This is a genomic window from Streptomyces sp. SudanB5_2050 (genome assembly GCF_964272335.1).
Classification (GTDB): Bacteria; Actinomycetota; Actinomycetes; order Streptomycetales; family Streptomycetaceae; genus Streptomyces; species Streptomyces rochei.
The window spans coordinates 6936218-6989665 of sequence record NZ_OZ186760.1 but is presented as its reverse complement, the minus strand read 5'-3'; the positions used below and the strand labels follow the sequence as shown (position 1 = coordinate 6989665).

Sequence of the window (53448 nt, the reverse complement as noted above, 5' to 3'; positions counted from 1 at the left end):
GCGAAGGCGCGGGGCGTGCGGATCGGCGCGATCAACTCCAACACCTTCCAGGACGACGACTACCGGCTGGGCAGCATCTGCCACCCCGACGCGGCGGTGCGCGAGAAGGCCGTCGGTCACCTGCTGGAGTGCGTCGACATCATGGACGCCACCGGCTCGCGGGACCTGAAGCTCTGGTTCGCCGACGGCACCAACTACCCCGGGCAGGACGACGTGCGCTCCCGGCAGGACCGGCTGGCCGAAGGGCTGGCCGAGGTGTACGAGCGGCTCGGCGAGGGGCAGCGGATGCTGCTGGAGTACAAGCTGTTCGAGCCGGCGTTCTACACCACGGACGTGCCGGACTGGGGCACGGCGTACGCCCACTGTCTGAAGCTGGGCGACAAGGCGCAGGTCGTCGTCGACACCGGGCACCACGCGCCGGGCACCAACATCGAGTTCATCGTGGCGACGCTGCTGCGGGAGGGGAAGCTCGGCGGGTTCGACTTCAACTCGCGGTTCTACGCGGACGACGACCTGATGGTGGGCGCGGCCGACCCGTTCCAGCTGTTCCGGATCATGTACGAGGTGGTGCGCGGGGGCGGGTTCACCTCCGACGTGGCGTTCATGCTGGACCAGTGCCACAACATCGAGGCGAAGATCCCGGCGATCATCCGGTCGGTGATGAACGTGCAGGAGGCGACGGCGAAGGCGTTGCTGGTGGACGCGGAGGCGCTGTCGGCCGCGCAGGCGTCGGGGGACGTGCTCGGCGCCAACGCCGTGCTGATGGACGCCTACGCCTCGGACGTGCGGCCGCTCCTTCGTGAGGTGCGCCAGGAGATGGGGCTGGCCCCGGATCCCCTGGCGGCGTACCGCGAGTGCGGGTGGGCGGAGAAGGTCGTCGCCGAGCGGGTCGGTGGGCAGCAGGCCGGGTGGGGGGCGTAGGCGTCCGCCGGGTTTCCGTCGTTCCTCGGCTGCGGGCCGGTTGTGGCCGGTCGCGCAGTTCCCCGCGCCCCTGAAGGCGCTACACCACCCCTCGATCGAAAGAGCACCGTCATGGCATCTCACCCTGAAGCCTCCGCCCTCCTCGCCCGCTCCCACCGGCTCGGCTCCGATCCCCGGAACACCAACTACGCCGGCGGCAACGCCTCCGCCAAGGGCACCGCCACCGATCCCGTCACCGGGGGTGACGTGGAGCTGATGTGGGTCAAGGGGTCCGGCGGTGATCTCGGGACGCTCACCGAGGCGGGGCTCGCCGTGCTGCGGCTGGACCGGATGCGGGCGCTCAAGGACGTCTACCCGGGTGTCGAGCGCGAGGACGAGATGGTCGCCGCCTTCGACTACTGCCTGCACGGCAAGGGCGGTGCCGCGCCCTCCATCGACACCGCGATGCACGGGCTCGTGGAGGCCGCGCACGTGGACCACCTCCACCCCGACTCGGGGATCGCGCTGGCCTGCGCGGCGGACGGCGAGAAGCTGACCGCCGAGTGCTTCGGGGACACCGTGGTGTGGGTGCCGTGGCGGCGGCCCGGTTTCCAGCTGGGGCTGGACATCGCGGCGGTGAAGGAGGCCAACCCGCGGGCGATCGGGTGTGTGCTCGGCGGGCACGGCATCACCGCCTGGGGCGACACCTCCGAGGAGTGCGAGCGCAACTCGCTGCACATCATCCGCACCGCGGAGGCGTTCCTCGCCGAGCGCGGGAAGGCCGAGCCGTTCGGCCCGGTGGTCGCCGGGTACGAGGCGCTGCCGGAGGACGAGCGGCGGGAGCGGGCGGCGGCGCTGGCGCCGTATGTGCGCGGGCTCGCCTCGAAGGACCGGCCGCAGGTGGGGCACTTCACCGACGCGGACGTGGTGCTGGACTTCCTCGCCCGGGCCGAGCACCCCCGGCTCGCCGCGCTCGGCACCTCCTGCCCCGACCACTTCCTGCGCACCAAGGTGCGGCCCCTGGTCCTCGACCTGCCGCCCTCCGCGCCGCTGGACGAGACCGTCGCCCGGCTCAAGGAGCTGCACGCCGCCTACCGCGAGGAGTACGCCGCCTACTACCGGCGGCACGCCGAGCCGGACTCCCCCGCGATGCGCGGTGCCGACCCGGCGATCGTGCTGGTGCCGGGCGTCGGCATGTTCAGCTTCGGCAAGGACAAGCAGACCGCCCGGGTGGCCGGCGAGTTCTACGTCAACGCGATCAACGTGATGCGCGGGGCGGAGGCGGTGTCGACGTACGCGCCGATCGAGGAGTCGGAGAAGTTCCGGATCGAGTACTGGGCGCTGGAGGAGGCCAAGCTGCGGCGGATGCCGAGGCCCAAGGCGCTCGCCACGCGCGTCGCGCTCGTCACGGGCGCGGGCAGCGGGATCGGGAAGGCGATCGCGGGGCGGCTGGTCGCCGAGGGCGCGTGTGTGGTGGTCGCCGACCTGAACGCCGAGAACGCGGCGCGGGTGGCCGAGGAGCTGGGCGGTGCGGACAAGGCCGTCGCGGTGACCGTGGACGTCACGTCCGAGGAGCAGATCGTCGAGGCGTTCCGGACGGCCGTGCTCGCCTTCGGAGGGGTCGACCTGGTGGTCAACAACGCGGGCATCTCCGTCTCCAAGCCGCTGCTGGAGACCTCCGCCCGGGACTGGGACCTCCAGCACGACATCATGGCCCGCGGTTCCTTCCTCGTCTCGCGCGAGGCGGCCCGGGTGATGACGGCGCAGGAGATGGGCGGCGACATCGTCTACATCGCTTCGAAGAACGCGGTCTTCGCGGGCCCCAACAACATCGCCTACTCCGCCACCAAGGCCGACCAGGCCCACCAGGTGCGCCTGCTCGCCGCCGAGCTGGGCGAGCACGGCATCCGGGTCAACGGGGTCAACCCGGACGGCGTGGTGCGCGGTTCGGGCATCTTCGCGGGCGGCTGGGGCGCCCGGCGGGCGGCCGTGTACGGGGTGCCGGAGGAGAAGCTGGGCGAGTTCTACGCGCAGCGGACGCTGCTGAAGCGCGAGGTGCTGCCCGAGCACGTCGCCAACGCCGTCTTCGCGCTGACCGGCGGCGACCTGACCCACACCACCGGCCTGCACGTCCCGGTCGACGCCGGCGTCGCCGCCGCGTTCCTGCGATGAGCACCGCCATGGGCCTCAAGTCGTACGCCGCGGTCGACCTCGGCGCGTCCAGCGGGCGCGTCATGGTCGGCCGCGTGGACCCCGACCGGCTGGAGCTGACCGAGGCGCACCGCTTCCCCAACCGGCCGGTCCGTACGCCGGAGGGGCTGCGGTGGGACGTCCTGGCGCTGTACGCCGGTGTGCTGGACGGGCTGCGGGCGGCGGGGCAGGTCGACTCCGTCGGGGTCGACAGCTGGGCCGTCGACCACGGCCTCCTGGACGCCGACGGCGCGCTGCTCGGCAACCCGGTCCACTACCGCGACGCCCGCACCGAGGGCGTGGCGCGGAAGGTGTGGGCGACGCTGCCCCCCGAGGAGCTGTACGCGGCGACCGGGTTGCAGTACGCGCCCTTCAACACGCTGTACCAGCTCGTCGCCGCGAGCGGCACCGCCCAGTTCGCCCAGGCCCGGCGGCTGCTGCTGATCCCGGACCTGCTGACGTACTGGCTGACCGGCGAGCAGGGCACGGAGCTGACCAACGCCTCCACCACCCAGCTGATCGATCCGCGCACCCGCGACTGGTCGTACGAGGTGGCGGACCGGCTCGGGATCGACCTGGCCCTCTTCGCGCCGCTGCGGCGACCGGGCGATCCGGCGGGCGTGTTGACGCCCCGCGTGCTGGAGGAGACGGGGCTGGCCGGTCCCGTGCGGGTGACGGCGGTCGGGTCGCACGACACCGCCTCCGCGGTGGCCGCCGTGCCGGCCTCGGGCGAGCGCTTCGCGTACATCTGCACCGGCACCTGGTCGTTGGCCGGCCTGGAGCTGACCGCTCCGGTGCTGACGGAGGAGAGCCGCGCCGCCAACTTCACCAACGAGCTGGGGCTGGACGGCACGGTCCGGTACCTGCGCAACATCATGGGGCTGTGGCTGCTCCAGGAGTGCGTACGGGCCTGGGGCGAGCCGGATCTGGGCGGGCTGCTGCTCGCGGCGGCGCGGGTGCCGGCGCTGCGGTCGGTGGTGGACGCGGGGGACGCGGCGTTCCTCGCGCCGGGGCGGATGCCGGAGCGGATCGCCGAGGCGTGCCGCGCCTCCGGGCAGCCGGTGCCCGCCTCGCCCGCCGAGGTGACCCGCTGCATCCTGGACTCGCTGGCGCTGGCCCACCGCAGGGCCGTCGAGGACGCCCAGCGCCTCGCCGGGCACCCGGTGGACGTCGTGCACGTGGTCGGCGGCGGCACCCGCAACGCGCTGCTGTGCCAGCTGACCGCCGACGCCTGCGGGCTGCCGGTGGTGGCGGGGCCGACGGAGGCCGCCGCGCTCGGCAACGTCCTGGTGCAGGCCCGCGCCCACGGGCTGGTCGGCGACCTCGCGCAGATGCGCCGTCTGCTGGTGCGCACCCAGTCGCTGACCCGGTACGAGCCCCGGGGCGGCACGGAGCGCTGGCGGGCGGCCGAGGCCCGACTCGCCGACCGGTGAAGGGGGTCTCCCCCGGTCCCGGCGTGCCGACTACCCTGCGATTCATCCGATGATCAACAAGTTCCGCCGATCACAAGGAGCCGCGATGCGTGTCGCCCTGTTCCTGACCTGCGTCAACGACACGCTCTATCCGGACACCGGCCGCGCCGTCGTCAAGCTGCTGACCAGACTGGGTGTCGAGGTCGACTTCCCGTCGGGCCAGACCTGCTGCGGCCAGGCGCACTACAACACCGGTTACCGGCACGAGGCGGAGCCGCTGGCCCGGCACTTCGCGGAGGTCTTCGCGGAGTACGACGCGGTCGTCACGCCCTCGGGCTCGTGCGGGGCGATGGTGCGGGAGCTGTATCCGCGGATGGGCGAGCGGGCGCGGGCCGAGGGGCGCGGGGACACGCTCGCGGCCACGCTGGCGCCGGTGGTGCCGAAGACGTACGAGCTGACCGAGTTCCTGGTGGACGTGCTGGGGGTGACGGACGTGGGGGCGTACTACCCGCACACCGTGACGTACCACCCGACCTGCCACGGGCTGCGGAGCCTGGGTCTCGGCGACCGGCCCCGGCGGCTGCTGGAGGCGGTGAAGGGGCTGGAACTGCTCGAGTTGCCGGGCGCCGAGGAGTGCTGCGGCTTCGGCGGCACCTTCGCCGTGAAGAACGCGGACGTGTCGGCGGCGATGGGCGCGGACAAGGTGCGCAACGCGGAGTCGACCGGCGCGGAGGTGCTCTGCGCCGCCGACAACTCCTGTCTGATGCACATCGGCGGCACCATGACGCGGCTGCGCACCGGCATGCGGCCGGTGCACATCGCGGAGATCCTGGCGAGCACCGAGGAGGCGGTCACCGTATGAGCGGCACGTTCGTGGGGATGCCGGCCTTCCCCGAGGCCGCACGCACGGCGGTGCGCAACCCGACCCTGCGCGGCAACCTGCGCCACGCCACGCACACCATCCGGGACAAGCGGGCCCGCGCGGTCGCGGAACTGGACGACTGGGCGGCGCTGCGCGAGGCCGGCCGGCGCATCAAGGACCACACCCTGCGCCACCTCGACCGGTATCTGGTCCAGGTGGAGGAGGCGGTCACCGCGGCCGGCGGGACCGTGCACTGGGCCGCCGACGCCGAGGAGGCCAACGCGATCGTCGCCCGGCTGGTCAAGGAGACCGGTGAGCGGGAGGTCGTCAAGGTCAAGTCGATGGCGACGCAGGAGATCGGTCTCAACGAGGCCCTGGAGGCGGAGGGCATCCACGCCTACGAGACGGATCTCGCCGAGCTGATCGTGCAGTTGGGCAAGGACCGGCCGTCGCACATCCTGGTCCCGGCGATCCACCGCAACCGGGGTGAGATCCGGGACATCTTCCGTTCCGAGATGGGCGAGTGGGGCCGGCCGGCACCGGAGGGCCTGACCGACACACCGGCCGAACTCGCGGAGGCGGCGCGGCTGCACCTGCGGGAGAAGTTCCTGCGGGCGAAGGTCGGCATCTCCGGCGCCAACTTCGTGGTGGCCGAGACCGGAACGCTGGTGGTCGTGGAGTCCGAGGGCAACGGCCGGATGTGCCTGACCCTGCCCGAGACGCTGATCTCCGTCGTCGGCATCGAGAAGGTCGTGCCGAGGTGGCAGGACCTGGAGGTGTTCCTCCAGACCCTCCCCCGCTCCTCGACGGCCGAGCGCATGAATCCGTACACGTCCATGTGGACCGGCACCACCGACGAGGACGGCCCCGGCACCTTCCACCTGGTCCTGCTGGACAACGGCCGCACCGACACCCTCGCCGACGAGGTCGGCCGCCAGGCGCTGCGCTGCATCCGCTGCTCGGCCTGCCTCAACGTCTGCCCGGTGTACGAGCGGGCCGGCGGCCACGCCTACGGCTCGGTGTATCCGGGCCCGATCGGCGCGATCCTCAGCCCTCAACTGCGGGGCACGGGCAGCGAGATCGACGCATCCCTGCCGTACGCGTCGTCGCTGTGCGGCGCCTGCTACGAGGTGTGCCCGGTGGCCATCGACATCCCCGAGGTCTTGGTGCACCTGCGGGAGCGGGTGGTGCAGGGCGGCCCGGCCGTCCGGCGGGGCAACAGGGTGGTGCTGAGGCCGGCGAAAGGACACGCCGCCGAACGGGCGGCGATGCGGGCGGCGCAGTGGGCGTTCACCCACCCGGGCGCGCTGCGGGCCGGACAGCGGCTGGCGTCGCGGACCCGGCGTTTCCACCCCCGTACGCTCCCCGGACCGGGCCGGGCGTGGAGCGGCACGCGGGATCTCCCCGAGGTGCCTGCGGAGCCGTTCCGCGACTGGTGGCAGCGTACGCGCGGCGGGAAGGACGGGGCGAAGTGAGCAGCAGGGAACGCGTTCTGGGCCGGGTGCGGCGCGCCCTCGCGGACGTGCCGCCCGACGAGGAACCGATCGCGCGGGACTATCTGCGCGAGCACGGGCGGCGGAGCACCGAGGAGACGGTCGAGCTGCTCGCCGAGAACCTGGCGGACTACCGGGCGATCGTGCACCGGTGCACGGACGGGCAGTTGCCCGAGCTGCTGAAGCGGCTCCTGACGGCGCGCGGCTCGGGGAGCGTGGTGGTCCCGCCGGCGCTGCCCGCGTACTGGCTCGAAGGGGTCGACGCGACCCGGGTCCAGGACCGCGCGGCGATCACCCCGCGGGAACTGGACCGGGTCGACAGCGTGGTCACGGGCTGCGCCGTCGCCGTCGCCGAGACCGGGACGATCGTCCTGGACGGCTCCCCCGACCAGGGCCGCCGCCGCATCACCCTCGTCCCGGACCACCACGTCTGCGTCGTACGGGTGCCGGACCAGGTGGTCTCCTCCGTCCCCCAGGCCCTCGCACGGCTCGACCCGACGCGCCCGTCGACCTGGATCTCCGGCCCGTCGGCGACCAGCGACATCGAGCTGGACCGGGTCGAGGGGGTGCACGGTCCGCGCACCCTGGAGGTGGTGCTGGTGGAGGGGTGAGGGTGTCGCTGGGTACACCTCCCGATACGGGTTCTGCGCCCAGTGTGTCCCGGGGCCGGGCTCCGTAGCGTCGTCGGTGAGGCAGCGCACAGGGCGTGCCGCACGGAGGATGATGACGATGTTTCGCAGCGGCGCACGAGGCGGCAGCGAACCGGGGCCCGCTCCCGAGGCGCTCCGCCTGGTGAAGGTGACCCGGACGTACGGCACCGCCGAGAGCGCCGTCACCGCGCTGGACGGGGTGACGCTGAGCCTGGGGCGGGGCACGTTCACCGCGGTGATGGGACCGTCGGGCTCGGGCAAGTCCACGCTGCTGCAGTGCGCGGCGGGCCTCGACCGGCCGGACAGCGGCATGGTCTGGGTGGACGGGACCGAGCTGACCGGCGGCGGCGAGGCGGAGCTGACCAAGTTCCGGCGCGGCCGGGTCGGGTTCGTCTTCCAGCAGTACAACCTGTTGGAGACGCTGACGGTCGCGCAGAACACGGTGCTGCCGCTGAAGCTCGCCGGGCACCGCGTCGACCGGAAGCGGGCACGCGAGATCCTGACCGCGGTCGGTCTCGGGGACCGGCTCGGGCACCGTCCCGACCAGCTCTCCGGCGGTCAGCGGCAGCGGGTGGCGATCGCCCGCGCGCTGGTGACCGAACCCAGGGTGATCTTCGCGGACGAGCCGACGGGCGCGCTGGACACGCGCAGCGCGCGACAGGTGATGCTGCTGCTCCAGGAAGCGGTGCGGGTGCACGGCCGGACCGTGGTCATGGTGACGCACGACCCGGTCGCCGCCTCGTACGCCGACTCGGTCGTCTTCCTCGCCGACGGCCGGCTCGCGGGCCGGATGGACCACCCGACCCCGGACGCGGTGGCGGAGCGGCTGGCGCACCTCGGCGACGACGTGCCGGCGGGGGTGTGAGCGATGCTGGTACTGGCCCTGCGGTCGATCCGGCGACGCCCGGGACGGTTCGTCGCGACGCTGCTCTCCGCCTTCCTCGGCGCGGCGATCATCATGACGTTCAACTCGATGCACGACACGGCCGGGCAGGCCGGCGTCGACTCGGTCAGCTCGCAGACGCTGGGCACGGCGGCGGGGGTCGTCGGTGGGTACGGGACGCTGCTGGTGTTCTTCGCGGTGGCCTCGACGCTGACGGTAAACGTGCGGCAGCGCACGGCCGAGCTGGAGCTGCTGCGCTGCTCGGGGGCGACCCCGGCGCAGATCAAGCGGATGGTGGTGGGTGAGGCGGTGGCCGTGGCCCTGGTGGGCGCGGCGCTGGCCGTCGGCCCGGCGATGCTCGGTGGGCGCGCGTTGCTGGACATGTTCCAGGACAGCGGCCAGGTGGCGGGGTCCGTCGAGTACTCCTTCGGGCCGATCGCGCTGCTGAGCGGCGTGGACATCACCCTCCTGGCGTCGGCGGGCGCCGCGTTCCTCGCGGTGCGGCGGGTGACGCGGCGGGGTCGGGAGCGGGCCGGCGCCAAGCGGTTCCTCGCCTGCGCCGCGCTGGTCACCGGTGCCGCGGGCGCCTGCTCCACCTTCCTGTTCTCCGCGTCCGACGAGGCGCTCATGGCACCGCCCGCCTACGGGGCGATCCTGCTGTCGGTGGGTTTCGCGCTGCTGTCGCCGCGGCTGCTGAAGGGCGTGCTGAACCGGCTGCCGCTGCGCGGCGCGAGCGGCTGGCTGGCCGTGCGCAACCTGCGGGAGCGGGCGGACCACCTCGCGGGCATCCTGGTGTCGCTTATCCTGTTCACGGCGGTGTCGACGGCGACCGTCACCATGCAGGCGGTGGAGAGCGACGCGGTGGAGGCGTCCGGCCTGGTCAAGTCGGTCGACGCCAAGAACCTGGAGACGCTCAACCTCACGGTGGTCGGCATCATCGCGGTGTTCGTCTGCGTGATGCTGGTCAACTCGCTGTACGCGGCGACGACGTACCGCTCCCGCGAGTTCGGGCAGCAGCGGCTCGCGGGCGCGACCCCGGGCCAGGTACTGGGCATGGTCGCTGCCGAGGGCGTGATCATGACGCTGACCGGGGTGTTCTTCGGCACGGTGGCCGCGCTGGCCGGCGTCGTCCCGTTCACGGTCGTGCGGACCGACGCGGTGCTGCCGGACCAGTTCCCCGGCGTCTGGCTCACGATGGTGGCGGTGTCGGCGGCGGTGACGCTCGGAACGAGCCTGGCCACGGCCCGGCGGGTGCTGCGCACCCCGGCGGTCGGGGCGGTGGCCCTGGCCGCCTGAGCGACGGGCGAGGAGGGGGTGACCGTCTTGCGGCGGTCACCCCCCTCTTCCCGTGCCCGCTCGGGGGCTCCTAGTCGGCCTTGGCGTACTCCTTCGCCATGCCGCCCGCGAAGTCGTACACGACGCACTGCGCGTCGCCCACGACCCAGGCGTCGTGGCCGGGTGAGCAGACGAACACGTCGCCGGGACCCACCTCGCACTCCGTTCCGTCGTCCATGCGGACGTGCATCCGGCCCTCCACCACGTAGCAGTTGTGGTGGATCATGCAGCTGTCGGTGCCCGCGATGGGCGCCACGGACTCCGACCAGCGCCAGCCCGGTTCGAAGGTGGCGACGGCGAAGTCGAGCCCTTCCATGTGCACGGCCTCGATGTGACCGCGGGGGAAATCGCGCCGCTCGTCCGGCTTGTCGAGCGTCTTGGCCTCCAGCATGACGCTCCTCCTTTCCCTGTCCCCACCACTCCATCCTCCGTCTGTCAACTCGACGGCGCCTCCCGGGGCGGCTGACACCCACGGACCGCCTCATGCGGGGACAGGCTCGCCACGGCCGAGGAGGTCGTCGCCGCCACCGCCGTACGAGCGGTGACCGGTCCCGACCGGCCCGCCGCGCCACGCGACACGGGCCCCGGGTCCTGGTGCTCCGCCGCCGGACGTGACACCCTGCCCGCCCCCCTTTACTCACCGTCCCGGCCCTCACCGCGGAGGTCGAACGCCCGTGCCGAAGGAAGCCCACTCCCCGAAGAAGCTGCACAGCAACCGCGCCGCGCTCACCCACAAGGTCGGGTACGCGCTGCGCCACCCCGAGCGCGTCGGACCCTATGTGCGCCGCGCCGGCCGGGACGCCTGGCTGCGGCTCAGACACCCGGACCACATCGGCTACTACCGGGCGGTGATGGCCCACGACACCCGCCGCGACCCCGAGGCGGCCGTCGGCAGCCGGAGCCACGACCGCTGGCTGGCGCTGGGACGGATGCAGTTCGACTACCTGCTCGAGCACGGGCTGCGCCCGGAGCACCGGATGCTCGACATCGGCTGCGGCAACCTGCGCGGCGGCTGGCGCTTCATCGACCACCTCGACACCGGCCACTACTACGGCATCGACATCTCGCCGGACATCCTGATCGCCGCCAAGCGGACGCTCACCCGGCGCGGGCTCCAGGCCAAGCTGCCGCACCTGACGCTCACCGGGGACCTGCGGCTGGACTTCCTGCCGGACGACCACTTCGACGTGGTGCACGCGCACAGCGTCTTCTCGCACTCCCCGCTGAGCGTGATCGACGAGTGCCTCGCGCACGTCGGCCGGGTCCTGACCGACACGGGCTTCTTCGACTTCACCTTCGACCGCACCGAGGGCACGGAACACCAGGTGCTGCGGGAGGACTTCTACTACCGCACCGACACGCTGCTGACGCTGGCCGCCCAGCACCGACTGCACGCCCGGTTCATGGAGGACTGGGAGAAGCGGCCGCACGGTCAGTCCAAGATCCGGGTCAGCCGCTCGCCGCTGCCGTCCTGACTTCCCGTTCCGCGGCCCGGCCTCAGGGCCGCGGATTCACCCGCCGCCAGCCCGGCCGGTCGCCCGCGCCGCGGCGGCCGGCCGCCGCGGCGCAGCGCGGGCAGACCCGGCGGACGGCGTCGGCGGCGCCGCCCGACTCGGGCAGCACGTCGCTCCAGCCGACGGCCGCGAAGCGCGCGAGCCGTGAGCGGTGCAGGGACAGCCCGCACGCGGTCTGGTTCAGACCCTGCTCCCACGCGTGCACCTCGCCGGCCGGCAGCCAGCGGTTGTCCTCCTCGTCCCACCAGCGGCCGGAGGCCGCCACCTGGTAGCGCCTGGTCCTCGCCATCGGCTCCGCCCACCGCCTTCCTCTCCCCCGTGCCGCCCCTCCCGCTGCCGGGTGCCCCTGGCGGCGGATGTCCACACGCGCGTACGTCCGCCTGTGTGATCACTCCGCAAGTCCTGCCGTTTTCGGGTGTTTTGTCTGCTTAACATGCGGGGTCCGCGCATCCCGGGTGGACGCCCGCCCCGTACGAGAGGACCCCAGATGGCGCCCACGGGCCGTCCCCGCCGACCGGCCGACCACGCCTTCTCCCCGCACGACGCCGTGATGGCCATGGCCTCCCGGCACCTGGTCCGCAGACGCTTCCTCACCGTCACCGCGGCCGCCGCCGCGCTCGCCTTCTCCACCAACCTCCCGGCCCGCGGCGCGGTGGCCGCCCCCCGGCGCACCGCCCGGATCACCAAGGACCCGTTCACCCTCGGTGTCGCGTCCGGCGACCCGCTGCCGGACTCGGTGCTGCTGTGGACCCGACTGGCGCCCGAGCCGTTCCTGGAGGACGGCGGCATGGGCACCGAGCGGGTCACGGTCGAGTGGGAGGTGGCCCTCGACGAGTACTTCGCCGCCGTGCTGTTCCGGGGCACCGCCGAGGCCCACGCCGAGTACAACCACAGCGTCCACGTCGACGTGCAGGGGCTGACGCCGGGCACGGTGTACTACTACCGCTTCCGCGCGGGCGCGTGGATCAGCCCCGCCGGCCGCACCCGCACCGCTCCGCCGGCCACCAGCGCGACCTCGTCGCTGAAACTAGGCGCCGTCGCCTGCCAGGCCTACATGGACGGCTACTACACGGTGCTGCGGCACGTGGCCGAGGACGACGTCGACGTGGTCTTCCACCTCGGCGACTACCTGTACGAGTACGCGGTGAACGCGGCGGGCGGCGAGCGCCGCTACACCGACCGCGTCCTGCCCGACGTCTTCAACCGCGAGACCATGACCCTCGCCGACTACCGGCTGCGCTACTCGCTGTACAAGAGCGACGAGGACCTCAAGGCCGCCCACGCCGCGCACCCCTTCGTGGTCGCCTGGGACGACCACGAGACGGAGAACAACTACGCCGACGACATCCCGGAGAACGCCATCCCGCCGGCGGAGTTCCTGCTGCGCCGGGCCGCCGCCTACCGCGCGTACTGGGAGAACCAGCCCCTGCGCGCCGCCCAGCTGCCGCAGGGACCGGACGCCCAGCTCTACCGCCGCCTGCACTGGGGCACACTCGCCCAGTTCGACATCCTCGACACCCGGCAGTACCGCTCCGACCAGGCCTACGACGACCGGCCGCACGCCCCGGGGCCCGAGTCGGACGACCCGGCGCGCACCATCACCGGTGCCGCGCAGGAGCAGTGGCTGCTGGACGGCTGGCAGAACTCCACGGCGCTGTGGAACGTGATGCCCCAGCAGGTGTGCTTCTCGCAGCGCAAGTTCGACGTGACCGCCGACGCCGCGCTCTCGATGGACGCCTGGGACGGTTACCGCGCCTCGCGCGACCGGGTCGTCGCCGGGGCGAAGGCCGCCGGCATCGACAACTGGCTGATCCTCACCGGTGACGTGCACGTGGGCTACGCCCTCGACGTCAAGGAGGACTTCGACGACCCGGCGTCCGCCACCGTCGGCACCGAGGTCACCTGCACCTCGGTGGCCAGCGGCCGGGACGGCGTCGAGCAGCCCGCCAACTGGGACCTGTACATGCGGGCCAACCCGCACATGAAGTTCTACAACGGCAAGCGCGGCTACGTCCGCGTCGAACTCGGCCGCCAGGCGGCCCGCCTGGACTTCCGGACGGTCTCCGCCATCAGTACGCCCGGCGCCCCCGTCACCACGGCCGCGTCCTTCGTCACCGAGGCGGGCAATCCGGGACTGACCCCCGCCTGAGCGCGGCGCGTCCCGCACGCCCGCGTACTGCACATGCCACCCGCCGCGTCCCCCATCGCGCGAAAGACGCCCGGTCGCGACATGGCCGCGGATCCTCGCGGCAAGGACTGAGACCTCGCCGCACCGTGACCCACGGTCACCCATCGACACCCGCTGTCTCGCACAGCCCCCGAAGGAGGCACATCGCATGGTCGGCAGACATGCCGCGCGCAGCCGCCGCGCCGCCCTCACGGCGCTCGGCGCCCTGGTCCTGACCGCACTCCCCGCCGCCGCGTCGGCGGCCCCGCCGCCCGCTCCCGGGCCGGTGTCCGCGGCCGCCCGGACGCTCGGCGCGGACGCACCCCCGGCGCAGGTGCTGCGCGCCATGCGACGGGACCTCGGACTGACCCCCGACCAGGCGTCGGCCAGGCTGGTCAACGAGGCGGAGGCCGGCACCCGCGCGGGGATGCTGCGCAACACGCTGGGAGACCGCTTCGCCGGGGCCTGGGTGAGCGGGGCGACCTCCGCCGAGCTGACCGTCGCCACCACGGACGCCGCGGACACCGCCGCCATCGAGGCGCAGGGGGCCAAGGCGGCGGTCGTGGACAAGGGGCTGGCGGAGCTGCGCGCCGTCAAGGAGAAGCTGGACGCCGCCGCCGCGCGCACCGGGGCCGCCGAGACGCCGGTCCGGTTCGTCGACGTCAGGACCAACCGGATCGTGGTCCAGGCCACCAGCGAGTCGGCGGGGGCGGACCTCGTCGAGGCCGCCGGCGCCGAGGCCGCCGACGTGACGGTCCGGGTGTCGTCGGAGCGCCCGCGGGTGTTCAAGGACCTCGTCGGCGGCGAGGCCTACTACATCGACGGCCAGGCCCGCTGCTCCATCGGCTTCTCCGTCACCAAGGACGACCAGCAGGGCTTCGCCACGGCTGGCCACTGCGGCGGGCCGGGGGCGAAGACCACCGGGTTCGACGAGACCGACCAGGGCACCTTCCAGGCGTCCACCTTCCCGGGCAAGGACATGGCCTGGGTGGGCGTCAACGCCGACTGGACCGCCACCCCGGACGTGAAGGGCGAGAACGACCAGAAGGTGCAGGTCACCGGCTCGGTGGAGGCGCTGGTGGGCGCGTCCGTGTGCCGTTCCGGCTCCACCACCGGATGGCACTGCGGCACGGTCCAGCAGCACGACACGAGCGTCACCTACCCGCAGGGCACCGTCGACGGGCTCACCCGGACCACGGTGTGCGCCGAGCCCGGCGACTCGGGCGGCCCGTTCGTCGCGGGCACCCAGGCGCAGGGCACCACGTCGGGCGGCTCGGGCGACTGCACCGGCGGCGGGACGACGTTCTACCAGCCGGTCAACCCGCTGCTCAGCGACTTCGGCCTCACCCTGAGGACCACCTCGGCCCAGACGGGCACGCCCGCGCCGCAGGACAACGCGGCGGCGGACGCGTGGGCCGCGGGCCGGGTCTACGAGGTGGGGGCGACGGTGTCCCACGCGGGGCTGCGGTACCGCTGCCTGCAGAACCACCAGGCGCAGGGCGTCTGGTCACCCGAGGCCACGCCGGCCCTGTGGCAGCGTGTCTGACGGAGGCTGAGCCCGCCGTACGGCTCGGGCGCGGGGCCGCCGCCGAGGCGGGCCCGCGCCTTCGTCATTCCCCGGCGAGCAGCGCGTAGGCGGTGGCGATGAACGGGTCCCGGGCGCGGAAGCGCCGGGTGCAGACCGCGGCCAGGGCCGTGCCGGTGTCGGGCCGGAAGCCGAGGAACGCCTGCTGGCCGAGGGTGGCGCCGCTGTGGAAGTACATCGGCCCGCCGTCGGTGGGGTGGCGGAACCACGCCACGGTGTGCACGTGCCGGTGGCCCAGCCCGCGCCGCAGGACCGGCACGCGTACCGCCCGCAGCGCGCCGGCCGCCGGCGAACGGGCCGGGTCGAGGTGCGCCTCCAGGAAGGTGAGCAGGTCGTGCGGGGTGGAGCGGACGGCTCCGGCCGCCGCGAAACCGCCCGCGTCGAAGGCCGGGACCGGGGTGCGGCCGTCCTTGCGGTGGCCGGTGGCGTCGGTCTTCTCGTCCTCGGCGCGCAGGGCGGTGCCGCTCAGGCCGAGGGGGCGCAGGACCTGGCCGGTGAGCAGGTCCTCCCAGGGGGTGCGGGTGGCCGCGGCGAGGGCGTGCCCGAGCACGGAGACGCCGTAGTTGGAGTAGTGCCAGCGGGTCCCGGGGCGGTGCCGGGGGCCGCGCCGCAGGAAGGTGCCGGTGACCCGGTCGGCGGGGTAGCGGGCGTAGGGGTTGGTGCGCCAGGCGGGCAGGGCGCGGGGGACGAAGTCGGCGGGCAGGGCGGGGAGTCCGGCGGTGTGCGTGACGAGGTGGGCGAGGGTCACGGGGTGCGGGCCGACCGGGTGCCCCGGGTCCAGGCAGGCGGCGGCCGGTTCGGCTCCGGTGAGCACGCCGCGCCGGATCAGCAGGGCCAGCAGCAGTCCGGTGAGGGTCTTGGAGGCCGAGCCGATCTCGTAGCGGAGGTCTTCCCGGGCGACGGCGGGCGGGGGTGCGGTGCCGCCGCTGTGGAGGGTGCGCCGGCCGTGCCGGGAGACGGCGAAGACGACGTCGGGCGCGTCGGAGGCGTCGACGGCTTCGGCCAGCCGGTCGCGCAGGGCCGCCTCGTCGCCCCTCCCGGGGGGCGCGGGGGCGGGCGGAAGGTCTTCGTTCCCGGGCTCGCCCGGCCAGGGCACGGGACGGGCCGTCATGAGGCGGTGTGCGCCAGCTCGCTGAGGGCGCGGGAGGTGGCGAGCACGGAGGCGAAGGCGGCGACCAGCGTCGGGTGGTAGACCATGTCGAACACCGTGTCGGGGTCGCCCTCGGGCATCGTCCGTACGGCGGGCATGGCGCCGTCGGGCTGCTGGGCGGCGGCGAAGGCCCGCCACGCGGGTTCGTCCAGGGTGGGCCGGGGCAGGCAGGCGTCCACGACGAGGAGTTCGCCGAGCAGGTCCCAGCGCTCCAGGTCCAGCCAGTCGTCGATCCACACCGGCAGCCAGGTGGCGAGGTACTCGGCGACGGGCTCGGGCAGGCCGTCGGGCCGCTCGCCCCAGTCGGTGAGGTGGAAGACGGTGTGGGTGATGTCGTAGGCGGTGTGGCCCTCGACCGTCCAGGGTTCGGGGGTTCCGGCCAACCACGTGGTGCCGACCAGGTCGGCCTCGGGCGGCCGGGCGGGCAGGCCGAAGCGGCGCTGGAAGGCGGACAGGCCCAGCCGCCTGGTCGGGGTCACGGGGAACCGCGTCCAGCTGTCCAGCCGGTGGTTGAGGACGGTGGCCCGCTCGATCTCGGGCTGGCTGTAGCCCAGCTCCTTGAAGGGCAGGTACACCTCGAACGGCACGGGCGAGAAGGGTTCGACGCGCTGTCCGCGCACCAGCATGCCGCCGCCGTCGAGGGTCTCGCGCCAGACGTGGTCGAGCAGTTGGCGGGCCAGATGCGCCTGCCGGGAGCCGGCGACGCCCTCGCGGAAGAGCACCTTGCAGATCAGGGCGAGTTCGCCGATCGGCTTGAAGCGCTCCAGGAAGCCGATCTCCGGGTCCACGTCGGGCTCCAGGCGGAAGCCGTCGCGGTGGGCCCAGAGCCATTCCAGGGCGCCTGCTCCGACGCGGTGGATCAGTCGGGTGTCCGTCATCCGGGCACTCCTTGTCCGGCGTGTTCGGCGTCTTCCCGCCGGGCCGTGGCGAGGGCCGCGGCGAACACGGCCATCAGGGTGGAGTGGTAGCAGTCGGTGAAGTCGTAGGGGTCGTCCCGCGCCGGCGGGGCGGCGTCCTGGAACGCGCCTTCCTCGGGGACGGCGCCGCAGGTGTGCTGTGCGGCCGCGACGCGGCGCCAGGCGTCCTCGGTGACGGCCGGCTCCGGCGGCTCGGGCAGGCTCGCGGCCACCGCCAGCAACTCGCAGCTCAGGTCCCACATGCGGGCTTCGAGGCAGGTGTCGAGCCAGGGCGCCAGCCAGTGCCGCAGATAGTCCGCCAGCTCCGGCGGCACGCCCTGCGGGGCCCGCCCCCACTCGGTGAGGTGGAAGACCACGTGGGTCAGCGCGTATCCGGCCGCGCGTTCGAAGGTCCAGGGTTCGGGCAGGCCGCCCAGCCAGGTCCGGTCCAGCGCCCCCGGCACCGTGCCGTGCGGGGGCAGGCCGCTGCGCCGCTCGGCCTCGATGACGCCGAGCCGCCGGGTGGGGTACTGCTCGGTCAGCCGCCAGCCGCGGGTGCGGGCCACCACCGCTGCCGACGCCTCGTAGCCGGGGTGCCGGTAGCCGGCCGAGGCGAAGGCCGCGTACACCTCCAGCGGGTAGGTGGCGAAGGGCTCCAGCGACTGCATCAGCGGGAACATCTCGCCCTCGCGGGTCTGCTGCCAGGCGAAGTCCAGCAGCTCTGCCACCCGCGCGTGCAACGGGTCGGAGCGGGGGGTGCGGGCGGAGACCGACGCGCACACCTGGGCCAGTTCGCCCAGCGGCTTCCAGGTGCGGTTGACCTGGCCGTCCGCCGCGAGCGCGTCCTCGCCGAGCGCGAAGCGGTCGCGGTGGGCCGACACCCAGTCCAGGGCCGCCTCCTGGACCCGCCGGGCGCTCACAGGAGCACTCCCGCGGGCATCAGCCGTGCCGCCTCCAACTGGAGGGCCACCCTGGGGTCGCCGCCGCCCATGAGCCGGACGAAGTCCAGCCCGGCCTCCAGGCCGAGGGTGTCGGGCACCCCGTCCAGGAGGGTGAGCCAGCGTCCGGCACCGGCCGCCTGCTGCCAGTCGCGGCGGCGCACCGCCCGTACGAAGCCGCGGGCGACGTCCACCGGCCGGCGCCGGGCGGCACTCAGCACCGCGCACTCCTCACCGGGCAGCGCGAGCGGGGCGAGGACGGCGAGCTGGTGGGTCAGGTGCTGCCAGCCGGCGTCGTCGAGCCAGCGGGCGTCGGGTTCCGCGCCCGCGCCGTCGGCGAGCGGGCCGTTAGGGGGGTGGCCGAGCCGGTGCAGGGCCCGGGTCATCGCCCAGTGGCTCCACCACACGGTCGGGGCCGCGTCGGGGCGCGGCGGATGGGCCGCCACCGCCTCCTGGAACACGGCGAGTTGCGCGGGGCCGGGGTCGCGCCCCAGCAGGGTGGAGGGCAACAGCAGGTCGGCGCCGAGGACGCGTACCGCCGCACGCGTCACGCCGTCGCCCGGTCCGCCCGCCGCCAGGGTGCTCCCCGCTCGCACGTGGTCTCCGCTCCGAAGAGCGGAGACCACGTCGGAAGCGAGGTCCAGCACCGTTCCCTGGAGAAGGGCCGATGTGCTCGACTGCTCCATTTCACTGCTCCCGTCGGTCCGTCAACCCTTCTTCGGGCGCGGGGTCGGCGGGGAGAGCAGCAGGGAGGTGCCTCCGGACTGCAGGGCGAGTGCCGCGCACTCCCGGCTGTCGCGGAAGACTCCGTCGGGCTCGCTGGGGTCGAGTGCTGCTTCGATGTCGATGTTCTCGGTGCGGACTTCCTCGAGCACCTTGTCCTTGGAAGGCATTTCACCATCTCCCTCTGGTAGCCAATGGCCTTCACACCACAGGTGTCCGGGAAGTCACAAAGCATGCCTCTCTTCTCAAAAAACTCAGGAGATAACTTTTTCAACAAATCGGACACCGGTCCGTGCCGGCCCCCGGCCTCACGCTCGGCGCAGGCGCCAGACGTGGTCCTCGCGGTAGCCCTCGACGCCCTCGGGTGACGTGCTCGGCCGGCGGACGGTCTCCTTCGTCTCGACCGTCCACCCGGCGTCCGGCAGGGCGAGTTCGGCGAGGACCCCGTCCAGGGTGGGGAAGACGGCGTCGAAGGGCGGCTCGGTCTGCCAGGAGGGCCAGCCGGCGTGCAGGACGAGCAGCAGCGTGCCGCCGGGGGCGACGGCACGCGCGGCGGCGCGCAGGACCGCCGGCCGGTCGAGTTCCACCGGCGACTGCAGGTAGTGGGCGCTCACCAGGTCGAAGGAGCCCTCGGGGAACGACCGGCCCAGCTCGTGGCGCTCCCAGGAGACGCGGTCGCCGACGCCCGCGTCCGCGGCGTGTCCCGCGGCGCGTTCGAGCGCGGTGCCGGAGATGTCGACGCCGGTGACCCGCCAGCCGCGCGAGGCCAGCCACACGGCGTCCGCCCCCTCGCCGCAGCCCAGGTCCAGCGCGGTGCCGGGGTCGAGGTCGCTCGCCTCGCGGACCAGCAGTTCGTTGGGGCGGCCGCTCCAGACCCGGTCGGTGTCGCGGTAGCGGGCCTCCCAGAACGCGGCCGCGGGTGCCGTGGCGGGCGTGTCGGACATGATGCCTCCAGGGACGGACGGGGCCGTCTGCACGGCCGGGCGCGCGACGGTCGCGCGCCGCACCCGCAGACTGCATCGGCGGGCGCCGGGACGACAAAGAACTTTGCGGTTCCGGCAAACCCGCGGCCCGCCCGCCGTCAGCGCGTCAGGGCGTCGGCCCCGGCGGGCTCCTCGGCGTCCGTGCGCACCCACACCGTCCGCTGCGGGAAGGGGATGTCGATGCCCGCCGCGTCCAGGGCCTCCTTGACCCGGCGGCGCAGTTCACGGGTGACGCCCCACTGCTGGAGGGGCACGGTCTTGACCGCGAGCCGCACGAGGACTCCGTCGGCGTCCAGGGACTGCACACCCCACACCGCCGGGTCCTCGAGCAGTACGTCCGCGAAGTCCGGGTCCTGGCGCAGGGCGCGGCCGGTGTCCTCCAGGACGCGGTGGACCGTGTCCAGGTCTGCGTCGTAGGCCACGGCGACGTCCAGGACGGCGCGCGCCCACTCCTGGCTGTCGTTGCGGACCCGCAGGATCTCGCCGTTGCGGATGTGCCACAGCCCGCCGTTGAGGTCGCGGACGTGCGTCAGCCGCAGACCGACGTGCTCCACCTCGCCGACGGCCTCCCCGAGGTCGACCGAGTCACCGACGCCGTACTGGTCCTCGATCATGATGAGCAGGCCGGAGAGGTAGTCGGCGACCAGGCTCTGCGCGCCGAAGCCGATGGCGAGGCCCACCACTCCGGCACTGGCCAGCAGCGGTCCGAGCGCGATGCCCACCTGGTCCAGGACCATGGCCACGCCGACCATGAACAGGACGATGGTCACGGCGCTGCTGAGCACCGAGCCGATGGTGCGGGCGCGCTGTTCGCGGCGCTGCCGGGCCCGGGAGCGGTCGCGGTGCAGCACGGCGGCCCCGCGGTTCGAACGCCGGGGACGGCTGCTCTCGCTCTCGCCGGCCGACGGTTCCAGCACGCGCTGGACGACACGGGTGATGGCCCGCTTGGCCACCGCGCGCAGGACCAGCAGGACCACGACGATGAGCGCGATGCGCAGCGGGATGCCGATCAGCGCCGCGGTGTGGTCGCCGATCCAGTCCGACCACGAGGCCGCCGACTGCGCGGCCGTGCTCGGGCCGGTGGGTGGTGCGGTGTGCGACATCGGCTCAGGTGCTCCGTTCTCGGGGTGGTGTCTTCGCCGTCGGGCCCGCCTACCCATGTCCGGCTCGAACATGACACCCGGCGCACTCCGCCCCCTTCCTCCCGGTCGCCCCATATGTCCGTCGGTTGCGGCATCTTCACCTTCCGACGGCCCATCACCGGCGCCGGTCCGGGCACCCGCAAGGGCATCGTCCACAGCGGAGGGGGACCTGCGGCGTGGTCATCGTTGCCGTCCTGCTGCTGCCCGTACTGGGGCTGCTGCTGTTCACCATGACGTATCTGGAGGACCGCCTCCTCGGCGATCCGGAGCCGCCCCGGCACGCCCGGCGCCGGCATCTGCGGCTGATCCCGGGCGGCCGGGGCGCGGCGCCCGGGGCCGGGCGGCCGGGGCGCGCCGCGCGGCATCACCCGCCGGGCCGGCACGCCGCCTGACCCCGCGCCGCCCCGACACATGCCGGGGCGGCCGGGCAAGGCGCGCCGCGGGGCGTCGTAGGGTGTGGGAGTGCCTGAGGCGGACGGAACGGGCGGCAGTGGCCCCGCGGCTCGGGCGAGGAGATCCGATGGACACCGACCGACGGCCCGACGACGACGCCGAGTTCACGGCGTTCTGGCAGGAGCGCCGGGTCTGCTTCCTGTCGACGCCGCGCGCCGACGGCACCCCGCATCTCGTCCCGGTCGGGGTGACGTACGACCACGCCACCCGGACCGCGCGGGTCATCACGAGCCGGGGCACCGCGAAGGTGCGCAACGTCGAGCGGGCGGCGAGTCCCGTGGTCGCCGTGGGCCAGGTGGACGGCAGGCGCTGGTCCACCCTGGAGGGCGTGGCGACCGTGCGGTACGACGCCGAGGCGGTCCGCGACGCCGAGGCCCGGTACGCGGCCCGCTACCGGCGGCCCCGGGCCAACCCGGAGCGGGTCGTCGTCGAGATCGCGGTACGGCGCTTCCTCGGCACCGTGCGCCCCGGCGCGGGAACCGCCGGGGCCTGACGCGGCGGACCGTGCGTCACTCGGTGCGGGCCGGGGTGCGCCGGCCGAGCCGGCTGGGCCACCAGGCGACGGCGCCGATGTCCCGGGCCAGCGCCGGGACCAGCAGGGAACGCACCACGAGCGTGTCCAGGAGCACCCCGAAGGCCACGATGAAGGCGATCTGCAGCAGGAAGGCCAGCGGGATCACGCCGAGGGCGGCGAAGGTGGCGGCGAGCACGACGCCGGCCGAGGTGATGACGCCGCCAGTGGCGGTCAGGCCCCGCAGGATGCCCTCCCGCACGCCGTGCTCCAGCGACTCCTGCCGTACCCGGGACATCAGGAAGATGTTGTAGTCCACGCCCAGGGCGACCAGGAACACGAACCCGTACAGCGGGACGGAGGCGTCGGTGCCGCTGAAGCCGAACACATGGGTGAAGACCAGTGACGAGACGCCCAGGGTGGCGACGAAATTGAGGGCCACCGTCGCCACCAGCAGCACCGGCATCAGCAGGGACCGCAGCAGGACGACGAGGATGACCAGGATGATGGCGAGGACGACGGGCACGATCAGCGTGCGGTCGTGCTCGGCGGTGCGCTGGGTGTCGTACTGCTGGGCGGTGTAGCCGCCGACGAGCGCGTCCGCGCCGGGCACGGCGTGGACGGCCGTCCTGAGCCGGGCCACCGTGCTCTTGGCCGCGTCGCTGTCGGCGGGCGCCTGCAGCGTCGCGTCGATCCGCACCCGTCCGTCGACCACCTTCGGGTCCCCGCCGCCCGGGCGGCCGGAGGCGGTCACCGCGTCGGCGGACGCCACGCCCTCGGTGTCGCGGGCCGCCGCGAGGACCGGGTCGAGCCGGTCGGCGTCCGCGATGATCACGGCCGGGTTGCCGGAGCCGCCCGGGAAGTGCCTCGCCAGGGTCTGCTGGGCGGTCACCGAGGGGGCGTCGCCCACGAAGATCTCGTCCAGCGGCACGCCCTTGGAGCTGAGGGTCGGCGCGAAGGCGGCGCAGGCCACCAGCGCGGCCAGGGAGATCGCCCAGACGCGGCGGGGGGCGCGGTCCACCCGTTCGGCGATCCGGTGCCACAGGCGGTGGCCGGCCTCCGGGTCGCCGGCCCGGACCGGCTTGGCCGGCCAGTAGGCGGCCCGGCCGAGCAGGACCAGGACGGCGGGCAGGAAGGTGAGCGTGCTCAGGACCGCGCAGACGATGCCGATGGCACCGACCGGTCCCAGCGCGCGGTTGTTGGTGAGGTCGCTGAGCAGCAGGGCCAGCAGGCCGAGGGCGACGGTGGCGGCGCTGGCCACGACGGCCTGCCAGGAGGCGCCGAGCGCCGCGCGCACGGCACCGAAGCGGTCGGGGTGGCGGGCGAGTTCCTCGCGGAAGCGGGCGGTGAGCAGCAGTGCGTAGTCGGTGGCGGCGCCGATGACCAGGATGGAGAGGATGCCCTGCACCTGCCCGTCGACGCGGACGACGTCGCGGTCGGCGAGCGCGTAGACGACGGCGCAGGCCAGGCCCAGCGCGAACACCGCGCTGATGATGATCACCAGGGGCAGCAGGACGCTGCGGTAGACCAGCAGCAGGATCACCAGCACGGTGATCAGCGCGACGCCGAGCAGCAGCCCGTCGATGCCGGAGAAGGCGTCGGAGAGGTCGGCCTGGGAGGCGGCCGGTCCGGCGAGTTGCGCCCGGGCGCCGGGGACCTGCGCGGCGGCCTCCTCGATGCGCTCCAGGACATCGGGCAGGCGGTCGCCGAGGTCGGGTTCGACCTGGACGACGGCCTGCAGGGCCTCGCCGTCGCGTGAGGGCACGGCGGGCGAGGCGGGACCGACGAGGCCGGGTTCGCCGGCGAGGGCGGCGACCGACCGGGTGGCCGCCTCGCGGTGGGCGGCGGCGCCACCGTCGTCGTCGCCGTCGTCGAAGGTCCATACGACGATCACCGGAAGGGTCTCGTCCTGCTGGAAGGCCCGCTGCGCGTCGACGACCCGCGTCGACTCGGCGCTGCGGGGCAGGAAGGCCGCCTGGTCGTTGGTGGCCACCTCGCCGAGCTTCCCGGCGTACGGGCCCAGTGTCCCGCCGATGCCGAGCCAGACCAGAAGCAGGACGAGGGGGACGAGCCAGCGGGCCCGTCGGGCGGGGTTGGTCATGGGTGTTCGGTTCTCCTGGCACTCGGCGGAGCGGAAAGTGACTCGATCATAAACAATCTCAATTATTGAACCAGTCGGGGGTCGTGGTCCGTCTCCTGACATGCCTACTACTGCCCGGGCCCGTCCCCCGGATGCGCCACGCGTCCGGGAATCAGCGGTCGTCCGACCGCACCAGGGCCAGTTCCTCGTTCATCACCGCGAGGAAGCGCAGCACGACCGCCAGTTCCGCGTCGTCGAAGCGCGCGCGGGCGGCCGCCGCCGCGCCGGCCAGCGGACGGAAGTACGTCCGGGCGGCGGCGCGGGCGTCGGGTACGTAGTGCAGGTGGACGACGCGCCGGTCGGCGCTCTCGCGGACCCGGCGGACGTGCCCCGCGCGCTCCAGCCGGTCCACGCAGGCCGTCACCGCGCCGGAGGTGAGCCCCAGGTGCTCGCGCAGCCGCCCCGGCGTCATGGGCTCGTCGGCGTCGAGAATCGCCGCGAGGGCGTGGACGTCGGTGGCGTGCAGGCCGTGGGTGCCGGCGAAACTCTGCACGAGGCGGTTGATCTCACCGTTCATCCGCCGCATGTGCACGGCCAGGGTCTGGAGGTCGCCCGCCTCCGGCCCGCCACCGGTCCCCCGTTCACGCGCGTCCTGTCCGCGCCGCTTCGCTGTCGCCACGCGATCAGCGTATAGAAGGCCGGTCCGGCCCACGCCCGCGCCCACCGGCGGCCGCGCGGGGCGGGGCGGGCGCCGGGCGGACGCCCGCGACCTCAGGTGAACGGAGCGTTCGGCGGGCGCGTGCCGGGACTGTCGGGGCGCGCCGTGTGGTCCGGGTGGCCGCGGGTGCGACGGTTCTCCTTCATCTCCGCCTCGAACAGGTGGTCGCGGCCCTGCGCGAGCCGGTCCACCGCCTCGCGTTCCAGCTCCTTGAACGCCTCGTAGTACGTCCGGTCGTACGCCTCGACGATCTGGAACGTCCAGTGGCCGGGGATGACGTTGCGTCCGAGGATCTCCCGCTCCACCCGCTCCGCCCACTCGTGGTGCCCCGCCGCCCGCAGCAGTTCCACGGCGCGGTCCAGCTCCAGGTCGGCCGTGCCGGTGAGCTGGTGGAAGGAGAACAGGTGACCGCGGGCGCGCTCGGTCGTCTCCAGTGCCTTGGACAGGGAACCGAGGGCGGCCACCGTCTCGTCGCTGACGCCCTCGGGGCGCCGGTGCGCATCCTCCATGCGGCGTTCTCCTTCCGGTCAGGCCAGGGGGTCGTGGCCCCAGTTCATGAGCGAGTACCGCCAACGGGTCTCCCGTACGTCGCCGGAGGGACGCTGGGCGAGGTGGCGGCGGATGTAGCCGACGACCTTGCGCATGTGCCGGTAGTCGTCGTCCGTGAGGTCGCCCTGCGCGGTCCGCAGCAGCTCCACGATCCGGCGGCCGGAGGCGTGACCGGTGGACTCGCCGCCGTCCTTGTGCTGCCCGGCGTCCTTCGACTCCTCGGAGGCGAGCCACTTCTCCAGTGCGGCCGGTGTCATGTTCACCAGCTCGCCGAACCGGTCCCGGGTCTCCTCGCGCTCGTCCTCGTCCACGCCGCCCTCACTTCCGCTTCTTCAGGGCGGAGGGCTTGTGGACCGCGGACTTGCCGGACTTCTCGCTGCGGACCTGGTACTGCGGGTCGTCCGGCGAGGCGTCGACGGTGCGGCCGGCGGCCTCGGTGCGCTCGGTGATCTTCTTCTCCACTCTCCCCTCGGCCTGTCCCCCGTGGCTGCTCCAGGCGACCTTGTCGCCCTTGCCGAGCTTCCCGTTCCCGTCCCGGTTCTTCGCCATGCGGCTGCTCCTTCCGATCGCGACCGGGCCGTACGGTGTACGGACGGTCCGGCACACGCCGACGGGTCCCCCTCCCGGGGGCGCCGACTCCTCGGTGGGACGCGGAACTATCCTGAGCGCGGCCCCGCCACCGTCGTCCCAGGAGCAGCACCGTTGAGCACCGGCACAGCGACCCCGGACAGTTACTACGAGCGCATCGACGAGCACCGCTACAAGCCCACCCCGCACGCCGGCGGCGCCTGGAGCGAGAACGAGCAGCACTTCAGTCCGCTCGGGGGCCTGATCGTCCACGCCGTCGACCGCCACCTGGCCGGACGGGCGGGCGCCGCCATGTCGCTGAGCCGGATCAGCTTCGACATCCTCGGGCGCCCGGCCCTGGACGAGTGCGAGATACGGGTGGAGACCGTCCGTCCCGGCCGCACCATCGAGCTGGTCGAGGCGACGGTGCTGATCGCCGGCCGGCCCGAGGTGCGGGCCAGAGCCTGGCTGCTGGCCGACGTGGACACCGGCTCCGTCGCCGGGGGCGGCGCGGAGCGGCTCGCCGCGCCCGGGACGCTCGCGTCCTGGCCCATGGCCGCCCAGTGGCCCGGCGGCTACATCGCCTCCCTGGACGTGCGCCCCCTGGCCCCGCCGCAGCCCGGGCGCACCACGGCGTGGGTCTCCACCGGGCTCGACCTGGTCGCCGGCGAGGCCGCGAGCCCGCTGGCGTCCTACGTCGCACTGGTCGACACGGCCAACGGCATCGCCGTACGGCAGTCGCCCGAGGAGTGGATGTTCCCGAACGTCGACCTGACGCTGCACCTGCACCGGGCGCCGCGCGGCCGCTGGACGGGCCTGGACACCACGGTCGTCTTCGGCCCCACCGGGCAGGGCATCACCAGCACGGTGCTGCACGACGTGGACGGCCCGGTGGGCCACGCCCAGCAGTTGCTCACCGTCCGTCCGCAGCCGTGAGCCCGGGAGGCGCCGGGGCGGGGCCCCGCGTGACGGGCCGGTGCCGCCGGGCGCGAAGGACGGTCAAGGCGGTGTCAGAAGCAGCCGGCCGCGCACCTCGCCGGCCTCCAGGGCGCGGTGGGTCCGGGCCGTCAGCGACAGCGGCAGCCGGTCGGCGACGCGCGGGCGCCACGGGGTGTCGCGCAGGAGACCCACCACGCCGCGCGCCGCGTCGGCGAGGTCGGCGGTAGTGGCGTTGCTGAGGGCGAAGCCCACGATGCTCGCGTCCTTGGCGTAGAGCCGCCCCACCGGCAGCTCGGCGGCGGCGCCGCCCAGTCCGACCATCGCGACCAGGCGCCCGCCGGGTGCCAGTGCCTCCGCGGCGTCGGCGTCGGGGACGGTGTCGGTCATGGACCCCATGCTACGAACGGGCGGGCCGCGGAGCGGACTCGCGGGTCCCCGCCGTGGTGCGCGGCCGGCGCCCGCGCCGGGTGGGGCCCCACGGCTTGAGCAGGGAGATCACCGTCATGAAGACGTAGGAGGACAGCGAGACGACCGGGCCGAACAGCACGTCCCCCGTGTCGGGGAGGGGACCGCCCGCGGCCACCGCCTCGGCCGCGGAGTCCACCGCGGGCCGCAGCACGAAGGCCGTGGCGGCCGTCGTGGCCAGGGTGAGCCAGAACTTGGTGAACACCCACCGGTGGCGCGCCAGCCCCCAGGGCGTGCCCAGGGCCAGCACCACACCGCTGAGGAGGGTGAGGAGGGCGAGCGGGAGCAGCAGCCGGTCGGCGAAGAGCTGCATGGCACGGACGCCGGCCTCCAGGGCCCCCGGGGAGGCGGTGGTGGCGGCGGTGACTCCCAGCGCCAGCAGCCCGAGCGAGAGCCCGAGCCAGCCGGCGGAGGCGACGACATGGACGACCAGGAGGGCCCGGCGAGCGGGGCGGTTGAGTCTCACGCCCTCCACGCTGCCGGTCGGCGGCCGCCCGGGCGTCCCGCGAGGGGAGTAACCCGGGATACCGACGGGGGCGTACGGCACGGGGAACGGTGTACGCCCGCCGGGCGGGCCGGCGGGCGGCGGATCGGGGCGGCGGATCGGGGCGGCGATCCGATCGGCGAGGTGACCGCGACGGCAAGGAGAAGCGACTTGCGCATGAACGAGGAATTGCGGAATTCAGAATCATGCGCGTTTCGGTTCGAGCGCGTACGAAAAAGTCGTGGATCACTACGGAAGAACGCCCGGCGATCACTATTCTGAATCCGCTTCGCCCAGGTGGCGCAGCCGCTGCCGACGCGTCCGGGGAGGGGCGTGGAGGCAGTCGTGGGGGGCGCAGTAATTCCGGGGACGATGTCGTGATGCGCGGGCTGCCGTTGCCGTGCGCATGCCGCGGGCCCTTTTCCTCGCCACCCCGATTCCGTGTGACGAAAGCCGAGGAATTCCTGTGAGACGCATGACCTCCGTCCTTCTGTCCCTCAGCGCCGTGCTGGCGGTCTCCGCCCTGTCCGCTCCGGCGGCCGGAGCGGCCCCGTCGGCCGACCGGCCGGCCGGTGTGCCCGCCGGCTGGGAGGCGGTGGACGCCGCCGACCTGGCGCGCATCAACGGGGAGGCGGACGCGCGGCGGGCGCCGCTCGCCGAGGGTGACGCGGCCGCCGCCGCGGAGCCCGAAGTGCTGGCCGTGCAGTCCGTCGCCAACGGGCGGTTCGCCGCCACCGAGGTGAACTACGCCGCCCCGAACACCGGTGTCCTGCGGGCGCGTTCGGCCGAGATCGGCGGCTCCTGGGAGAGCTTCGCCTTCGAGTGGGACGAGACCACCGAGACGTACGCCCTGAAGTCGCTGGCCAACAACCGCTACGTGGCGGTGGAGAAGAACTACACGGGCAGCGCCCAGAACGTGCTGCGGGCCCGCTCCACGAGCGTGGGCGGCTGGGAGCGGTTCATCGTGTACTACAACGAGAGCCTGGACCGCTGGGCGCTCCAGTCCACGCTGAACGGTCTCTTCGTGACCATGGAGAACAGCTACACCGGGTCGCTCCAGTACGCGCTGCGCGCCCGCTCCACCGAGATCTCCGGTTCCTGGGAGGAGTTCGTCCTGTACGACCTCGGCGCCTGAGGCGACGCGCAGGCCGGACCGTCGGCGCCCGCACCGCACCGGGCGCCGGCGGTCCGGCCGTGTCGGACACGCCGGACCGCGTCAGACCGCGGGGGCCCGTCGCACAGTGACGCCGTTGCGTTCGAGCAGCGCGGCCGTCACCCCGTCCCCCGGCACCAGTTCCCCGGTGAACGAACCGTCGTAGACCTGGGCCCGTCCGCACGAGGGGCTGCGCGGCATCAGCAGGGCCTCCGTGCACCCGTTGCGCCGGGCCGCTTCGAGCGCGCGGTGCGCGCCGTCCACGAACTGCGCCGTCACGTCGCCGCCCGTATCCTCCAGCACCCGCGCGGTGCCGTCCAGGACGTCGTGCCCGTCGCCGCCCACCAGTTCGGCGGGCCGGCGCGGTGTGGTGAGACCGCCCGCGACCTCCGGGCAGAAGGGCACGACCCTACGGCCGGCCACCGCCGCCTCGACCTCCGGCGACGCCTTGTGGCGGCCGTCGAACCGGCAGGGCACCCCGCGCAGACACGCGCTCACCAGGATCGTTGCCATGCCCTCACTCTAGGACCCGCTCAGCTCGTCCTCCTCGCCGCGTGCCTTCATCACCGCCTTGTTCACCACCCACAGCCCGATCCCGATCGCCGGCAGCACGCCCGCACGCACGTAGACGTGCGCGGGGTGGTCGGGAGCGGTCCGTCCGGGGCCCGCGCACCACGGTCGGCCGGTGGTGGAATGTTCAACCGAACGGATCGGTTGCAGTCGCCGGAAGAGGAGGTCACGAGTGGACACGACGTACTACGACCACGGAACTCCGGCGGAGCGCTGGGAGCGGGCGGGCATGTTCTTCGACGCCAAGGACTACGCCGCCGCCGCGCGGGTCCTGAGCGGGCTGGTCGAGGAGGTGCCGGAGCAGAGCGGACCGCGACTGCTGCTGGCCCGCGCCTACTACCACTCGGCCCAGCTGCGGCGCGCGGAGGCCGAGCTGAGGACCCTCGTCGAGCGGGACCCCGTCGAGCACTACGCCCGGCTGCTGCTGGGGCGCACCCTCGAACGGCAGGGGCGGCAGGAGGAGGCCGACACTCAGCTGCGCATCGCCGCGGCCCTGTCGGGCGACTTCGCGGGGCTCTAGGCGGCCGGCCCCGGTGAGCCGGGTGCGGCGGTGGGCGCGACACCGTGCCCACCGCCGCACCCGCCGGATCAGGTCTTCGCCGTCCTGCTCCCCGCGGCGGCCCGCCGCCCCCGCCGGTGGGCGATCTCGCCCAGCGCCACGTCGACCGCGACGAACGCGGCCAGCGGGATGCCGAGCAGCGGCACGAAGTAGCCGAGGACGGTGACCGCCGCCAGCAGCGGGACGAGGAGCAGCGGGGGCACCTGCTGCCACGCGCCGCGCGGGACCGGGCGGCCGAAGGCCCGTCCCCTGCCCCGCTGCCACCACATGCGGTATCCCCACAGGACGAGGAACACCAGGGAGCCGGCCAGCGCCATCAGGGCGATCTGGTTGGGCAGCCCGAACAGGACGCCGGTGTGCAGGTCGATGCCCCAGCGGCTCAGTTTGGCGAGCACCGGGTAGTCGGCGAAGCGGACGACGTCGGTCACCCGGCCGGTCCCCGGATCCACCGCCACCGCGTCCTGCTTCTCGGGCCAGCTGCGCTGTATCTGCTTGACCACGTAGGCGGACGAGGCGTCGGCGGGCGGCACGATCTCCACGGGATCGCCCAGCCCCTCGGCGCGCGCCGCCGCGAGGACCCTGTCGAGGCCGACCCCGTGCGCGGCGTCCCCGCCGGCGCCCGCCGCCGCGCCGTGCCCCGCGTGCTCACCGCCCCCGGCGGCCGAGGCCGACACGGACGGCGTGGTCTGTCCGAGCCGGACGCGCAGCTCCTCGATGTTGGCGCCGGCATACGTCGACCAGGTCAGACCGGTCGCGGAGAGGAAGACGAAGCCGGCCGCCGCCCAGGCGCCCACCGTGCCGTGCAGGCCGAGGGTGCGGCGCCTTCCCTCGGTGCCGCGCACCCTGCGCCGGGCCCTGCGGCGGGAGAACCACAGCACCAGGCCCCCGCCCGCGATCACCCACAGCCAGCTGGCGGCGAACTCGCTGTAGAGGCGACCCGGTTCGCCCAGGTGCAGGTCCCGGTGGAACTCGTCGACCCAGGTGCGCAGGGGCAGGGCGCCGGTCGAGCCGTACTGCTCCAGGGCGCCCCGCACCTCGGCGGTGTACGGGTCGACGAAGACCGCGAGCGTGTGGTCCGGATCCACTCCCTCGACGCCGGACAGCAGCACCCTCGTGGTGGCGTCGTCCTCGGGCGAGGGACGCACGGCCGACACCGTGCCCCGGGGATGGGCCTCGCGGGCGGCGGCGACCTGCTCCGAGACCGGCAGCTTGCGCTCCCCCGGCTCCGGGACGGTCAACTCGTGCGCGTAGAGCAGCTTCTCGGCCGGGAACGAGGCGGCGTAGAGGAACCCGGTGGCCGCCGCGACCAGCAGGAAGGGGGCCACGCACAGGCCCGCGTAGAAGTGCAGGCGCAGGACGAGCGGGCGCAGGGCCGACCGGCGGCGGGGGCCCGGAGCCGGGGGCGTCGGCCCACGGAGCGGATCGGTGTGGGTCGGGGAAGCGGTGGTCATCGAGGCTGCTCCGGGCGCGTCGTGGGGGTGGGGTGGCCCAGTGGTCGGGTCCGGAGCACACGCGGTTCCCGGCGCATGGCGTGACGTGGGTCACGTGACGGGGACGGTGGGCGGGGCGCGCCGTGGCATCCTGGCGCGATGGGAACTCCGAGTGATCACGGGCGTCTTGCCGAGCACGTCGAGGAACTGCTCGCCGTGGACGGCCCGTTGCCGATTCTCGAAGCCGGTCACCCGGTGCTGCGGCGCGTGGCCGAGCCCTTCGACGGGCAGTTGGCGCCGGCCCTGCTGGCGCGGTTCGTCGAGGCGCTGCGTCGGACCATGCACGCGGCGCCGGGCGTCGGGCTGGCCGCGCCCCAGGTCGGGGTGGGGCTGCGGATCGCGGTGATCGAGGATCCGGCCCCGGTGCCGGAGGAGGTGCGGGTGGTCCGGGGGCGGGTGCCGCAGCCGTTCCGGGTGCTGGTCAATCCGTCGTACGAGCCCGTCGGGGACGGCAGGGCCGCGTTCTTCGAGGGCTGCCTGAGCGTGCCGGGCTGGCAGGCGGTGGTGGCGCGCCAAGCCGAGGTGCGGCTGCGGGCGCTGGACCCGGAGGGGCGGGCGGTTGACGAGGTGTTCTCCGGGTGGCCGGCGCGGATCGTCCAGCACGAGACGGACCATCTCGACGGGGTCCTGTATCTGGACCGGGCGGAGCCGCGGTCGTTGGCGTCGTCGCGGGCGATGGCGCAGTGGTGGGGGCAGGCCACGCCGGAGCGGGCGGCGGAAGAGCTGGGGTTCGGGCTGCCGGGGGCCTGACGGGCGGACGGGCGGACGGGCGGACGGGCGGACGGACGACCCGGGGAACGCGCGGCGGTGCCGGGTGCGCGGCGCCCCCTCCCCCGCTCTCGGTTCCGCTCGAGCGGAGGGGGGAGGCGCGGCTGCCCGCGGCCGGGGCAGGCCGCGGAACTGGGCGAGGCGGGCCGCGGAACGGGGCAGGCCGCGGAACGGGGCGGCGGTCAGTTGTCCCGGTAGGCCTCGAGCAGGCGGAGCCAGACCTCGCTGATCGTCGGGTAGGACGGGACCGCGTGCCACAGACGGTCGACCGGTACCCGGCCGGCGACCGCGACGGTGGCGGAGTGGATCAGTTCGCCGACGCCGGGCCCGACGAAGGTGACACCGCGGACGATCTCGTCCTCCAGGTCGACGACCATCCGGGCGCGCCCCTTGTAGCCGTCGCCGTAGAGGCTCGCGCCGGCCACCGTCGCGAGGTCGACGTCGACGGCGCGCACGCGGTGCCCGGCCCGTTCGGCCTCGGCGAGGGTGAGGCCGACGGAGGCCGCCTCGGGGTCGGTGAAGACGACCTGGGGCACGGCGTCGTGGTCGGCGGTGGCGGCGTGCGCGCCCCACGGGCCGGACTCCAGGTCCGGCTCGCCGGAGGCCCGGGCGGCGATGGCGGCGCCGGCGATGCGGGCCTGGTACTTGCCCTGGTGCGTCAGCAGCGCCCGGTGGTTGACGTCGCCCACGGCGTAGAGCCAGTCGTGGCCCTCGACCCGGAGGCTGTCGTCGACGTGGAGCCAGGAGCCGGGTTCCAGGCCGACGGTCTCCAGACCGAGGTCGCCGGTGCGCGGGACGCGGCCGGTGGCGAAGAGGATCTCGTCGGCCTCGACACGGTCGCCCCGGTCCGTGACGGCGACGACGGTGCCGCTCTCGCGGACCACGGACTCCACGGAGGTCCCGGTGCGGATGTCGACGCCCGCCTCGGTGAGCGCCTCGGCGACCAGTTCGCCGGCGAAGGGTTCCATCCGGGCGAGCAGACCGTCGTCGCCGCGCACCAGCAGCGTCACCCGGGAGCCGAGGGCCTGCCAGGCGGTGGCCATCTCGACGGCGACGACTCCGCCGCCGACCACGATGAGCCGTCCGGGCGCGCTCTTGGCGCTGGTGGCCTCGCGGCTGGTCCAGGGGCGGACCTCGGCGAGTCCCGGCAGGTCCGGCAGGGCGGCGCCGCTACCGGTGCACAGGGCGACGGCGTGCCGGGCGGTCAGCGTCCGGCGGGTGCCGTCGGGCGCGGTGACCTCGACCGTGCGCGGCCCGGCGAGCCGTCCCTGCCCGCGGTACAGGTCGGCGCCGATGCCCTCGACCCACCGGACCTGGCCGTCGTCCTTCCAGTGGGAGGTGAACGCGTCGCGGCGGGCGAGGACCGCCGGGGCGTCCAGGGGATCGCGGCCCGCCCCGCCCACGCCGGGCAGGCGGCGGGCGTCGGCGCGGGCGATGACGGGGCGCAGCAGGGCCTTGCTGGGCATGCACGCCCAGTAGGAGCACTCGCCGCCGACCAGTTCGCTCTCCACGATCGCGGTGGTGAGACCGGCCGCTCGGGTGCGGTCGGCGACGTTCTCCCCCACGGGGCCCGCGCCGATCACGACGACGTCGTACGCGATGGAATCCGTTTGCGTCATGGGGCCAGTGTGGTGGGTGGTGTGCGGCGTGGCCACATGGGTACGTGCGCGGAATACCCACCAGGTCGGCAGTGTTGTGCCGACGGTCGACGCACCCGAACCCAGGAAGAGGGTCACACCATGAGCAGCACCGTGGAGCTCACCAAGGAGAACTTCGACCAGACGGTCACGGACAACGAGTTCGTCCTGATCGACTTCTGGGCGTCGTGGTGCGGTCCGTGCCGTCAGTTCGCGCCGGTCTACGAGAAGGCCGCCGAGGCCAACCCCGACCTCGTCTTCGGCAAGGTGGACACCGAGGCGCAGCCGGAGCTGGCCCAGGCCTTCGGCATCCAGTCGATCCCCACGCTGATGATCGTCCGGGACCAGGTGGCCGTGTTCGCGCAGCCCGGCGCGCTGCCCGAGGAGGCCCTGACCGACGTCATCGGGCAGGCCCGGAACCTGGACATGGACGAGGTCCGCAAGGCGGTCGCCCAGCAGCAGGCCCAGGCCGGCGGCCCGACCGGTCAGGACGGACAGGGTCAGGGCGGTCAGTAGGGCCCGCTCAGCTCGACTCCCGGTGCACCACCGTCGCGCCCAGCACCTCGCGTCGCTCGGGCGCGGCGCCGGGGTCGTGGACCGCGCGGTCGACCAGTGCCGCCAGGTCGCGGCCGGAGGGCAGTTCCAGGTGGACGGTGCTCAGCCGGGGCCGCAGCAGGCGCCCGAGCATCAGGTCGTCGGCACCGATCAGGGCGGTGTCGCCCGGGACGCGGACGCCCGCGTCCTGCAGCGCGCGCATGAGCAGCATCGCGTACTCGTCGTTGTACGCGAACACGGCGTCGAGACCGAGTGAGTCCCAGCGGTCGGCCAGCCGGGCGGCGGCGCGTTCCTCGTGGGCGAGGGGCAGTTCGGTCACGGTGGCGTCGGTGCCGCGCACGGCGTCCCGCGCCCCGGCCAGGCGCGGCGCCGAGAAGAACTCCAGGCCGTCCTCCGCGGGCATGACGACGCCGATCCTGCGGCGTCCGCGCTCGACGAGGTGACGGACCGCGCGGTGTCCGACGACGGCGTGGTCCATGAGCAGGGCGTGCGCGCCCTCCACGGCCTCGGGGCCCAGCGTGACGACCGCGCGGGCACCCGAGCGTTTGAGGATCTCCACGCCGCGCGGCCCCGGGCCCCGGCCGGGCACCAGGACGGCGACCGGCCGCAGTTCGGCCCAGGCGCGGGCCGCCTCGTCGCCGTGCAGACCGACGCTGCCGTACTGCACCACGGTGTAGTCGAGGCGGCCGAGGGCCCACTGGAGTTCGCTGAGGAAGCCGCTGTAGAGCGGGCCGGCCGGGAAGGACGGCGCCGGCATCAGCACGGTGCGGCTGTGCCCGGCGCGCAGCGAGCGGGCCGCGGCGTGCGGGACGTAGCCCAGCTCCCGGGCGGCGTCGTGGACGCGCCGGCGGGTGGGCTCGCTGATCCGGACGGCGCCGGCGTTGTTGAGGACGTACGAGACGGTCGCGCGCGAGACGCCCGCCAGGCGGGCCACATCGGCGCTCGTGGGGACGGAGCGCGGTGCGGAGGGCTCGGGGGCGGACGGCGGGTTCGGTATCTGCACCATGACGTACGGCATCTTGGCAGAGGCCGCGGGCGGGGATCCGGGCGGGTCGGCACCGTCCGGATCGGACGAAGTCCCGGGCGGTGGACGGATGTTGACCGTCCGTCAGGCCGGGCACTCGGTGCGGGTCACCCGTGCGACCAGGTCCAGCCAGCCGTCCCGCAGCCGCTCCGGGGGGACCCCGCACTGCGCGGTGAGGTGGTGGACCAGGGCGGCGTCGAGGTAGGCCAGCAGGGTGTGGGAGAGCAGTTCGCTGTCCGCGTCCGGGGCCGCCTGCCGCAGCAGCAGCGCCACGTGGCCGCGCAGGAAGCGGCGCGGCGGGGAGGTGTACCGGCGTTCCGCGCTGGGCTCGGCGGCGAGCTGCAGCTCCAGTTCGTCGACGGAGCGGCGCAGCATCGCGCAGCCGAAGGCGCGCAGCCGCTCGACGGGCGGGGCCCCGGGCCCCAGGGGCGGGGGTCCGCTCAGGAGAGCGGCCTGGAACTTCTTCTCGGAGTGGTCGAGGAGGGCCATGAGCAGGCCGGTGCGGTCGCCGAAGCGGCGGAAGACCGTGCCCTTGCCCACCGAGGCGGCCGCCGCCACCGCCTCCATCGTGACGGCGGCCGCTCCGTGCTCGGCGACCAGCCGGGCGGCGGCCTCCAGCAGTCGGGCCCGGTTGCGCGCGGCGTCGGCGCGCAGGCAGGGCTCGTCCTCCTCGAATCCCGTGCCGAGCCGCAGCAGCTCGGGCGGACCGACGGTCTCCTCGGGTTTCGGGAAGGGCGGCAGGGCGGCGGACATGAAACCAGCGTAAAGCATCGGGAAGAAAACTGGACCGCGGTCCGCTTAGGATGTTAGAAATTAAACGGACCCCGGTCCGGATTCGTAACGGCAGTGTTTCCAGCAGCGTCTGTCCCCGCAGCGCCTGCGCTTCGTCAGTGGGAGTTCTTCATGTCTGTCCGCATCCTTGCGCTCGTCGGCAGCCTTCGCGCCGGTTCGCACAACCGCCAGCTCGCCGAGGCGGCCGCCAAGTTCGCCCCGGAGGGCGCCGAGGTACAGCTGTTCGAGGGGCTGGCCGACATCCCCTTCTACAACGAGGACATCGACGTCGAGGGCAGCGTCCCGGCCGCCGCCGTGAAGCTGCGCGAGGCCGCCCAGGCCGCCGACGCCTTCCTGTTCTTCTCGCCGGAGTACAACGGCACCATCCCGGCCGTCCTGAAGAACGCCATCGACTGGCTGTCCCGTCCGTTCGGCGCGGGCGCCATCTCCGGCAAGCCCAGCGCCGTGGTCGGCACCGCCTTCGGCCAGTACGGCGGCGTGTGGGCGCAGGACGACACCCGCAAGGCCGTGGGCATCGCCGGCGGCAAGGTGATCGAGGACATCAAGCTGTCCATCCCCGGTTCGGTGACCCGCTTCGCCGAGGTCCACCCGGCCGACGACGCCGAGGTCGCCGCCCAGCTGACCGAGGTCGTCGCCCGCCTGCACGGCCACGCCGACGAGGCCGTCGCCGCCTGACGGCTGCACCACGCCCACGGGACCGGAGCCGCGCGGCTCCGGTCCCGACGTGTGTCAGGCCACCGCCGCCGCGGCCAGCGAGCGCAGTTCCTCCAGCGCCACCGCCACCGCCGGGCGCCGGTGGCCGCCGCTGCGTGTGCAGGTCAGCAGCTTGCGGTGCGGCCGGCCGGCGCAGGGCACCCGCACGATGGGCAGGTGCGGGGTCAGCCGGGCCAGCCTCGGTATCAGGGCGACGCCGAGCCCGTGGGCGATCAGATGGGCGGTCACGTTCCAGTCCACGGCGTGGTGGACCACGTCCGGGGTGAACCCGGCGGCACCGCACGCCGACATCACGTGCGTCCGGCAGGGGCTCTCCGGCAGCGGGGCGATCCACGGCTCGCGCGCCACGTCCGCGAGGTCGGCTCCGTCCCGCCCGGCCAGCGGATGCCCCTCGGGGACCACCAGATCGAACGGTTCGTCCAGCAGCGGCCGCTGGTCGAAGCGCGCGTCGGACGCCGGCGGGCTGGACGGTGTCGCCTCCACGACCGCCAGATCGGCCTCCCCCTCGAAGAGCAGGTCGAAGCTCTCCACCACCTCCACCTCACGGACGCGCACCGACACCCGCGGATACCGCGACCGCAGCCGCGCCGCCATCGGGGCGAGCAGGACCGCGACGGCCACCGGGAACCCCGCCACCCGCAGCGGGCCGGCCGGCTCCCCCTCCCCCGCCCGCAACTCCAGCTCGGCCTCGTCCCAGCGGGCCGCGATGGCGTCGGCGTGCGCCAGCAGGCTCTCGGCGGCCGGGGTGAGCCGCACCCCCCTGCCCTGCGGCTCCAGCAGGTCGACGCCCAGATCACGGGCCAGCTGCCGGATCTGCTGGGAGGCGGCGGACGGCGTGAAGTGCAGGGCGCGGGCCGCCGCGGTGACCGTGCCGTAGTGGGAGACGGCCCTGAGGACGTGCAGCCTACGCAGGTCAATCATGAAGCGCACGCTTCACGGTGAGGTCCGTAAAGTCAACCTGGACGTGAACGGACCCGGGGCCGCACCCTGTGAGTGCCACGGGAGACGCCCGGGCGCCGCGCACCGGCCGTCCCGCGCGTACCACCGACGTACCACGCCCCCGAAGCACGAGGAGAAGCCATGTCCAGCACGACCGGTGCCGCCTGCCCGCACTGCGGGTGGCCCGACGGTGCCGAGCCGTTCCAGGTGCTGTCCGCGCATCCCACCGCGGCGGGCGGCACCCTGTGGACCCGGTGCGCCTGCGGTTCGCTCCAGGCCCGCGTCGTCGACGGCGGCGGCACCCGCGTCGTCTCGCGCGGCAGGCCCACCCCGGCGGGCTGCTGACGGCGCGCCCGCCGGGTCACCGGCCCCGGCGGGCGGCTCACCCCTGCCGCCGCTCCCGCTCCGCCTGCCTCCTCGCGGCCACCAGACTGGTCACCGTGGTGACCGCGAGGACGAGCACGATGAAGCCGAGGGAGAAGGGGATGCCGATCTCCGGGACGTGGACCCCGGACTCGTGCAGGGCGTGCAGCACCAGCTTGACGCCGATGAAGCCGAGGATGACCGACAGACCGTACGAGAGGTGGACCAGCTTCTCGAGCAGGCCGCCGATGAGGAAGTACAGCTGCCGCAGGCCCATCAGGGCGAACGCGTTGGCCGTGAACACGATGTACGGGTCCTGGGTCAGCCCGTAGATCGCGGGGATGGAGTCCAGGGCGAACAGGACGTCGGTCGAGCCGATCGCGAGCATCACCACCAGCATCGGGGTCATGACGCGCTTGCCGTTCTCCTCGATCCACAGCTTGGTGCCGTGGTAGCGGTCGGCGACCCCGAAACGGCGCTCGATCGACTTCAGCAGCTTGTTCTCCTCGTACTCCTCGTCGTGCCCGCCCTTGCGGGCGTCCTGGACGAGCTTCCAGGCGGTCCAGATCAGGAAGGCGCCGAAGATGTAGAAGACCCAGGAGAAGGCCGAGATGATCGCGGCGCCGGCCGCGATGAAGGCGGCGCGCAGCACCAGGGCCACCAGGACGCCGACCATCAGGACCCGCTGCTGGTACTGCGAGGGCACCGCGAACTTGGCCATGATCAGGACGAAGACGAAGAGGTTGTCGACGCTGAGCGACTTCTCGGTGATGTAGCCGGCGAAGAACTCCCCCGCCGGGTCGCCGCCTCCGGCCACCCACAGCCCCACGCCGAACAGGCAGGCCAGGACCACCCAGACGGCCGTCCAGATCCCCGCCTCGCGGATCGACACGTCGTGCGGCTTGCGGCCGATGAAGAAGTCGGCCGCGACGAGGACGCACAGGCCCGCGACGGTCAGCAGCCAGACCGTGAGCGAAACGTTCACTGGTGCTCCTGGTGCGGTGGGGGGGACGGAGTGGGGGGACGGGGCGGGGAAGGGACCGCGAACGGGTTCTTCGACAGGGTGTTTCCGCCGGGCGGCGCAGGCAACCCGGCACCGTGCCCGATCCGCGTGGTCGGCGCACCGCGGCCGGCGGGCCGACCCCCTCCGACCTGACAGGAGCCCCGGATGACCACTGCCCCCTCGCATCCGCCCCACGCCCTGCCGGCACCGCGCATCGGCGTGCTCGGCTCCTACGGCGGCTTCAACATCGGGGACGAGGCGATCCTGACCTGCGTCCTGAGCTGTCTGCGCGCCCAGCGGCCGGACGCCCGCCTGGTCGTCCTGAGCCGCGACGCGGAACACACCCGCGCCCATCACCCCGACGCCGACGAGGTCGTGCCCTGGGAGGGCGTCAGCCGCAACCACGTCCTGGACGTGCTGCCCGGCCTGGACCTGCTGGTGCTGGGCGGCGGCGGAATCCTCTACGACGGCGAGGCGCGGCGCTATCTGCGGCTGGTGCGCGCCGCGCAGACCCGGTCCGTGCCGACCTTCGCGTACGCCGTCGGCGCCGGGCCCCTGACGGACAGCGAGGACCGGGACGCGGTGCGCACCGTGCTGGCCGACATGGACGACGTCGTGGTGCGGGACGAGGAGTCCCGGCTGGTGCTGGAGGAGGTGGGCCTGGAGCGCGAGGTCACGGTCACCGCGGACCCGGCCCTGCTGCTCGGTCCGGAGGCGTTCACCGAGGCGATGATGCGCGACGAGGGCATCCCCTCGGGCGCCCGGCTGGTGGGGATGTCGGTGCGCGAACCGGGCCGGGCCGCCGAGAAGCTGGACGAGGGCGACTACCACGCGCTGCTCGCCGACGTCGCCGACTTCCTGGTGCGACGGCTGGACGCGCACGTGGTGTTCCTGCCGATGGAACGGCACGACGTACGGCACGCGCACGCCGTGCTGTCCCACATGACGGCGCCGGACAAGGGCCGGATCCTGCACGGCGACTACAGCCCGGGACAGGTCCTCGGCTTCATGCGCCACCTGGACGTGGCCGTCGGCATGCGGCTGCACTTCGTGATCTTCGCGGCGCTCAGCGGGGTGCCGGTGCTGCCGCTGCCCTACTCCGGCAAGGTCTTCGACTTCGCGCGCCGGCTCGGCGCGCCGGCGCTGGTGGGCGTAGCGCGGGAGCAGGCCGGGCTGCTGCTGGCGGAGGTGGACCGGATGTGGGACGAGTACCCGCAGCGCCGGGACGACCTGCGGTCCCGGATGCGGGAACTGTCCGCCGCCGCCCGGGAGACCTGCGTGCGCTGCGGCGTCGTGCTCGACGCCATCGGCGCGACCACCGGGGCGGGCGCCGCCCGGAGCGACGGGCCGGACGACGCGGCGGGCGCCCGGGCGGCCGGGCAGGCGCCGTACTCCGCCGAGCCGCGCCCGCTGCACGCCTGACCCACCCCGAGGAGAGCGATGCCGGTCCTGGAAGAGCCCCGCGAGCCCCGTGAGGTCACCCTGCCGCCGCGGCCCGCCCGGCACGGGGGCCGGTGCGACGTCCTCGTGGTGGGCGGCGGCCCCGCCGGGTTCGCCGCCGCGATCGGCGCCGCCGACACCGGGGCCGACGTGGTGCTGGCGGAGCGGTACGGGTTCCTCGGCGGCAACGCGACCGTCGCCCTGGTGATGCCGCTGATGTCGTTCCACAACGAGCACAAGCAGGCGGCGTTCACCGAGGCCGGGGACACCTCGCGGCTGCTGCCCACCGACCACGGGGAGGGCGAGCCGGTCGTCGCGGGCGTGCTGTGGCAGCTGCTCGACCGGCTGATGGGCCGGGGCGGCTGCCTTCCGCCCTCCCCGAAGACCGGGTACACGGTCCCCTTCGACCCGGAGTTGTTCAAGTTCTCCCTGCTGGAGATGATGGACGAGTCGGGGGTGCGGATGCTCTTCCACGCGTTCGCCTCCGGGGCGCTGCCGCTGGACGACGGTTCCGGCTGGCGGGTGGTGTTCGAGACCAAGTCGGGGCCGGTGGTGATCGACGCCGGGGTGGTCGTGGACGGCACGGGCGACGGCGACGTGGCGGCCTCCTGCGGGGCGCCGTTCGAGATCGGCCGGCCCGAGGACGGGCTGGCGCAGCCGATGACGCTGATGTTCCGCGTCGCCGACTTCTCCCGCCCGGACTTCGCCGACTACGTCCGCGACCACCCCGACCAGTGGCGCGGTGTGCACGGCCTGTGGGACCTCATCGAGGAGGCCAGGGCGGCCGGAGAGCTGCGGCTGCCGCGCGAGGACATCCTGTTCTTCGCCACCCCGCACCCGCGCGAGGTCGCCGTCAACAGCACCCGGGTCAACCGGGTGCTGGGCACCAGTGTCTGGGACCTCACCCGCGCCGAGTACACGGCCCGGCGCCAGCTGGCCCAGATCGACCGCTTCCTGCGCACCCGCGTGCCCGGCTTCGAGGAGTCGTACGTGGTGCAGAGCGGCACCCACATCGGCGTGCGGGAGAGCCGGCGGGTCCTCGGCGACTACCAGCTGACCGGCCACGACATCCTGGCCGCGCGCACCTTCCCGGACGTGATCGCGCACGGCGCCTACCCGGTCGACATCCACAACCCGCGCGGCTCGGGCACCGTCCTCAAGCGGGTCCCGCGGGGCAGCTTCTACGACATCCCGCTGCGCTGTCTGGTCCCCCGGGGCACGGAGCGGCTGCTGGTGGCCGGGCGCTGCATCTCGGGGACGCACGTGGCGCACTCGTCGTACCGGGTGATGCCGATCGCGATGGCGACCGGCCAGGCGGCCGGGGTGTGCGCGGCGCTGACCGTCCGGCACGGGCGCGGGCCGCGCGGCCTGCCCTACCGCATGGTCCAGCACGAGCTGCTGCGTCAGGGGGCGCGGCTTCGGACCTGACGGCCCGCGCCTCGGCCGGCGCGCCCGTCGGCCCGCCGTCCGTCAGCCGGCTCGGAGAAGAGTCCGTCAGCCCGCCCAGTCCAGCAGGCGGTCCCGGGTCTCGGGGGCGCGCAGGTGGTCCAGGGACGCCTTCTCCAGCTGGCGGACGCGTTCCCGGGTCAGGCCCACGTGCTGGGCCACCTGGTGCAGGGTGCGCGGGCGGCCGTCGTGCAGTCCGTAGCGCAGGCTGAGGATCATCGCCTCGCGGGGCGCGAGGGTGCCGACGGCCTCCCGCAGCTCCGCCGCGAGCGCCTGGAACTCGGCGACCTCGGGGGCCTGGAGCACCTCGGTGTCCGGGATGAGGTCGCCGACGACGGTCTCGCCGGTCTCGTCGACCGGGGTGTCCAGGCTGACGGCGTCCCGTCCGACGCGGCGCAGCCAGACCACCTTGTCCCCGTCGATGCCGCTCTCGGCGGCCACCTCCTCGGCGGTCGGTTCGCGGTCGAGGGCCGCCCGGAGCCGCCGCTCGACCTTGGCGAGCTTCTGCAGCTGCTCCACGACGTGCACGGGCAGCCGCACCGTACGCGCGTGCGTGGCCAGACCCCGTTCGATGGCCTGGCGGATCCACCAGGTGGCGTACGTGGAGAACTTGAACCCCTTGGTGTGGTCGAACTTCTCGACCGCCCGGATGAGACCCAGGTTGCCCTCCTGGATGACGTCGAGCAGGGGCAGGCCGCGGTGGGCGTGCCGCTTGGCCATCGAGACCACGAGCCGCAGATTGGCCCGCACCATGTGGTCCTTGGCGGCCCGGCCGTCGTGGACGGTCGCCTCCAGCGCGCGGCGCCGCCCGGGCGTCGGGGCGGGTTCGCCGGTGTCGGCGCACTCCAGCTCCTCCCGGGCCCGGACCCCGGCCTCGATGCGCTTCGCCAGCCGCACCTCCTCCTCGGCGGTCAGCAGCGGGGTGGCGCCGATCTGGGCCAGGTACTGGCCGAGCAGGTCGGGTTCCTCGTCGGGTTCGGGGATGCGGCTGCGCAGCCGTGCGGTGCGGGCGGGGGCGCGGCGGTCCTCGGTGGGGGCCGCGGCCGTTCGTGCCGGGCGGGCCGTGTCGCGGGGGGCCATGTCGCTTCCTCCTCCGTCCCCTCCTCGGGTGCTCGGGGTCAGTGCGGGGCCGTCCCGGTGCGGGCCTGCCGCATCCTGCGCAGGACGACCATCAGGTCCGCCACCGCCAGCAGGGCGAGGGCCGCGCACACGACGGCGAGGACGACCAGGCCGCCCCGTCCGGGACTGTCCCCGGGGTCCGCGTCGGCGGCCCACACCCCGAAGTACGCGGCGCCGGCCAGGAACAGCGGCAGGAAGACGGCGGACAGCACCAGACGGAGCCCGAGCGGGCTCTGTGCCGTGACCGGTTCGGTGCCGGTGCGCGGGCGGCGGCGGCCGAACGCGCCGGGCCGCGCCCGGGAGACGGAGTCCGTGGCCCCGTGGGGACGACGCGGGTCGTTCATGCCGTGCCTCCTGCGTGACCGGTCCGGTGAGTCAGTGGCCGGGCTCGGCCCTGCTGATGTCCGCCAGGGCCGAGTGCGGGTCGTCGGCGGCGGCGAGGTCACCGAGCGAGACCACGCCGACCGGCACGCCGCCGTGGTCGACGACCGGGATCCGCCGGACGGCGTGGTGCCGCATCAGCTCGGCGGCGCGGTCGGTCGTCTCGTCCGGCCCGAGGGTGACCACGGGCGGGGGCGTGCACACCGAGCCGACCGTGGTCGCGTCGGGGTCGCGCCCGTCGGCGACGCCCCGGAGCACGATGTCCCGGTCGGTGAGCACGCCGAACAGGTCGCAGTCGTAGGTCACCAGGACGTCGCCGACGTCCTCCTCGCGCATCAGCCGGGCCGCCCGCGACACGGTGGTCATGGGTTCGACGGCGACCGGAGCGGGTGACATCACGTCTCGTACGCGCCGTGTCATGGTCGGGCCTCCAGGTCGATCAGGGCCAGTCCGATCTCCGGGCGGTGGGTCTTGGCCAGTTCCGCCGGGCTGTCCCGGACGACGACCTCGAGCGTCGGCCAGACCCGTCCGGACAGCAGGTGGCCGCCGCGGGTGGAGCCGTCGGACAGGCCCAGTACGGCGTGCAGGTGCGGTGTGGGTCCGTCGTCGGCGACGGCGATGTCCCCGATCAGGGACAGCACCTCGCACTGCTCCTCCACCGGGATGTCGCGGTAGTCCTTCGCCCGCCGGTCGAACCAGCCGACGACCGCCTCCGAGAAGGCGCCCACGGCGGTCACCTGGGAGGCCCCGAGGGACCGGTCGCGGGCGAACGCGGTCAGTTCGGCGACCGCGTCCTCACCGGGTTCGAGCACCACCACGTACACCTCGGACGGGCCGTCCTGCACCTGCTGCCACTGCATGCCCGCCGGGTACCCGGCGGAGGCCGGGGCAACCCCGGCGCGGCGGGCGCGGGAGGCTCACCCGTCGAGTGCCCGGCGGAGCCCGGCGAGCCAGGTGTCGACCGGCCCGAAGGTGAGCAGACCGCTGCCCGCGCCCGCGATCTCGCCGGCGGCGGGCAGCAGCCGTTCGTAGGTCCGCTCCAGGGCCGTGCGGTCGCCGAGTGCCAGGGCGAGCGCGGCCTCGGCGCAGCACAGGGCCTCGTACAGCAGGTCGGGCGGCGGCTCGGCGAGGGACCGCAGGGCCGTGCGGGCGTCGGTGCGACGCCCGTCGGCGAGGAGGGCGAACGGTTCCGCCCAGGGCCGGTACGGGCCCCAGTCGGCGCGCGGGTCCACGTCGGCCGGCCGGCCGCGGGACAGCCGCAGGCCCAGCAGGGCGAGGGGCAGCAGTCCGCGTTCCAGGCCGGGCATGCCCGCGCCCTCCAGCAGCGCCGCGGCGGACCGGAAGGCGGCTTCGGCGCGGTCGTACGGCCCGCCGGTGACGGCGAGGCGCAGCGCCCGGTACCACGCGGTGAAGACGCCCGCCAACGGCCGTTCGTGCCGTGCGGCGATCAGGTCCACGGCGTCGGCGTGCTCGTCGGCGCCGGCCAGGTCGGCGAGGGCCGAGCGTGCCTGGAGCCGGATCAGGTGACCGAGGACCGCGTGGTTGACCATGCCGTGCCGGGCGGACAGCTCGACGAGTTCGGCGCCGATCGCGTCGCGGCGCGGGGCCGTTCCCGCGGCGGTGCAGGACTGCATGAAGGCGCCGTTGAGGGCGAAGGCGAGCAGGGCCGGGTCGTCGAGGCCCCGGGCGAGGCGTTCGGCCTCGGCGGCCGCCCGTGGCCCGCGCGGGGACCTGACACCGCGGGACTCGACGGCGACGGTGGCCAGCAGGCGGCAGCGTGCCGGGGCGGCGGCGGGCCCGTCCGGCAGGGCCGCGAGGGTGCGCTCGGCCGCCGCGACGACCTGCCGGGCCAGTACCGGGTCGTCGCTGCGGGTCCAGTTGGCGGGCACGTCGTAGGAGCCGATCACCCGGGCCGTCAGCTCCGCGTCGCCCGTCTCCTCGGCCGCCGCGATCGCCGCCACGCGCTGCCGGCTCGCCGCCTGGAGGCCGCCGCCTCCGGTGACCGCGAGGCCCCGCAGCAGGCCGACCGTGGACTCCAGGCGGGCGTGGGAACCGGCGGCGACCGCGCGGTCGTACGCCTCGGTGGCGCGGACCCACAGTCGGGCGGCCGCCTCGGCCGGTTCGCCGGGCGGGTCCAGGTCCGGGTCCTGGGCGAGGACACGGGCCTCCAGTCGGCGCAGCCCGGGGCCGGGGTCGACGCCGAGGTGCCGGGCGAGCAGGTCGCGGGCCCGGCGCAGCACGGCGAGGGCGTCCGCCTGGCGTCCGGTCCGGTACAGCGCCAGGGCGAGCAGCCGCCACGCCTCCTCGCGCCACGGGTGCTCGGTCAGATGCGCGTCGAGGTCGGGGACCGCCTCGGCGGCCCGGCCGAGGTCCACCAGGATCTCCGCCCGGCGTTCGACGGCGCGCAGCCGCAGTTCGGTGAGGCGGGAGCGTTCCCCGCGGGTCCACTCCTCCCCCGCGAACTCGGCGTACGCCGGTCCCCGCCACTGCGCCAGGGCGGCCCGGAGGCGGTCCGGCGCCTGCGCGGCCGGCAGCCGGTCGGCCTCGGCGACGGCCGCCTCGAAACGCCACGCGTCCACGTCGTCCGGGGCCGCGCGCAGGGCGTACCCGGGGCCCTCGGTGACGAGCAGCCGGGCCGGGGCGCGCGGCGGGCGGTCGGGTTCCAGGGCGCGGCGCAGATCCCCGACGAAGGTGCGCACCGCGCCCACGGCCCGGGGCGGCGGTTCGTCCCACAGGTCCCGGACGAGGCGGTCGAGCGGGACGACGCGCCGCCGGGCCAGGATCAGCCGGGCCAGCACCGCGCGGTGCCTGGGGCCCTTGAGTGCGAGGGCATCACCGGCGCGCTCGGCGGTGACCGGTCCGAGCACGCCGAACGTGACCGCTTCCATGTTCCGTCCGCTCCGCTCCGTTCCGCACCGCCGCCGCAGGTACCCGGCCGCCGCCACCACGGTACGCGTGTCCGGGCCCGTGCTGATCGGTTGCTGATCGGCGGCCGGGAGGCTCGACGCAGCGACCAGCACGACGTGGAACAGGCACGGCGTGCGACGAGAGGCACGGAGCAGCCATGGCACCGACGATCCCCGACTTCACCTACGACCGCGTGACGGTCGCCGACGGCGTCGCCCTGAACGTGGCCGTCGGCGGCTCCGGCAGCCCCGTGGTGCTGCTGCACGGTTTCCCGCAGACCCATCTGATGTGGCGGCACGTCGCCGCCGACCTCGCGGCCGACCACACGGTGATCTGCCCCGACCTGCGCGGCTACGGCGCCAGCGACAAGCCGGCCGATCCCGACGGCACCGCCTACGCCAAGCGGACGATGGCCGCCGACGTCGTCGCCCTCGCCCGTGCGCTCGGGCACGAGCGGTTCGCGCTGGCCGGGCACGACCGGGGGGCGCTGGTGGCGGTGCGGGCCGGGCTCGACCACCCGGACGCGGTGACGCACCTGGCCGCGCTGGACGTGCTGCCGACCCTGGACATGTGGGACGTGCTGCACGGCACCTCGGCGGCGGTGGGCTTCCACCTGTACCTGATGGCACAGCCGCCCGGGCTGCCGGAGCAGCTGATCGGGGCCGCGCCGGACGCGTTCTTCGGTCACTTCCTCGACGTGTGGACGCGGGACCCGGACGCCCTGCCGGCCGACGTCCGCGCCGCCTACCTGGAGGCGTCCCGGGCGGCGGTGCCGTCGATCGTGGCCGACTACCGGGCCTCGGCCGGCATCGACGTCGTTCACGACCGGGTCGACCGCGACGGCGGCAACCGGCTGCGGATGCCGGTGGCCGTGCTCCAGCAGGACTGGGGCGCGGCCCTCGGCTACGACGCCGCCGCGCTGTGGCGGGCCTGGGCCCCGGACCTGAGCCACGAGACGGTCGGTTGCGGCCACTTCATGGCGGAGGAGGCGCCCGCCGAGGTCACCGGGGCGCTGCGGAAGCTGCTCGCCCGGTAGGCCCCGGCACGGCCCCGTACAACGACGGGTTGTACGGGGCCCCCGGACCGTTGTTTGATCCGCGTGACCCGCGCTCGCTTGGATGGCGGGCGTGTCGGAGTCGGACGTGGTGAAGAGCGGCAGGTCGCTGGGGCGGCCCTTCCGATGGCTGTGGGGCGCGTACGCCGTGAGCACCTTCGGCACGCGGCTGGCGTTCGACGCCTTCCCGCTGATCGCCGTCGTGGTGCTGCACGCCGGTCCGGGGCGGGTGGCCGCGCTGGCGGCGGCGGGGCTCGCGGTGGGCGCGGTGGTGGCGGTACCGCTGGGGCCGTGGGTGGAGTTCCGGCGCAAGCGGCCGGTCATGATCGCCACCGATCTGGTGCGGTGCGCGGTGCTGCTGAGCGTGCCGGTGGCCTACGCGTTCGGGCGGCTCACCTTCGCCCAGCTGCTGGTGGTGTCGGTGGTGATGTCCGCCGCGGACATCACCTTCCGGGCGGCGGCGGGCTCCTGTCTGAAGGCTCTGGTCCCCCCGGGGGACCTGCTGACCGCGAACGGTCGGATGGAGGCGACGACCTGGACGGCGACCATGCTCGGGCCGCCGGTCGGCGGGGCGGCGATCGGGCTCTTCGGCCCGGTGGTGACGGTCGCCGTCGACGCGGTGAGCCACCTGCTGTCGGCGCTGGGCGTCCGCGCCGTCGGTACGGACGAGCCGCGCCCCGTGCGCACCGGTCCGGCCGGGCCGCGAGCGGGCGGCCTGTCGACAGGCTGGCGGTACCTCCTCACCTCCCCGGACCTGCGACCGCTGTTCCTCAACACGGTCGTGGTGAACGCCCTCGTCATGGCGACCGCGCCGCTGCTCGCCGTCCTCATGCTGGGCGAACTGGGCTTCGCGCCCTGGCAGTACGGTCTCGCCTTCGCGGTGCCGTGCGTCGGCGGGCTGATCGGTTCCCGGCTGGCCCGCCCGCTCGTGGCGCGCTTCGGGACGCACCGGGTGCTGGTCGTCGGCGGGACGCTGCGCGTGTGCTGGCCCCTCGGGCTGGCCTTCGTCCGCCCTGGCGGCGCGGGGCTGGTGCTCGTCATGTCCGTCGAGCTGGGGCTGATCACCTCGGTGGCCGTGTTCAACACGGTGCTGGCGACGCGGCGGCTGGAGCTGACGCCGGCGGACAGGGTGACGCGCGCCCTGTCCGCCTGGACGGTCAGCGGGAAGCTGACGACCGCGGCTCTGACCGCGGTGTGGGGCCTGGTGGCGGGCGTGACCGGTACGCGTACGGCGGTGGCGCTCGCGGGGGTCCTCCTGCTGGCGACCCCGCTGCTGTTGCCGTGGCGCGGGCATGCGCACGGTCACGCCCGGGCGGTGTCCACCGGGGGCCGCTGAGGTCAGCGGGCGCCGGGGACGTCCTCGGTGACGCCGTTGAGCGGCGAGGCGGGGTCGCTGCCGTAGGGGCGGGTGAACGCCTCCATGCCGTGTCCCGACGGGTCGCTGAAGTACACGCCCCGGCCGCCGTCGTTGCGGTTGATGCGGCGCGGGTGCCTGCCGTGGGGGTCGGCCTGGATGGGCACGCCGCCCGCCACGAGGCGGGCGAGGATCGCGTCGAACTCGTCCTCGGAGACGAGGAACGCGTAGTGCTGCGTGGGGATGTCGATGTCGACGGTGGCGAAATCGAGGGTGACGCCGTTGGCGGTCGTCACGGGGAGGAACATCCCGGCGGGCTCGCCGACCTCCAGCCCCAGGACGTCGGCCAGGAAGTGGGCGGACTCCTCCCGGCTGCGGGAGAGAACGATGGTGTGGTTGAACTCGACTGACACGGTCAATGCCTCCACGGGCATCTCCGCGGCGCCTCCATGCCTCACCCGGACGGTGACCGACACGCGATGCCGCGCCGTGGATGCTAGACGAAACGCGCGCCGGGTGTCGACGGCCGGCGGTATATCCCGTGGTGCGCCGCGCCGGGCCCGTGCTTGCATGGCGCCATGGTGTCCCCCGACCGTCTCCTCGCCTTCGCCGCGCTGTCGCTCGTGATCGTCGTGGTCCCGGGCCCGAGTGTGCTGTTCGTGGTCGGCAGGGCGCTCTCGCGGGGCCGCCGCGCCGCGCTGACCACGGTGGCCGGCAACACGCTCGGCGCGTACCTGCTGGTCGTCGCGGTCGCCCTGGGTGTCGGGTCGGTCGTGGAACGGTCGGCCGTCGTCTTCACGGCGCTCAAGCTGGCGGGTGCCGCCTACTTGGTGCACCTGGGGGTCAGGGCGTGGCGGGAACGCGGTCGCCCGGGGGCGGAGTTCGCGGGTGGCGCCGCGGCGGAGGGGGACCGGGAGCGGTGGCGCACCTTCCGGCAGGGCTTCGCCGTCGGGGTGACCAATCCGAAGACCATCGTGTTCTTCGCCGCGGTGCTGCCGCAGTTCGCCGACCGGGACCGGGGCGGCGTCGTCGTGCAGATGCTCGTGCTGGGGCTGGTCTTCAACGCCATCGCGCTGGCCTGCGACAGCGTGTGGGGGCTGCTCGCGGCGACCGCGCGGGACTGGTTCGCGCGGTCGCCGCGCCGGCTGTCCGCGGTCGGCGGGGCGGGCGGTCTGGCGATGATCGGCCTCGGCGTCACCGTGGCCGTGACCGGGCGGAAGGACTAGGCGCCCGGGCCCGGCCCCCGCGTCCGTATCGGTTCGCGGCGTGCGCGTGCACCGGCGGACGCGGGTCTCGCGGCCGTCGCTCAGGTGGACGCCTGGTCGCTGTCCTTCATGGCTCCCCAGCCGTGCCAGCGTTCGACCTCGACCCAGGCGCTGACCCGGGGCCGTTCGCGGTCCGGGTAGGGCTTGCCCGTGTACTGCCGGGAGAGGCGGTCGATGCCGGAGAGGTCCTCGTCGTCGCGGATGTCGGTGACGCGGCCGATCAGGGTGACGTGGGTGTACCAATCGTCGCCCGCCAGGACGGTGAGGGTCACCCGCGGGTCGCGGCGCACGTGCTTCAGGCGCACCCGGCCGGCGTCGAAGTTGATCAGGACCCGGCCGTCGTCCTCCCACAGGTACCAGGTGGCCGTGGAGACCGGCGCGCCGTCGGAACGGACGGTGGCCATCACACAGGGATTGGGGCGGCGCAGCAGTTCTACGGCCTCGGGCGGCAGCGGGGGTTTGGACATGGGGCGCCTCCTTGGATCTTGGTCTGTGCCGAGGCTACGTCGGCGTTCCGCTTCTCGCGCACCGTCACCGGTACCCCGGGCACGGTCACCGTTACCCGGCGGGCGGGAGCCGGTACCCGGGCGGGGTCACCCGGACGCCTTCTCCTCGAAACTGGCGAAGTAGGCCGCCGCCATGTCCTCCTCGCCGTGCCCCAGCGCCGCGGCCCGCGCCAGTCGTTCGGCGCCCGCGGCGGCCAGGTCCAGGCGGACGCCGTTGGCCTCACCGGCCTCCACGATGAGCCGCGCGTCCTTCACCGCGGTGTCGACGGCGAACTGGGCGGGGGTCAGCGCGTCGTCCCGGATCATGCCCGCCTTGGCGCGCAGGTACCCCATGTCGAGCGGCCCGTCGGCGATGGCGTCGAAGAAGCCGTCCGGGTCGACGCCGAGCGCCTTGGCGAGCGCCAGGACCTCGCCGGCCGCGTTGGTGGCGGCCAGCACCCAGCTGTTGGCCACCAGCTTCAGCCGGGTGGCGCTGCCCGCCGCGGCGTCCTCGCCGGTCCACACCGTGCGCGAGCCGACGGCGTCGAACACGGGCGCGACGGCGTCCCGGGCGTCGGCCGGACCGGCGGCCAGCACCAGCAGTCGCCCGGCCTCGGCGGGCTGCCGGGTGCCCAGGACGGGCGCGTCGAAGAAGACCAGGCCGTGCTCGTCGGCGAAGGCCGCCAGGTCGGCGACCGCGTCGACGCCTGCCGTGGTGGACTGCACCCACGCGGTGCCGGGCCGCAGCCCGGGGGCGGCCTGCCGCATGACGTCGAGGACGGCCGGACCGTCGTACAGCATGGTGAGCACGGCGTCGGCGCCCCGCACCGCCTCCTCGGCGCCGCCGGCGACGTGCGCGCCGTCGGCGGCCAGCGGCTCGGCCTTGTCCCGGCTGCGGTTCCAGACGCGCACGGTGTGTCCGGCGCGCAGGAGGTTGCGGGCCATCGCGGCACCCATGATGCCGGTGCCCAGGACGCTCACGGTGAGCTGGTCGGTCATGACGTCGGCCTTCTGTCTTCGTACGGTCGGTGGCCGGGGCCGGCGGTGCGGCACCCGGTGATCAGCCTGCCATCCGGCCGGCGGCGGCGCCGGTCCGGCCACCCACGCACCCGGCGGGGGGGGGCGGCTCGGGACGCCGCGTCGGCGAACGGAGCCGGCCCGCCGACCGCACCCGCACCCGCACCCGCACCCGCACCCGCACCCGCACCCATGATCACCGGCCGGGTGCCCGGCACCCCCGGCACGCACTCCGGGGCCGCCCGGCGCGCGTCCCGTACGGTACGGCCGTGAGCTCCTTCATCGACGACACGGACGACGCCGTCCCCGGCCGCCACGGGCCCTTCGCCACGACCGAGGCCGATCCCCGGGAGGTGGGCCCGGTGCGGACCGAGTACTCCCCCGCGCACGACGGCGACCCCGATCCCGGCGAGATCGTCTGGACCTGGGTGCCCTACGAGGAGAACGACGGGCGGGGCAAGGACCGGCCGGTGCTCGTCGTCGCCCGGGAACCGGCCGGCACGCTGCTCGCCGTGCAGTTGTCCAGCAAGCGGCACGACCGGGACCGGGAATGGGTGCCGATCGGCAGCGGGCCGTGGGACCGGTCCGGGCGGGACTCCTGGGTCGACGTCGACCGGGTGCTGCGGCTGTACGACGCCGGGATGCGCCGCGAGGCGTGCGCGCTGGACCGGATGCGGTTCGACCTCGTGCGGCGGCGGCTGCGGGAGCGCTACGGCTGGAGCTGACCGGGGCGGTCCGCGCCCTCGGGGAAGGCGCGCGCGAACGCCTGGCGCACCGTGCCGCCCGGGGTGCGGTCCAGGATGCCGAAGGCCACCCGGTCGAAGGCCGCCGAGAAGCGCCCGCCGGGCCCGAGCAGCGTCCGGAACGCGCCCGCGACCTGGGCGGGGTCGTTGCGGAACACGCCGCAGCCCCAGGCCCCCAGCACCAGCCGCCGGTACCCGTGGGCGGCGGCCGTCTCCAGCACCCGCTCGGCGCGTGCCGTCAGGGCGGCCGGTAGTTCGGCGGCGCGCTCGGGGGCGGTGCGCAGGACCACGCCCGCGTTCGGCGCGGCGGAGGTGAGGAAGCCCGCCGTGTACGGCTCCTCGAGCAGGCCGCCGCGGTCGTCGCGGAAGACGGGGACGGCCGGTGAGTGGATGACGCGGTCCGTGTAGAACGGGTCCCGGTGGGCGCGGTGATGGTCGTAGAACTCGCGCGCCCTCAGCAGGCAGGTGTACAGCGCCGAGGCCCGGCACAGGGCCTCCTCCTGGGCCTGCGCGCCGTTCAGGTAGCCGCCTCCCGGATTGCGTGCGGAGGCGAAGTTGAGCACGGCGACCTCGCCGCCGAGCCTGCGGGCGGCCTCCAGGCTGCTCTCGCCGGTCACCTCGAAGACCGTGCGGACGGTGCGCACCGGGCCCGGCTCCACGGGCTCGGGCCCGTACATCCGGGTCCCCTCGCGCGCCCGGGCGACCGCGTCCGCCACGGACACCTCGCGTCCGCCGGTCGTGCGGTAGGTCCCGGCCGTGACGATCTGCTCGGTCCGCTGCGCGATGTCCCGCAGGCGCGCGCTCATGGCGACACCCCCGTGGCCGCCACGACCGCGCGCCGCGCGGTCTCCCCCGTCGTGCTCATGTGGTGATCCTGGGTGATGCTGGTGCTGCGGTGCAACGGAGTTTCCCGGCCGGGGAACGACGGGGAAAGCCCCCGGAAACGGACGGGTCGCGGAGATTTCCGAGCCGGAATGTCCCGCTGTGCACCCTTGTGCGGAGCCGCACGAGGGTCTTGGGTGGGACGAGTGTGCCGACCCGGACCACCGTGAACGGGCCGGCGACATGGTGGAATCTCAGG

At 74.2% G+C, this 53448-nt stretch carries 58 protein-coding genes (1 of these 58 running past the window's edge); 26 read left to right on the top strand and 32 right to left on the bottom strand.

What is annotated here, in order from left to right; all coding sequences use genetic code 11:
* The 8 genes from rhaI to ACFZP7_RS30605 all read left to right on the top strand — a co-directional run.
* A protein-coding gene (gene rhaI / locus ACFZP7_RS30640) for an L-rhamnose isomerase (RefSeq protein ID WP_031015943.1) crosses the window boundary here: on the top strand, nucleotides 1-921 show its 3' portion. 240 nt of this gene lie to the left of the window's left edge; only the last 921 of its 1161 coding nucleotides appear in the window; the start codon falls outside the window, past its left edge; it ends in the stop codon at nucleotides 919-921.
* 111 nt (nucleotides 922-1032) lie between these two features.
* Entirely contained in the window at nucleotides 1033-3072 is a 2040-nt protein-coding gene (locus tag ACFZP7_RS30635) for a bifunctional aldolase/short-chain dehydrogenase (protein WP_125536670.1), read from the top strand.
* Complete coding sequence (locus tag ACFZP7_RS30630; RefSeq protein ID WP_210902271.1) at nucleotides 3069-4523, top strand: rhamnulokinase family protein; 1455 nt, start codon at nucleotides 3069-3071, stop codon at nucleotides 4521-4523. The genes ACFZP7_RS30635 and ACFZP7_RS30630 overlap by 4 nt, the downstream gene beginning before the upstream one ends.
* Nucleotides 4524-4608: 85 nt before the next feature.
* On the top strand, nucleotides 4609-5364 hold the full coding sequence (locus tag ACFZP7_RS30625; RefSeq protein WP_030975654.1) for a (Fe-S)-binding protein: 756 nt from the start codon (nucleotides 4609-4611) through the stop codon (nucleotides 5362-5364).
* On the top strand, nucleotides 5361-6839 hold the full coding sequence (locus ACFZP7_RS30620) for a lactate utilization protein B (protein ID WP_137961976.1): 1479 nt from the start codon (nucleotides 5361-5363) through the stop codon (nucleotides 6837-6839). Before ACFZP7_RS30625 ends, ACFZP7_RS30620 begins: the two co-directional genes overlap by 4 nt.
* Nucleotides 6836-7468, top strand: coding sequence for an LUD domain-containing protein (locus ACFZP7_RS30615; protein ID WP_210902270.1), 633 nt, complete (start codon nucleotides 6836-6838; stop codon nucleotides 7466-7468). The genes ACFZP7_RS30620 and ACFZP7_RS30615 overlap by 4 nt, the downstream gene beginning before the upstream one ends.
* A 112-nt stretch (nucleotides 7469-7580) precedes the next feature.
* On the top strand, nucleotides 7581-8372 hold the full coding sequence (locus ACFZP7_RS30610; protein ID WP_185912815.1) for an ABC transporter ATP-binding protein: 792 nt from the start codon (nucleotides 7581-7583) through the stop codon (nucleotides 8370-8372).
* A 3-nt stretch (nucleotides 8373-8375) separates the two neighbouring features.
* Nucleotides 8376-9686: an FtsX-like permease family protein gene (locus ACFZP7_RS30605; protein ID WP_385637157.1), complete on the top strand. Its 1311-nt coding sequence runs from the start codon at nucleotides 8376-8378 to the stop codon at nucleotides 9684-9686.
* 70 nt (nucleotides 9687-9756) lie between these two features.
* On the opposite strand, the gene ACFZP7_RS30600 is transcribed toward ACFZP7_RS30605, so the two are convergent.
* Entirely contained in the window at nucleotides 9757-10116 is a 360-nt protein-coding gene (locus ACFZP7_RS30600; protein ID WP_030975643.1) for a cupin domain-containing protein, read from the bottom strand.
* A 283-nt stretch (nucleotides 10117-10399) separates the two neighbouring features.
* Between ACFZP7_RS30600 and ACFZP7_RS30595 the strand changes: the two genes are divergently transcribed.
* Nucleotides 10400-11200 carry a class I SAM-dependent methyltransferase gene (locus ACFZP7_RS30595; RefSeq protein ID WP_031015952.1) on the top strand — a complete coding sequence of 267 codons (801 nt, stop codon included), beginning with the start codon at nucleotides 10400-10402 and terminating at the stop codon, nucleotides 11198-11200.
* A gap of 22 nt (nucleotides 11201-11222) precedes the next feature.
* On the opposite strand, the gene ACFZP7_RS30590 is transcribed toward ACFZP7_RS30595, so the two are convergent.
* On the bottom strand, nucleotides 11223-11528 hold the full coding sequence (locus tag ACFZP7_RS30590) for a hypothetical protein (RefSeq protein WP_086876740.1): 306 nt from the start codon (nucleotides 11526-11528) through the stop codon (nucleotides 11223-11225).
* Nucleotides 11529-11726: 198 nt separating this feature from the next.
* Here ACFZP7_RS30590 and ACFZP7_RS30585 point away from each other — a divergent pair, with 198 nt between their 5' ends.
* On the top strand, nucleotides 11727-13388 hold the full coding sequence (locus ACFZP7_RS30585; protein ID WP_019327671.1) for an alkaline phosphatase: 1662 nt from the start codon (nucleotides 11727-11729) through the stop codon (nucleotides 13386-13388).
* A 187-nt stretch (nucleotides 13389-13575) separates the two neighbouring features.
* On the top strand, nucleotides 13576-14952 hold the full coding sequence (locus ACFZP7_RS30580; RefSeq protein ID WP_046251221.1) for a carbohydrate-binding protein: 1377 nt from the start codon (nucleotides 13576-13578) through the stop codon (nucleotides 14950-14952).
* Between the two features lie 64 nt (nucleotides 14953-15016).
* Here ACFZP7_RS30580 and ACFZP7_RS30575 read toward each other — a convergent pair whose 3' ends face one another.
* From ACFZP7_RS30575 to ACFZP7_RS30545, 7 genes are all read right to left on the bottom strand, one after another.
* The gene (locus ACFZP7_RS30575) at nucleotides 15017-16102 is read right to left on the bottom strand and encodes a serine hydrolase domain-containing protein (RefSeq protein WP_385637154.1); all 1086 of its coding nucleotides are present in this window, start codon (nucleotides 16100-16102) and stop codon (nucleotides 15017-15019) included.
* On the bottom strand, nucleotides 16099-17019 hold the full coding sequence (locus ACFZP7_RS30570; RefSeq protein ID WP_385637151.1) for a DUF6895 family protein: 921 nt from the start codon (nucleotides 17017-17019) through the stop codon (nucleotides 16099-16101). The genes ACFZP7_RS30575 and ACFZP7_RS30570 overlap by 4 nt, the downstream gene beginning before the upstream one ends.
* Complete coding sequence (locus ACFZP7_RS30565; protein WP_062133447.1) at nucleotides 17016-17957, bottom strand: DUF6895 family protein; 942 nt, start codon at nucleotides 17955-17957, stop codon at nucleotides 17016-17018. Before ACFZP7_RS30565 ends, ACFZP7_RS30570 begins: the two co-directional genes overlap by 4 nt.
* Entirely contained in the window at nucleotides 17954-18661 is a 708-nt protein-coding gene (locus ACFZP7_RS30560; RefSeq protein WP_220672150.1) for a hypothetical protein, read from the bottom strand. The genes ACFZP7_RS30565 and ACFZP7_RS30560 overlap by 4 nt, the downstream gene beginning before the upstream one ends.
* A gap of 21 nt (nucleotides 18662-18682) precedes the next feature.
* Nucleotides 18683-18868, bottom strand: coding sequence for a hypothetical protein (locus tag ACFZP7_RS30555; RefSeq protein ID WP_019327665.1), 186 nt, complete (start codon nucleotides 18866-18868; stop codon nucleotides 18683-18685).
* Between the two features lie 138 nt (nucleotides 18869-19006).
* A complete protein-coding gene (locus ACFZP7_RS30550; protein ID WP_385637149.1) occupies nucleotides 19007-19642 on the bottom strand; it encodes a class I SAM-dependent methyltransferase in 636 nt (211 codons plus the stop codon).
* A 137-nt stretch (nucleotides 19643-19779) separates the two neighbouring features.
* Nucleotides 19780-20784, bottom strand: a complete 1005-nt coding sequence (locus ACFZP7_RS30545) for a mechanosensitive ion channel family protein (RefSeq protein WP_030975630.1) — start codon at nucleotides 20782-20784, stop codon at nucleotides 19780-19782.
* 215 nt (nucleotides 20785-20999) lie between these two features.
* Here ACFZP7_RS30545 and ACFZP7_RS30540 point away from each other — a divergent pair, with 215 nt between their 5' ends.
* Both ACFZP7_RS30540 and ACFZP7_RS30535 read left to right on the top strand, forming a co-directional pair.
* Nucleotides 21000-21215 (top strand): hypothetical protein, encoded by a 216-nt coding sequence (locus tag ACFZP7_RS30540; protein WP_029393814.1) that lies wholly within the window; start codon nucleotides 21000-21002, stop codon nucleotides 21213-21215.
* A gap of 128 nt (nucleotides 21216-21343) precedes the next feature.
* The gene (locus ACFZP7_RS30535; protein ID WP_019327661.1) at nucleotides 21344-21769 is read left to right on the top strand and encodes a pyridoxamine 5'-phosphate oxidase family protein; all 426 of its coding nucleotides are present in this window, start codon (nucleotides 21344-21346) and stop codon (nucleotides 21767-21769) included.
* Between the two features lie 16 nt (nucleotides 21770-21785).
* Here the strand turns inward: ACFZP7_RS30535 and ACFZP7_RS30530 are convergent, their stop codons facing one another.
* From ACFZP7_RS30530 to ACFZP7_RS30510, 5 genes are all read right to left on the bottom strand, one after another.
* Nucleotides 21786-23888, bottom strand: coding sequence for an MMPL family transporter (locus tag ACFZP7_RS30530; protein ID WP_385637146.1), 2103 nt, complete (start codon nucleotides 23886-23888; stop codon nucleotides 21786-21788).
* A gap of 151 nt (nucleotides 23889-24039) precedes the next feature.
* On the bottom strand, nucleotides 24040-24546 hold the full coding sequence (locus ACFZP7_RS30525; protein WP_031015962.1) for a MarR family winged helix-turn-helix transcriptional regulator: 507 nt from the start codon (nucleotides 24544-24546) through the stop codon (nucleotides 24040-24042).
* Between the two features lie 92 nt (nucleotides 24547-24638).
* On the bottom strand, nucleotides 24639-25094 hold the full coding sequence (locus tag ACFZP7_RS30520; RefSeq protein ID WP_385637143.1) for a hypothetical protein: 456 nt from the start codon (nucleotides 25092-25094) through the stop codon (nucleotides 24639-24641).
* 18 nt (nucleotides 25095-25112) lie between these two features.
* Nucleotides 25113-25445, bottom strand: a complete 333-nt coding sequence (locus ACFZP7_RS30515; RefSeq protein ID WP_086878829.1) for a DUF3140 domain-containing protein — start codon at nucleotides 25443-25445, stop codon at nucleotides 25113-25115.
* Nucleotides 25446-25452: 7 nt separating this feature from the next.
* Nucleotides 25453-25683 carry a DUF2945 domain-containing protein gene (locus ACFZP7_RS30510; protein ID WP_385637140.1) on the bottom strand — a complete coding sequence of 77 codons (231 nt, stop codon included), beginning with the start codon at nucleotides 25681-25683 and terminating at the stop codon, nucleotides 25453-25455.
* A gap of 153 nt (nucleotides 25684-25836) precedes the next feature.
* Between ACFZP7_RS30510 and ACFZP7_RS30505 the strand changes: the two genes are divergently transcribed.
* Nucleotides 25837-26637, top strand: coding sequence for a thioesterase family protein (locus ACFZP7_RS30505; protein WP_385637138.1), 801 nt, complete (start codon nucleotides 25837-25839; stop codon nucleotides 26635-26637).
* Between the two features lie 63 nt (nucleotides 26638-26700).
* Here the strand turns inward: ACFZP7_RS30505 and ACFZP7_RS30500 are convergent, their stop codons facing one another.
* A complete protein-coding gene (locus ACFZP7_RS30500; protein WP_234310863.1) occupies nucleotides 26701-27027 on the bottom strand; it encodes a hypothetical protein in 327 nt (108 codons plus the stop codon).
* A 10-nt stretch (nucleotides 27028-27037) separates the two neighbouring features.
* Complete coding sequence (locus ACFZP7_RS30495) at nucleotides 27038-27571, bottom strand: DUF2269 family protein (RefSeq protein ID WP_019327653.1); 534 nt, start codon at nucleotides 27569-27571, stop codon at nucleotides 27038-27040.
* A 493-nt stretch (nucleotides 27572-28064) separates the two neighbouring features.
* Between ACFZP7_RS30495 and ACFZP7_RS30490 the strand changes: the two genes are divergently transcribed.
* Nucleotides 28065-28724 carry a hypothetical protein gene (locus ACFZP7_RS30490; RefSeq protein WP_385637136.1) on the top strand — a complete coding sequence of 220 codons (660 nt, stop codon included), beginning with the start codon at nucleotides 28065-28067 and terminating at the stop codon, nucleotides 28722-28724.
* 81 nt (nucleotides 28725-28805) lie between these two features.
* On the opposite strand, the gene ACFZP7_RS30485 is transcribed toward ACFZP7_RS30490, so the two are convergent.
* Nucleotides 28806-29255 (bottom strand): DUF523 domain-containing protein, encoded by a 450-nt coding sequence (locus tag ACFZP7_RS30485; protein WP_385637134.1) that lies wholly within the window; start codon nucleotides 29253-29255, stop codon nucleotides 28806-28808.
* A gap of 229 nt (nucleotides 29256-29484) precedes the next feature.
* On the opposite strand from ACFZP7_RS30485, the gene ACFZP7_RS30480 reads away from it, so the two are divergent.
* Nucleotides 29485-29832 (top strand): tetratricopeptide repeat protein, encoded by a 348-nt coding sequence (locus tag ACFZP7_RS30480; protein ID WP_030975605.1) that lies wholly within the window; start codon nucleotides 29485-29487, stop codon nucleotides 29830-29832.
* A 68-nt stretch (nucleotides 29833-29900) separates the two neighbouring features.
* Here ACFZP7_RS30480 and ACFZP7_RS30475 read toward each other — a convergent pair whose 3' ends face one another.
* Nucleotides 29901-31322, bottom strand: coding sequence for a PepSY domain-containing protein (locus ACFZP7_RS30475; protein ID WP_019327648.1), 1422 nt, complete (start codon nucleotides 31320-31322; stop codon nucleotides 29901-29903).
* Between the two features lie 138 nt (nucleotides 31323-31460).
* On the opposite strand from ACFZP7_RS30475, the gene ACFZP7_RS30470 reads away from it, so the two are divergent.
* Entirely contained in the window at nucleotides 31461-32111 is a 651-nt protein-coding gene (locus ACFZP7_RS30470) for a peptide deformylase (protein ID WP_385637131.1), read from the top strand.
* A 200-nt stretch (nucleotides 32112-32311) separates the two neighbouring features.
* Here ACFZP7_RS30470 and ACFZP7_RS30465 read toward each other — a convergent pair whose 3' ends face one another.
* The gene (locus ACFZP7_RS30465; protein WP_322501738.1) at nucleotides 32312-33748 is read right to left on the bottom strand and encodes an NAD(P)/FAD-dependent oxidoreductase; all 1437 of its coding nucleotides are present in this window, start codon (nucleotides 33746-33748) and stop codon (nucleotides 32312-32314) included.
* A gap of 120 nt (nucleotides 33749-33868) precedes the next feature.
* Here ACFZP7_RS30465 and trxA point away from each other — a divergent pair, with 120 nt between their 5' ends.
* Nucleotides 33869-34282, top strand: a complete 414-nt coding sequence (trxA, locus tag ACFZP7_RS30460; RefSeq protein ID WP_030975597.1) for a thioredoxin — start codon at nucleotides 33869-33871, stop codon at nucleotides 34280-34282.
* 7 nt (nucleotides 34283-34289) lie between these two features.
* Here trxA and ACFZP7_RS30455 read toward each other — a convergent pair whose 3' ends face one another.
* A complete protein-coding gene (locus tag ACFZP7_RS30455; protein WP_078911838.1) occupies nucleotides 34290-35327 on the bottom strand; it encodes a LacI family DNA-binding transcriptional regulator in 1038 nt (345 codons plus the stop codon).
* 102 nt (nucleotides 35328-35429) lie between these two features.
* Nucleotides 35430-36098 (bottom strand): TetR/AcrR family transcriptional regulator, encoded by a 669-nt coding sequence (locus ACFZP7_RS30450; RefSeq protein ID WP_019327642.1) that lies wholly within the window; start codon nucleotides 36096-36098, stop codon nucleotides 35430-35432.
* 150 nt (nucleotides 36099-36248) lie between these two features.
* On the opposite strand from ACFZP7_RS30450, the gene ACFZP7_RS30445 reads away from it, so the two are divergent.
* On the top strand, nucleotides 36249-36812 hold the full coding sequence (locus ACFZP7_RS30445; protein ID WP_031015976.1) for an NAD(P)H-dependent oxidoreductase: 564 nt from the start codon (nucleotides 36249-36251) through the stop codon (nucleotides 36810-36812).
* A gap of 54 nt (nucleotides 36813-36866) precedes the next feature.
* On the opposite strand, the gene ACFZP7_RS30440 is transcribed toward ACFZP7_RS30445, so the two are convergent.
* The gene (locus ACFZP7_RS30440; RefSeq protein WP_031015977.1) at nucleotides 36867-37772 is read right to left on the bottom strand and encodes a LysR family transcriptional regulator; all 906 of its coding nucleotides are present in this window, start codon (nucleotides 37770-37772) and stop codon (nucleotides 36867-36869) included.
* Between the two features lie 159 nt (nucleotides 37773-37931).
* Between ACFZP7_RS30440 and ACFZP7_RS30435 the strand changes: the two genes are divergently transcribed.
* Complete coding sequence (locus tag ACFZP7_RS30435) at nucleotides 37932-38135, top strand: hypothetical protein (RefSeq protein WP_031015978.1); 204 nt, start codon at nucleotides 37932-37934, stop codon at nucleotides 38133-38135.
* A 37-nt stretch (nucleotides 38136-38172) separates the two neighbouring features.
* On the opposite strand, the gene ACFZP7_RS30430 is transcribed toward ACFZP7_RS30435, so the two are convergent.
* Nucleotides 38173-39138 (bottom strand): TerC family protein, encoded by a 966-nt coding sequence (locus ACFZP7_RS30430; RefSeq protein WP_385637126.1) that lies wholly within the window; start codon nucleotides 39136-39138, stop codon nucleotides 38173-38175.
* A gap of 183 nt (nucleotides 39139-39321) precedes the next feature.
* Here ACFZP7_RS30430 and ACFZP7_RS30425 point away from each other — a divergent pair, with 183 nt between their 5' ends.
* Together ACFZP7_RS30425 and ACFZP7_RS30420 are read left to right on the top strand one after the other, a co-directional pair.
* Nucleotides 39322-40578: a polysaccharide pyruvyl transferase family protein gene (locus tag ACFZP7_RS30425; protein ID WP_385637123.1), complete on the top strand. Its 1257-nt coding sequence runs from the start codon at nucleotides 39322-39324 to the stop codon at nucleotides 40576-40578.
* An 18-nt stretch (nucleotides 40579-40596) separates the two neighbouring features.
* Entirely contained in the window at nucleotides 40597-42024 is a 1428-nt protein-coding gene (locus tag ACFZP7_RS30420) for an FAD-dependent oxidoreductase (RefSeq protein ID WP_031015982.1), read from the top strand.
* Nucleotides 42025-42090: 66 nt separating this feature from the next.
* On the opposite strand, the gene ACFZP7_RS30415 is transcribed toward ACFZP7_RS30420, so the two are convergent.
* Genes ACFZP7_RS30415 through ACFZP7_RS30395 form a run of 5 tightly spaced genes read right to left on the bottom strand, consistent with a single transcriptional unit; the run spans nucleotide 42091 to nucleotide 46430 of the window.
* Nucleotides 42091-43122, bottom strand: a complete 1032-nt coding sequence (locus ACFZP7_RS30415) for an RNA polymerase sigma factor RpoD/SigA (protein WP_220671812.1) — start codon at nucleotides 43120-43122, stop codon at nucleotides 42091-42093.
* A 38-nt stretch (nucleotides 43123-43160) separates the two neighbouring features.
* Nucleotides 43161-43505, bottom strand: a complete 345-nt coding sequence (locus ACFZP7_RS30410) for a DUF6343 family protein (RefSeq protein ID WP_385637120.1) — start codon at nucleotides 43503-43505, stop codon at nucleotides 43161-43163.
* 31 nt (nucleotides 43506-43536) lie between these two features.
* The gene (locus ACFZP7_RS30405; protein ID WP_086876660.1) at nucleotides 43537-43962 is read right to left on the bottom strand and encodes a CBS domain-containing protein; all 426 of its coding nucleotides are present in this window, start codon (nucleotides 43960-43962) and stop codon (nucleotides 43537-43539) included.
* On the bottom strand, nucleotides 43959-44402 hold the full coding sequence (locus ACFZP7_RS30400; protein WP_019330463.1) for a PPC domain-containing DNA-binding protein: 444 nt from the start codon (nucleotides 44400-44402) through the stop codon (nucleotides 43959-43961). Before ACFZP7_RS30400 ends, ACFZP7_RS30405 begins: the two co-directional genes overlap by 4 nt.
* A 57-nt stretch (nucleotides 44403-44459) precedes the next feature.
* Entirely contained in the window at nucleotides 44460-46430 is a 1971-nt protein-coding gene (locus ACFZP7_RS30395) for a BTAD domain-containing putative transcriptional regulator (RefSeq protein WP_385637117.1), read from the bottom strand.
* Between the two features lie 176 nt (nucleotides 46431-46606).
* Here ACFZP7_RS30395 and ACFZP7_RS30390 point away from each other — a divergent pair, with 176 nt between their 5' ends.
* A complete protein-coding gene (locus ACFZP7_RS30390) occupies nucleotides 46607-47485 on the top strand; it encodes an alpha/beta fold hydrolase (protein WP_385637115.1) in 879 nt (292 codons plus the stop codon).
* An 82-nt stretch (nucleotides 47486-47567) separates the two neighbouring features.
* Nucleotides 47568-48839 carry an MFS transporter gene (locus ACFZP7_RS30385; protein ID WP_385637112.1) on the top strand — a complete coding sequence of 424 codons (1272 nt, stop codon included), beginning with the start codon at nucleotides 47568-47570 and terminating at the stop codon, nucleotides 48837-48839.
* Between the two features lie 2 nt (nucleotides 48840-48841).
* Here ACFZP7_RS30385 and ACFZP7_RS30380 read toward each other — a convergent pair whose 3' ends face one another.
* Nucleotides 48842-49270, bottom strand: coding sequence for a VOC family protein (locus ACFZP7_RS30380; protein WP_030978021.1), 429 nt, complete (start codon nucleotides 49268-49270; stop codon nucleotides 48842-48844).
* A 165-nt stretch (nucleotides 49271-49435) separates the two neighbouring features.
* Here ACFZP7_RS30380 and ACFZP7_RS30375 point away from each other — a divergent pair, with 165 nt between their 5' ends.
* On the top strand, nucleotides 49436-50083 hold the full coding sequence (locus tag ACFZP7_RS30375) for a LysE family translocator (protein ID WP_062133406.1): 648 nt from the start codon (nucleotides 49436-49438) through the stop codon (nucleotides 50081-50083).
* An 80-nt stretch (nucleotides 50084-50163) separates the two neighbouring features.
* Here the strand turns inward: ACFZP7_RS30375 and ACFZP7_RS30370 are convergent, their stop codons facing one another.
* Entirely contained in the window at nucleotides 50164-50589 is a 426-nt protein-coding gene (locus tag ACFZP7_RS30370; protein ID WP_019330456.1) for a PPOX class F420-dependent oxidoreductase, read from the bottom strand.
* A 126-nt stretch (nucleotides 50590-50715) separates the two neighbouring features.
* A complete protein-coding gene (locus ACFZP7_RS30365; protein WP_031015993.1) occupies nucleotides 50716-51606 on the bottom strand; it encodes an NAD(P)-dependent oxidoreductase in 891 nt (296 codons plus the stop codon).
* A 287-nt stretch (nucleotides 51607-51893) separates the two neighbouring features.
* Between ACFZP7_RS30365 and ACFZP7_RS30360 the strand changes: the two genes are divergently transcribed.
* Nucleotides 51894-52349 (top strand): type II toxin-antitoxin system PemK/MazF family toxin, encoded by a 456-nt coding sequence (locus tag ACFZP7_RS30360; protein ID WP_127440616.1) that lies wholly within the window; start codon nucleotides 51894-51896, stop codon nucleotides 52347-52349.
* Here ACFZP7_RS30360 and ACFZP7_RS30355 read toward each other — a convergent pair.
* Entirely contained in the window at nucleotides 52334-53173 is an 840-nt protein-coding gene (locus ACFZP7_RS30355; RefSeq protein WP_385637109.1) for a TIGR02452 family protein, read from the bottom strand. The genes ACFZP7_RS30360 and ACFZP7_RS30355 overlap by 16 nt on opposite strands.
* Nucleotides 53174-53448: the final 275 nt, after the last annotated feature.

Coding starts and splice junctions, on each gene's coding strand:
- ACFZP7_RS30635 (WP_125536670.1), top strand. CDS start 1,033: ATGGCATCTCACCCTGAAGCCTCCGCCCTCCTCGCCCGCTCCCACCGG.
- ACFZP7_RS30630 (WP_210902271.1), top strand. CDS start 3,069: ATGAGCACCGCCATGGGCCTCAAGTCGTACGCCGCGGTCGACCTCGGC.
- ACFZP7_RS30625 (WP_030975654.1), top strand. CDS start 4,609: ATGCGTGTCGCCCTGTTCCTGACCTGCGTCAACGACACGCTCTATCCG.
- ACFZP7_RS30620 (WP_137961976.1), top strand. CDS start 5,361: ATGAGCGGCACGTTCGTGGGGATGCCGGCCTTCCCCGAGGCCGCACGC.
- ACFZP7_RS30610 (WP_185912815.1), top strand. CDS start 7,581: ATGACGATGTTTCGCAGCGGCGCACGAGGCGGCAGCGAACCGGGGCCC.
- ACFZP7_RS30605 (WP_385637157.1), top strand. CDS start 8,376: ATGCTGGTACTGGCCCTGCGGTCGATCCGGCGACGCCCGGGACGGTTC.
- ACFZP7_RS30600 (WP_030975643.1), bottom strand. CDS start 10,116: ATGCTGGAGGCCAAGACGCTCGACAAGCCGGACGAGCGGCGCGATTTC.
- ACFZP7_RS30590 (WP_086876740.1), bottom strand. CDS start 11,528: ATGGCGAGGACCAGGCGCTACCAGGTGGCGGCCTCCGGCCGCTGGTGG.
- ACFZP7_RS30585 (WP_019327671.1), top strand. CDS start 11,727: ATGGCGCCCACGGGCCGTCCCCGCCGACCGGCCGACCACGCCTTCTCC.
- ACFZP7_RS30580 (WP_046251221.1), top strand. CDS start 13,576: ATGGTCGGCAGACATGCCGCGCGCAGCCGCCGCGCCGCCCTCACGGCG.
- ACFZP7_RS30575 (WP_385637154.1), bottom strand. CDS start 16,102: ATGACGGCCCGTCCCGTGCCCTGGCCGGGCGAGCCCGGGAACGAAGAC.
- ACFZP7_RS30570 (WP_385637151.1), bottom strand. CDS start 17,019: ATGACGGACACCCGACTGATCCACCGCGTCGGAGCAGGCGCCCTGGAA.
- ACFZP7_RS30560 (WP_220672150.1), bottom strand. CDS start 18,661: ATGGAGCAGTCGAGCACATCGGCCCTTCTCCAGGGAACGGTGCTGGAC.
- ACFZP7_RS30555 (WP_019327665.1), bottom strand. CDS start 18,868: ATGCCTTCCAAGGACAAGGTGCTCGAGGAAGTCCGCACCGAGAACATC.
- ACFZP7_RS30550 (WP_385637149.1), bottom strand. CDS start 19,642: ATGTCCGACACGCCCGCCACGGCACCCGCGGCCGCGTTCTGGGAGGCC.
- ACFZP7_RS30545 (WP_030975630.1), bottom strand. CDS start 20,784: ATGTCGCACACCGCACCACCCACCGGCCCGAGCACGGCCGCGCAGTCG.
- ACFZP7_RS30535 (WP_019327661.1), top strand. CDS start 21,344: ATGGACACCGACCGACGGCCCGACGACGACGCCGAGTTCACGGCGTTC.
- ACFZP7_RS30530 (WP_385637146.1), bottom strand. CDS start 23,888: ATGACCAACCCCGCCCGACGGGCCCGCTGGCTCGTCCCCCTCGTCCTG.
- ACFZP7_RS30520 (WP_385637143.1), bottom strand. CDS start 25,094: ATGGAGGATGCGCACCGGCGCCCCGAGGGCGTCAGCGACGAGACGGTG.
- ACFZP7_RS30510 (WP_385637140.1), bottom strand. CDS start 25,683: ATGGCGAAGAACCGGGACGGGAACGGGAAGCTCGGCAAGGGCGACAAG.
- ACFZP7_RS30500 (WP_234310863.1), bottom strand. CDS start 27,027: ATGACCGACACCGTCCCCGACGCCGACGCCGCGGAGGCACTGGCACCC.
- ACFZP7_RS30490 (WP_385637136.1), top strand. CDS start 28,065: ATGACCTCCGTCCTTCTGTCCCTCAGCGCCGTGCTGGCGGTCTCCGCC.
- ACFZP7_RS30485 (WP_385637134.1), bottom strand. CDS start 29,255: ATGGCAACGATCCTGGTGAGCGCGTGTCTGCGCGGGGTGCCCTGCCGG.
- ACFZP7_RS30475 (WP_019327648.1), bottom strand. CDS start 31,322: ATGACCACCGCTTCCCCGACCCACACCGATCCGCTCCGTGGGCCGACG.
- ACFZP7_RS30470 (WP_385637131.1), top strand. CDS start 31,461: ATGGGAACTCCGAGTGATCACGGGCGTCTTGCCGAGCACGTCGAGGAA.
- ACFZP7_RS30465 (WP_322501738.1), bottom strand. CDS start 33,748: ATGACGCAAACGGATTCCATCGCGTACGACGTCGTCGTGATCGGCGCG.
- trxA (WP_030975597.1), top strand. CDS start 33,869: ATGAGCAGCACCGTGGAGCTCACCAAGGAGAACTTCGACCAGACGGTC.
- ACFZP7_RS30455 (WP_078911838.1), bottom strand. CDS start 35,327: ATGGTGCAGATACCGAACCCGCCGTCCGCCCCCGAGCCCTCCGCACCG.
- ACFZP7_RS30450 (WP_019327642.1), bottom strand. CDS start 36,098: ATGTCCGCCGCCCTGCCGCCCTTCCCGAAACCCGAGGAGACCGTCGGT.
- ACFZP7_RS30445 (WP_031015976.1), top strand. CDS start 36,249: ATGTCTGTCCGCATCCTTGCGCTCGTCGGCAGCCTTCGCGCCGGTTCG.
- ACFZP7_RS30440 (WP_031015977.1), bottom strand. CDS start 37,772: ATGATTGACCTGCGTAGGCTGCACGTCCTCAGGGCCGTCTCCCACTAC.
- ACFZP7_RS30435 (WP_031015978.1), top strand. CDS start 37,932: ATGTCCAGCACGACCGGTGCCGCCTGCCCGCACTGCGGGTGGCCCGAC.
- ACFZP7_RS30425 (WP_385637123.1), top strand. CDS start 39,322: ATGACCACTGCCCCCTCGCATCCGCCCCACGCCCTGCCGGCACCGCGC.
- ACFZP7_RS30420 (WP_031015982.1), top strand. CDS start 40,597: ATGCCGGTCCTGGAAGAGCCCCGCGAGCCCCGTGAGGTCACCCTGCCG.
- ACFZP7_RS30415 (WP_220671812.1), bottom strand. CDS start 43,122: ATGGCCCCCCGCGACACGGCCCGCCCGGCACGAACGGCCGCGGCCCCC.
- ACFZP7_RS30410 (WP_385637120.1), bottom strand. CDS start 43,505: ATGAACGACCCGCGTCGTCCCCACGGGGCCACGGACTCCGTCTCCCGG.
- ACFZP7_RS30405 (WP_086876660.1), bottom strand. CDS start 43,962: ATGACACGGCGCGTACGAGACGTGATGTCACCCGCTCCGGTCGCCGTC.
- ACFZP7_RS30400 (WP_019330463.1), bottom strand. CDS start 44,402: ATGCAGTGGCAGCAGGTGCAGGACGGCCCGTCCGAGGTGTACGTGGTG.
- ACFZP7_RS30395 (WP_385637117.1), bottom strand. CDS start 46,430: ATGGAAGCGGTCACGTTCGGCGTGCTCGGACCGGTCACCGCCGAGCGC.
- ACFZP7_RS30390 (WP_385637115.1), top strand. CDS start 46,607: ATGGCACCGACGATCCCCGACTTCACCTACGACCGCGTGACGGTCGCC.
- ACFZP7_RS30385 (WP_385637112.1), top strand. CDS start 47,568: ATGGCGGGCGTGTCGGAGTCGGACGTGGTGAAGAGCGGCAGGTCGCTG.
- ACFZP7_RS30375 (WP_062133406.1), top strand. CDS start 49,436: ATGGTGTCCCCCGACCGTCTCCTCGCCTTCGCCGCGCTGTCGCTCGTG.
- ACFZP7_RS30370 (WP_019330456.1), bottom strand. CDS start 50,589: ATGTCCAAACCCCCGCTGCCGCCCGAGGCCGTAGAACTGCTGCGCCGC.
- ACFZP7_RS30365 (WP_031015993.1), bottom strand. CDS start 51,606: ATGACCGACCAGCTCACCGTGAGCGTCCTGGGCACCGGCATCATGGGT.
- ACFZP7_RS30355 (WP_385637109.1), bottom strand. CDS start 53,173: ATGAGCGCGCGCCTGCGGGACATCGCGCAGCGGACCGAGCAGATCGTC.